The organism is Planctomycetia bacterium (assembly GCA_021413845.1).
GTDB lineage: Bacteria > Planctomycetota > Planctomycetia > Pirellulales > PNKZ01 > PNKZ01.
In genome coordinates, this window is the sequence record JAIOPP010000075.1 from 57,672 (window position 1) to 115,342 (window position 57,671).

Here is a 57,671-nt window from a genome sequence, read left to right on the forward strand (position 1 = left end):
ATGTCGACCGCCGGCGAGCCGCCGCGGCGCAGCTTTCTGATGGAGTTCTTCGCGGCGGCGATCGGCGGCGTCGTAGGTCTCGTGCCGTTGGCTGCCGGTGCGCTCGTCTATTTCGATCCCTTGCGGCGGAAGAAGCCCGCCGCTTCCGCCGTGCCGATCACATCGCTGGATGCCATCCCTGATGCGACGAACGGCGACGCGCTGATCGGCATCTATAAGATTTCGGCCAATCGCCAAGACGCTTGGAACCTGTATCCCAACGAGCCGATCGGCTCCGTCTACCTGGTCGTTCCCAAAGGAACGAAAGAAGTGAAAGCGCTGAATGCGACTTGTCCGCATCTCGGCTGCTTCGTCGACGTCAACCAAAGCGAAGGGGGCTACAGTTTCCTGTGCCCTTGCCATACGAGTGCGTTTCACGGCGACGGCAGCCGCATCATGCCGTGCGTATCGCCTCGCGATATGGACGAGCTCGTTTGCAAGACCGAGCCTAATTCCGACAAAAGCGGCTACGACGTCAGTGTCGTCTTTCAGAACTTTCAGCCCGGTTTGGCCAAGAAGACCCCTAAGACATGAACTCGCTATACCGTTGGGTGGAAGATCGGACCGGCATCACGGCCTTGTTGCACGAGGCGCTGTTCGAGCGCGTGCCGGGCGGAGCGCGTTGGCGCTACGTCTGGGGCAGCACGCTCGTTTTCGCGTTCGCCGTGCAGATGATCACCGGGCTGTTTCTCTGGATGGCGTATAGCCCCAGCAGTCAAACGGCCTGGGAAAGCGTCTACTACATCCAGCACGATATGCAGTTCGGCTGGCTCTTGCGCGGCCTGCACCACTACATGGCCCAGACGATGGTCGTGTTGCTGGTGTTGCACTTGTTTCAAGTCGTCATCGACGGGGCTTACCGCGCGCCGCGCGAGTTTAATTTCTGGCTCGGCTTGATCCTGATGCAGATCGTGCTCGGGCTGGCGCTGACGGGCTACTTGCTCCCTTGGGATCAGCGCGGCTATTGGTCGACCGGCGTGGCGACGAGCTTGATGAGCTTGGTGCCGTTCGTCGGCGAGCAGACGCAAAAGCTCGTGGTCGGCGGCAGCGATTACGGCCATCACACGCTCACGCGCTTCTTCGCGTTGCATGCCGGCGTGCTGCCGGCGCTTTTGGTCGGTTTCCTGGTGTTGCACGTTGCGATTTTCCGCAAACACGGCATTCACCCTAAGACGCTGAACCCGAAGAAAGATTGTTACTTTTGGCCCGACCAAGTGCTGAAAGATGCCGTCGCTTGCTTGGCCGTGTTGCTGGTGGTGTTGTTCTGCATTTTCATGCCGGTGATCTTCGGGCATGTCGACATCGAGACCGCCAAGGCAAACCCAGGCGCGAATCTCGGGGCCCATCTGACGGCGCCGGCCGATCCCTCGAACAAGTTTTCCGCCGCCCGACCGGAATGGTATTTCCTGTTCTTGTTTCAGTTTTTGAAGTTCTTCCACGGCGAAGATATGGAGCGCATCGGCGCTTTGTATATTCCCGGCGCAGTGATGGGCTTTTTGTTTTTGATGCCGATCCTCGGTCATTGGAAGCTCGGACACCGATTCAACATCCTATTCCTCTTCGTGTTGATGGGGGGCGCCGGCTTCCTTACCGCGCAGGCCTGGTTCGACGACAACATGGCCGGCGTGAATCGACACGCGAACTTCCTGCCCGGCTTCGAGAAGACACAGGAGAAGCTCGAAGCCTCCAAAGGTTATCTCAGTGCCGTGCGCGATGCCGACGAAGAAGCACATCGGGCCGTGGAGCTAGTGAGCGGACCGCGTGGAATTCCCGCGGCCGGAGCGGTCTCCTTGCTGCGCACCGATGCCAAGACGCAAGGCTATCGACTGTTTCGCGAGAAGTGTTCTTCCTGCCACAATTGGTCGTATAAGAACGACAAGGGAGTTCTGTCCGGAATCATCTCCAAATCGATTTCGGCCCCCAATCTCTACGATTTCGGCTCCTCGGCGTGGATCGCAGGCGTCTTGAATCCGGAGCGGATCGACATGGCTGACTACTTCGGCCTGACCGCGCACGGCACGAAGGGAACCGCCGAGCGGAAGGCCAAGGCACTCGCCGCCAAGAAAGAGCCGCCGAGCGACGAAAGTATGGTCGCCTGGGTAAACGAAAACTATTCGACCCAAGGCAAGGATAAAGCCGAGCAAGAACGGATTGCAAACGAAGTGCGCGCCGTTTCCGCAGCCTTGGCCGCCGAGGCCGGCATCGAGGGTCGGATGCTCGTCGAGACGAAAGACTTGTCGAGTGCGCAGCTCAAGGCGCTGTTGGAACAAGGGCGTAAGGTGCTCGCGTCCGACGATGCGTGTGCCGCGTGCCACAAGTTCGGCAGCGCCGGCGGACTCGGAACCGCTCCCGACCTGACCGGCTACGGCTCGAAGGAATGGTTGCGCGAGTTGATCGCCAACCCTGCGCACGAGCGCTTCTATGCCGATCAAAACGACCGGATGCCGGCGTTCGCGAAAGATCGGGCGAACCCGAAGAACAACCAACTCACGCCGCAAGAGCTCGACATGCTCGTCGATTGGCTGCGCGGCGATTGGTACAAGAAGAGCCGCGCCGGCGAATGAGCGCGGCACGGCATGCGGAGATGAATGAGCGCGCGGTGAGCGCCTAGCGGCGGAGAAACTTCTGATACGCCGCTACGGCCAATTCGTCGCAGCGGTCGTTCTCCGGATGTCCACTATGGCCGGCAACGCGCGTGTATTTGACGAAGTGTTCGTTGTAGAGCGCGTCGAGGAGTTTCCAGAGGTCGACGTTCTTCACCTCTTTCCAACTCGTACCCTCTTTGCGTCGCCAGCCGTTCGACTTCCATTTCGGCATCCATTCGCTCAACCCTTTGCCGACGTAAACGCTATCGGTCATCAGTTCGACATGCGTCGGCCGTTTGAGCGTCTTCAAGCCTTCGACGACCGCTTGGAGCTCCATGCGGTTGTTGGTCGTTTCGGCTTCTCCGCCTGATTGTTCGATCTTCTTGCCCGAGGCAGGGTGGATCAGGATGAAGGCCCAACCGCCGGGGCCGGGATTGCCGCTGCAACCGCCGTCGGTATAGAGAATCACTTCCGGTTTGGGATCGGCGTCGGCAGCAGGCATAAGCGAAAGATCCGCGAGAGGAGAACGGCGAGGCGTCGCCACGATCTTGCTTATGCAAGCGATGAAGCGGACGCTCGGCGATTCTTACGGATCGCCGATGCCGAGGGAAGGGGAGGGGGCGATCGAATGCGCGGGGCCGGAAGCTCCGTTGGAAACGGCATCCTCACGCGCCATTGCTTCCAGCGTTAGGCCGTCGATCGAGTCGCCGAGCGTCGGGCCGTGGCGAGGGTCGCGATAGCGCCACGGCAGGCGCGCCGTGAACTCACTGCCTTTGCCGAGTTCGCTATGCAGCGTGATTTCACCGCCGAGCAACTTGCAAAGTTCCTTCACGATCGAAAGTCCTAAACCGGTGCCGGAATACTCGCGGGTCATCGCATCGCCCGCGGACGAGATCGTGGTGCCTTGGCGAAACTTCTCGAAAATCGCCGCTTGGTCCGACTCCGCGATGCCGACCCCCGTATCGGTGACGACCATCTCGAGCATGCCGTCGCCGCTGCGCCGCGCCACGACGTGAATCCGCCCTCCTTCGGGCGTGAACTTAATCGCGTTCGACAGCAAGTTGTTCAACACCTGCTGGAGCTTGTTCTGATCTTGATAGAGGGGCTCGTCGGTTGCGGCGATGTCGACGTTGAGATCGATGTTCTTCTTTTCGCTCAACGGGCGAACCGAATCGCACTGGGCGCTCACGACGTGCGCGATCGGAAACTCCGTGAGTCGAAGCTCCATCTTGCCGCTCTCGATCTTCGCAAGGTCGAGAATGTCGTTAATCATGTCGAGCAGCACCTTGCCCGACTTTTGAATGTTGACGACATAACGCTTCTGCTTATCGTCGAGCGAGGCGATCGAGCCGAGCACTTCGCTGAAGCCGATGATGCTATTGAGCGGCGTGCGCAATTCGTGGCTCATCGTGGCAAGGAAGTCGCTCTTGAGGCGATTGAGCTCGAACAACCGCATGTTGAGCTGCGCGAGTTCGTCGACCTTGGCGTCGAGCGTTTCGTTGGTTTTGCGGATTTCATGCTGCGTATCGACCAAATGCCGCAACATGCGGTTGAATGCCGTCGCGAGGGCTTCGAATTCGTCACCGGTGTGAATGTCGGCTCGTTGCGTGATGTTGCCCAAGCTGATTTCGTCGCTGACGTCGCGCAAGTGCTTGAGCGGCTTCACGATCACATACCGCACGATCACCCACGATGCGACCATCGCCAGAAACACGGTGACGATGGCGCAAGCCAACAACACGGCGCGGTTCTCGTTCACCTTCCGCTGGGTCGAGCTGTTCTCGATGCTGATCTTCGCGACGGCCAGCAGGTCGCCGTCGAAGAGTTCGCGTGTCGGGTCGAGTGCGCGATGACAGCCGACGCAACTCTGCGCGGCATACACCGCTTGAAAGTATTCGTATCGCCGGCCCCCGTCGACGAAGCGCTGTTCCTTAATGACCTTCTTTTCATCGTCGGGCAGAGCTGTATTCGCCTTGGTCGCGTCGATCGTGAGTCCTTGAACCGCTTGGCGAAGGAACGCTCGCTCGAATTCGTCGACCTGTTGATCCCCCTTCGCCACCTTGTCGGGCCGAATGAAACTCTGGTCGAACTTGTTCACTTGCCAAGTCTTGCTCAGGTCGCGGATGACCGGCTTGAAGTCTTCATTCGCTTCCATCTTCTCCCAGTGAACGAGAGCCAAGATCGTGTCGACGAGCAGCCGGCCCCGGGTCGGATTCTCTTGATAAACGAGATCTTCCGTGCGTCGGCCGTAGACGAAGAAGCTCGCCGCGATGAGCACGAGCAAGCTGGCGCCGAACAAGAAGCGGCACTTCCGCTCCAAGCTCGTTTCGCCGAGAACCCGTTTGAAGGAGCGATAACTCATGGCGGCATTCTAAATACTGCGCGGGGAATACGGAATGCTGAATGCCCGTCGGGAACCACGGTCTGCGAAGCTCAGGCGACCGCGAAATCCGCCGTTTCCGAGCCGCCGGCGGTAGCGGAATCGCCGGTTAGAGCATGTCCAACGGGTCGACGTCGACGATCCATTGCACATCGTCGGGCGGGGCGAGTTTCGGCAACACCCGCTTGATCGCGGCGTGCAGGGCTGGGCCGTCTTCGGATTGAACCTGGAGATGAAATCGATGCAGCCCGCGCAACCGGGCGATCGGAGCGGGGGCCGGACCGAGCAGACGAGCCCCGATTCGGTCGGTCTCGAACGCCTCTTGCAGCAGCTTGGCGAAATGCAGAGCGAACTCCTTCGCCACAGGTTCTCGCGGCCCGCGCACCACCATGCGCACCATGCTCGTAAACGGCGGGTAGGACCACGCTTTTCGGTTCGCTAATTCCTCTTCGGCGAACAGCCGGTAGTCGTGTCGTGCCGCGGCGCGAATCGCCGGATGATCGGGACTCAGAGTTTGCACCAGCACCCGACCGCCGCGCTCGCCGCGCCCCGTCCGCCCGGCAACTTGCACCAACAGATGGAACGTCCGTTCCGCGGCGCGAAAGTCGGGCAGGTGCAACGCCGTGTCAGAATTGACGACGCCGACCAACGTGACGTTCGGGAAGTCGAGACCTTTGGCGATCATCTGCGTGCCGACCAAGATCTGCGCCTCGCCGTCGCGAAACCGGCCGAGCGCCTTCTCATGGCTCCCGGGCTTCTGCATGCTGTCGGTATCCATCCGTAGACATTGGTAGTCGGCGAATCGCGAGCGGACTTCCGCTTCCAACTTCTCCGTGCCGTAACCGCCGAAGCGAATCTCGGGGCTATGGCAACTCGGGCAGTTGCGCGGCGTCGGGATTTCGTAATCGCAATAATGACACAAGGCCTGATCGAGTCGGCGATGATGCGTCAGCGAGATGTCGCAATTCGGGCACTTGAGCGGCTCGCCGCACGTCGGGCATTGGATGTGCGTGGAGTAGCCGCGGCGATTAAGCAGCAGGATCACTTGGCCGTCGTCGCGCAATGCCTGATCCATTGCGCTGCGCAACGGTCGGCTGATCGCCCCGCGGTAGCCGTGCTCTTGCGATTCGTGGCGCAGGTCGACCGTCAACACGTCGGGCAACGGCCGGTTGTAGACACGGCGCGGCATCTCGACGAGTTGGAACTCCCCAAGCTTGGCCCGATAGTAAGTCTCGAGCGACGGCGTCGCCGAGCCGAGCACGAGCGGTACGTTCTCCGACTTCGCCCGAAACAGCGCCACATCGCGGGCATGATAACGCGGAGCGGTCTCTTGCTTGAAGGTCGATTCATGTTCTTCGTCGAGCACGATCAGCCCGAGATGGGGAGTCGGCGCGAAGACGGCACTTCTTGCTCCGACGACCACCGACACTTCTCCGCGTGAGATGCGCTGCCAATGGGCATGCCGTTCCGCGTTCGTCAGATGGCTGTGCAGCACGGCAACGTTGCCGAAGCGGGCACGAAAACGCTCGCGGACTTGCGGCGTCAGGCTGATCTCGGGCACTAGCACGATCGCTTGTCGCCCGTAAGAGACGACCTCTTGAATCGCGCGGATATAAACTTCCGTCTTGCCGCTGCCGGTGATGCCGTGCAGTAGGATCGTCTCATGTTTCGAGGCGCGGAGCGGCGCGAGGATCGAGTCGAGCGCAAGTTGTTGGTCGTCGTTCAACTCGTGATTTGCTTCTTGCTCAGCAACGGCTTCGCTGACATCAGTCGTGCTCAAGCGAACCGCTTGCGATCGGATCAGGCCGCGACGCCGGAGCGCCGTGATCGGGCCCGCCGTGCAATGCGCCGCGCGGAGCAATTGCTGCAGCGTTAGCGGTTCCGTCGTCGCTTCGAGAATCTCCATGATCTGCAACTGTTTCTTCGGCAACTTCCAATCGGCGAGCTTGCCTCGCTGCTCCGGCGGAAACGAAAGCATCGTCGTAAGACGTGTCCCCGCGGCATCGCGAACGCCGGCCGGCACGACCGATTCGAGTACTTGTCCCCAATCGCAAATATAGTATTCGCTCATCCAACGGGTGAGTTGCATCATCGTCGGTCGCAGCAGCGGCACGTCGTCGACAAGCTCGGCGATCTCTTTCAATCGCCGCGTGCCGATCGGTTTCGTTTCGACACGCACGCAGTAGCCTTGCGCCTGACGATCGCCTCGCCCGAACGGAACGCTTACGCGGCAGCCCGCCTGAAGCGTCGCCAGGAGAGCGTCGGGCACGATGTAATCGAATTCTTGCGCCGGCCCGGTCGGGAAAACGATCGTCGCGATGGTGCGCAGCTCGATGTCGTCGGCCTCCCACGGAGCTTCGTCGAAGAGGCTCTGTTGGCTGCGCTGCGGGTTGCGATCGGACGAGGTCATGCGGACGGCGACGGGGTTCGGTTCTTGCCCGGCGAGGGGCGCGGCGATTACGATTGAGGCTGTTCGACTTTTCTTCTCTCTCATTATCTCGCAAGCCGCCTCCAGCGGAAGGCTCGCGACCGTAACGCTTGTAAACGGCGGCGATCCATGCGAATCGGCATCTTCGGCGGGACTTTCGATCCGATCCATTACGGACATTTGCTGCTGGCGGAATCGTGTCGCGAACAATGCCGGCTCGACGAAGTCTGGTTCGTGCCGGCCGCGATTCCTCCGCATAAGCGCGAGCAATACCTAAGCTCGCCGGCGGCCCGTCTGCAGATGCTGCACCTCGCGATCGACGGCAACGAAGCGTTTCGCGTGAGCGAGATCGAGCTGCAACGCGACGGCATCAGCTATACCGTCGACACGCTCGCGGAAATCAAACGGCAACGGCCCGACGCGGAATTGTTTTTATGCGTCGGAGCCGACACGTTGCACGACTTGCCGACCTGGCGCGAGCCCGAGCGTGTGTGCGCGCTGGCCGTGCCGATTGCGGTCTGTAGGCCCGGCTCGGGCGAGCCGAACTACGAAGCGATCGCAACACTTGTCTCGCCCGAACGCTTGGCGCTGATTCGAGCGCACCGAGTCGACATGCCGCCGATCGGAATCAGCAGCCGCGATTTAAGAAGCCGGGCTGCCGAAGGACGAAGCCTGCGATATCAAACGCCGCGAGCCGTCGAGAAGTATAGCGAGACGCACGGACTTTATCGACACGATACGCGACAAACCTCCCCGTAGGTGTAGAATCATTCGCGGGGTGTTCTTCGTTTGGAATTAAGGTATGCGCCTACCGACCGTTCAAGCTGTCGAACGAAGAATGAACGCCGTCGGCAATGCTCTTCGTTACGGCTTAAGGTTCGTAACTCCCGTGGCGATCGTCTTCCTTTGCTTGACGCTCTTGCTGAAACGATACCGATTCGCTTACGACCATGAGTATCGCGGATCGCCGTTTCCCTATCTCGCTGCGATGGAGTTTACCGGCTGGCTCACCACGCTGGGGTTGGCGATGTGTCTCGTCGCGGCGCTATGCACCGTCGATGAGAATCTTCGTCGTCGCCGACCCATTCGGTGGCATCTTCTGGTGATCGGAATCGTCTTCATGAGCCTGATGTCGATATCAACGATCGACTGAATTTAGAGCGACTTAAGCCGCGCGGCGTGCATACACCAGCCGGTTCAGCTCCGGTGCTAGCTGCAAGGTTGCGAGCTTCGGGTCGGCGCGTAGCAGTTCCAGCACTTGGTGCAGTTGCTCGAGTGGGGCTTGCGAGATGTCGAGGAAGAGCCAGCGGCGGCCGTTGAATTCGCAGAGGCCTCCCTTGCCGCCGTCGAGATGCTCGGCCCGAACGCGGTAGCCGAGCCGCTTGATCGCGGCCAGCGCTGCTTCCAGCAGTTCGACGGTATGCATCTTCCAGTGTCTCCAGATTCGCAATTCGAAAAGCGACGCAGACCTAGGTCGACTTCTCGGCGAGGGGGAGGCGAATGATAACGATCTCCGTTTCAGTCCGGAAGGCCGACGTGTCGATACGTCGTATGCATAGAGCTACGGAGAGTTTGCGTTGTGAGGCGACGTCGATCGGGCAGATGGCGAAGGCTCGCTCGAAAGTTGCAATTCGCGGTTCGGCGTGGGCGGCGTTGAATTATCGGATTCGGGTGTTTGGTAAAGGCAGGGGCTTCACGTATGGCGACAGGCGGCAGCGACGAGCAGCGTTGTGCGGAGCAGTTGGCGATCCTCAAAGATCGGCTGGCTCAGGCCCAAAAACTGACGGCGCTCGGGGAACTCATGAGCACGACGACTCATGAATTCAACAACGTCTTGATGACCATCATCAACTACGCCAAGCTCGGCATGCGTCATCAAGACGCGGCAACCGCGGCGAAATCGTTCGACAAGATTCTCACCGCCGCGAACCGCGCGGCTCGAATTACGAACGGCATTCTCGGCTTCGCCCGCAATCGGACCTCGGCCTTCGAAGCAACCGACATGATCAAAGTGATCGACGACACGCTCCTGCTGCTCGAGCGCGAGATGGTGAAGTATCGAGTCAAAGTCGATCGTCGCATCCTTCCCGCTCCGCCGGCGTTGGCGAATACGAACCATATCCAGCAAGTGCTGCTGAATATCTTGATCAACGCCCGCCAAGCGATGCCGCAGGGGGGGCAACTCGTCGTTCAACTCAGTCATGACGAAGCGAACGATACCGTCGATCTCTTGGTGCGCGACAACGGCGCCGGAATGCCGCCGGAAACGTTGCGGCGCATCTTCGAACCGTTCTATACGACGAAGTCGGGTCCTGATGAAAGCGGCAAAGGGGGGACAGGGCTCGGCTTGGCAACCTGCCGCGACATCATCGAAGCGCACCACGGCAAGATTCGGGTCGAAAGCACGGTCGGTAAGGGAACGGCTTTCACGATCAAGCTTCCGGCGTATCACCAAGCAACACTCGCGCCGCTGCCGATCGGTTCCGGTGCCGCACTTCCGGCGATCGATATGACCGCGACCGAGCCCTTGGTGTAACCCGGCTGGTTACTGCAACTGTGTTCCCGGCGGCAATGTTTCGCTAGGGAGTATTGCCGGGCTCGCAGCGCCCGGCGGGATCGTTTCGGCAGGACCGATATTCGATTCGAACTCCATCCCCTCCGGCACCATGATCGGCCCAGGGCCGCCGCCCGGATAAGGACCGAAGCCCCCGGGAGGCCCGAGGCGGTCCATGATTTCATGGAGGATCTTCTGCTCCATCGCCCGATCGCGCCCGAGCGGAATCCAACCGATCGTCGTCGGTTGCACGCCGACCGGATCTTCGACTCGAATGAACGAGGAGTCGGTACGAAAGGTTGCGGAACCGGCGGTGCTTTGGTCCGGCCGAGCCAAGTCTTCCAATTCTTTGTACACGACCACTTCGATCTGAAACACATCCGGCGCCGGAATCACTTGCACCATGGCCCGACGTCGCAAAGTTTGCAGCGTGCCGTGAAGTCGTTCGTAGCTGTCGGCCGCATCGCCGCGCCACGGTTCGAAATAAGTGGCGCCGGTCTTGGGAGCGGTGTCGATGCGCCCGACTGTAAGAATGGTCCCCGCCTCGCGCACGCGTTGTTCGGTTTGAATGTCGAAGTAGTTGTCGACGACATCGACGATCTGGTCCCAGACGAGATCGCAGCGCGTGGCCGGGATCGCGATCGGGTTGCTCAAGATCGGGCGCTCTTGTTTATGCAGAGCCGCGCAGCCGCCGACGCTTACAAGCGCTCCGACAACGGTGATCGACAGAAGTAGCCGCATGAAGTGGATTCCGGCAGCGGAAAGGGGGCGGCAGTGTGACGTCGCTCCGCTCGGGCGGCAAGACCAATCGCCAATCCCACCCCCGACTTGCGACGAAAGCATCGCTCGCGAGAAAATGACCTCGCAGAGGCCTCGAAGCTCGTTCGGATGTAGGCTGGGAACTTTCTTCGTAGTGCCGGCGTCGAAGACTCAACGGCAAATCACTTCTCGGGGCTTTTGCGGGAGAACGATCATGTGCATTCGACTTATTCGGCGTGGCGGAAGGTTTCTCGGCGCAATGCTAGCGATGACGGCTTTGACGTTCGGAATTGCCTCGTTCGACGCTGCGCCCGCCCAATCGCAAGGTTTGCTCGTCAACACTTCGCCCGATTCCCAGTCGCGGCTTCCCCGCAACGAAGCGATCGCATCGCGACGGCCGAGCTCCTCGATGCCCGTCGATCAGTACAAGATCAAAGAGCTCGAAGTCAACGTGAAGCTGCAAGACCAAGCCGCGACGGTGCAGGTAACGCAGTCGTTCGTGAATACCGGCAGCCGGACGATGGAAGTGGCGTTCGTGTTTCCGTTGCCGCACGATGCCGCCATCGATCGCCTGACCCTCTTGGTCGACGGCAAGGAAATGCCGGGCAAACTGTTCGACAAAGAAGAGGCGCGTCGCCGGTATGAAGAAATCGTGCGGAAGAACCAAGACCCGGCACTGCTCGAATGGCTCGGCGGCGGGATGTTTCAGACGAGCGTGTTTCCCGTCCCGGCCGGTGCCGAGCGGAAGGTGATGATTCGCTATACGCAACTCTGCCGGCAAGAGCAGGGAGTCACCAACTTCTTGTTTCCTCTTTCGACCGCGAAATACTCGACGCATCCCGTGGAGAAAGTCTCCGTAAACATGACGATCGAAAGCGGCGAAGAGATTAAAAGCGTCTACAGCCCGACGCATACGTTGGATCTCAAGCGAGAAAAACATCGGGCCAAGATCTCGTATACGGCGAAGAACGAAGTTCCCTCGTCCGACTTTCGGCTCATGTTCGACGTCGGCCGGGGCAAGGTTTCGGCGCGTGTGTTGAGCTATCGCCCGAACACGAAGGACGACGGCTTCTTCTTGCTGCTTGCCAACCCGCAAATCGAAGACGCCGACACCGAACGGGCTGCGAAAACCGTGGTGTTCGTCGTCGATCGCTCGGGAAGCATGAGTGGCGAGAAAATCAATCAGGCCAAGAACGCCTTGAAATTCGTACTCAGTCGCCTGCGCAAAGGAGATCTGTTCAACATCATCGCCTACGACGACCAAGTGGAATCGTTTCGACCGGAACTGCAAAAGTTCAACGAAGAAAACCACTCGAAGGCGCTCGGCTTCGTTGAATCGATCTATTCCGGCGGAAGCACCAACATCGACGGCGCGCTGACCCTCGCGCTCAAGCAATTGAAAGATTCCGACCGACCGAACTACATGCTGTTTCTTACCGACGGCCTTCCTACGGCCGGCGAAACGAACGAGTCGAAGATCGTCGCCAATGCTCAATTGCACAATGAAGTTCGGGCCCGGATCATCGCGTTCGGCGTCGGTTATGACGTAAACAGCCGCATGCTCGACAAGCTCGTGCGCGCCAACTTCGGGCAGAGCGAGTACGTGCGCCCCAACCAGGATATCGAAGAACAGGTCGCACGCTTGTTCGGCAAGATGGAATCGCCGGTGCTGACCGATGTGAAATTCAACTTCATGCGCGATACGGACTCGGACGAAGCGGTCGTGAACCGGACTTATCCTCGCCAAGCGTTCGATTTATTCGCGGGTGAGCAGCTCGTGATCGTGGGTCGGTATCGCAAGTCGGGCGAGGCAAAGGTGCGCGTCGAAGGTAAAGTCGGCAAGGAAGCGGAGAAATTTTCGTTTCCTGCCGAACTCGCTGCGGCAGGGAGCGATAGTTCCATGTCTTTCATCGAGAAGCTGTGGGCCACACGGCGCATCGGTGAAATCATCGACGAGTTGGACCTCAAGGGTAAGAACGAAGAACTGGTGAAGGAACTCGTGCAACTTTCGACAAGACACGGAATTCTCACTCCCTACACGTCGTTCCTGGCCGATGAGACCACGAATCTTCAAGCAGTTACCCAGAACGCCACCACGGCCGATCGGCAGTTAAGAGTTCTCGAGAGCAACGCCTCGGGCGAGAGCGGCGTCGCCCAGCGGGCCGCTAAGAGCGCGTTCCAATACGCTCCCACCCCCGGCGCGGCAGCGGCACCATCCGCCTCCGGCATCGCCGGTGGAGTCGTCTATCGCGATGCCGCGAAAGATGTGGCGGTCGAAGTGAAATCGGTCCGGAGCATCGGCGATAAGGCGTTCTACCAGCGCGGTGCTCAATGGGTCGATTCGACCGTGACGGACGAGCAAAAAAAGAACGCACGACGCTGCGAGCAATTCAGCCGCGAGTATTTCGACCTCGCCGCCAAGTACGGCACGAAGCTCTCGCAGTATCTCGTCTACGATGAACCGATGCTCGTCAATCTCGACGGCGAGACGTACCTGATCGAGCCGGCTATGGCAAAGTAGCTGCGAAGTAGCAGTAGTCCGTAGTAAGCATTCTCGCGCACCGGTCTCCGGTGGCGCAATAAAAGACGCGAGCCGTCGACTTTGAGTTCGACGGCTCGCGCTTTTCCCTTTCTCGCACTGTCGACCGTCCACGGTCGCTTAGAAGTGCGAGTCCATCCCCAATCGCATCTTGAGTTCTTCGAACTGCTGGAAGTAGTAGTCGCTCGACGAGTGGACATGCTCCGCTTCGGTGATGAACTTCATCTTCTCGTTCGGATACACGTCGCGCTCGCGGAAGATCGTTTCGTAATCTCCCAGGTTGTCGCCGTAGACGATCAGCAGTTTGTGCTCGTCGAATTGAACCTCTTGCGGAATGTTCGGATTCAGCACGGCGATGCCGGTGCAACCGTCGTTGAGCAAGAGATCTTCGTAGTCGTACAGAATGCTCTTGAGCACCGGCAAGTCGATATGCTCGCGGTAGAGATCCGTGTGACCTTTGTTGTTTCTGTGATGGCTCGTTTCCAGCACGACGTCGACTTCGATCCCGAGCGGATCAAGCAAGTTCATGAACAGCTCGAAGACGTCGTCGTTCGAGGCGGCACCCATCAGCACCGGCACCGACGCTTTGTTTTCCGCGTCGTTGTAGACATCGTGACGATAGCCTTGCGTCGGCACGACTTGCAGGTCGAACGAGGGCCGAACGGCGTCGGTCAGCACGAACTGGCCGTAGCGGACGACGCCGAGATGGGCCTCGAGCACGTCGTCGGCAACCCGTTCGAAGCTGCTGCCCGTATTCGGAAGGGTTTGTTGCCCCTCGCGAAATACGTTCTTAAAAAATCGCTTAATGAATCCCATGGAAGTTTGCTTCACCCTTACTGCTGCGATGTGCGGCTCGTGCGACGGCGATGGTCCTTTACCACGTCCGAGCCTAGGCCCCGAACAACCCTAGGTTACGCTTCGTTTCACGGTCGGGATTTCGTCTCGACTACGGCATTACGTCATGGCTTCGTATTCGGCAGAATCGTTACCGTCGGTAGCAAATCTCGAACCGACCCATCCTCTTGAGCGGCTTCGTATCGTCTTTCGTCTTCCGAAGTTGCAACCGATCGCCGCTTAGTCGGGCCCAGGCGGGAAGCGAGCCAAGCGCATGAGCGCTTAGCCGAGAACCCATGGCACCCCGTCGGGAGGCCGTGAGTTCGATTTCCACTCAGGCATTTCTAAGAACCGCAGCCCGCATCGCACTTACTTTTTAGTCTAGCACCGTGCTAGCAATACGAACCACGGGCGACCCTATTTCACACGCATTCCGGCGCTGGGTCGTCGCGACAATCGCGGCTTTCGATTCACTTTGCCGGCGGTGGTATGCCTGGGCGGAATCAGCCGTTGCCGTCGACATAAGCTGTCGATGTGGGAACGATCGCCTCACCGTCTTGCGGCACCAACCGGCGGACCGTCCCATGTCCTTACACTTGATACGCAAGACACTTAACGAGCGTTCGCGCGACCTCGATGATTTTTCCGGCGGCGTCGAGCAGGGAGCGCGTTTGGTATATGATTCCGAGTCGGTGGGGAGTGCCGGGGCCGTCGGTGTAGTCCGATTTCCAGGCTCTTTCGCCGTACGGTCGTTGTCGAAACCATGTCGAAACTTCTGCCTCTTCCGAAAGAGTCCGTTATGGCGTCGTCGTCTGTGTTGCGCTGTGCCGCTTTGCTGTTCTTGGTCGCCGCCGCATCGGCCGGCGGCTGCGATAGTAAACCTCGCCATGCAGGGAATCCCGGGGCGGCGAACGGATCAGCGACTTCTCAGCCTGATCGATCGACAACCAGCCGTGACACGGCCGGCGCTTCCGGAGCCGACAACGCCGAAGCCGCGGAGCAGTTTCGCGATGTCTGGGAATCGCACTATCTTCAGGGCACGAAGATCGGTCACGCTCGAACTTCCTATTCGCATGCCAAGCTCGAGGGCGAGCCGGTCGTAAAAATCGAGCAACAAGGTCGGGTTTCGGTTCTCCGGCTCGGGCAGCAAGTCGAGCAGGTGATGCGCGAAGTGAGTTGGGAAACCACGGCCGGCGAAGTCCGCCGTTTCGAGAACATGGTACTGCTCGGCGATTCTCCGCAGATCACGCGCGGCGTCGTCCAAGGAGATCAGGCGGTGCTCACGTTGCACACGGGCGATAAAACGACGAAGCAGACCATCGCTTGGCCGGCCGGCACGCTCGGCCCGTTCGGCATCCCCGACGCCCTTCTGCGCAGCCCGATGAAGCCGGGCGAGAAGCGCGAACTCGCGGCGTTTCTTCCCGTGTTCAATCGCATCGCCAAAGTCTCGCTGACGGCGCGGCAGCGAGAGTCGACGCTCGTCGGACGAGTCCAGCGCGAGTTGCTCAAGATCGATGCGCTTGCCCTCATCGATGAAGCGACGAAGTTGAATTCGATCGTCTGGACGGACGAGCAAGGGAACGTCGTGAAAAGCGAATTTCCCGAACTAGGCCACGTCACGATCCAGACGACCGCGGCCGGAGCCGTCGCAAAAGACGATTCAGGCCTTCCACCGGTCGACCTCGGCACGTCGACGATGGTGAAGCTCGCGGCCCCATTCACGGGCGCTCATGAGAAGACGACTGTGCGCTATCGTGTGACGCTTAAAGGAGGCGATCCCAGTGCGTCGTTTCCTAATAGCGAAAGCCAAACGGTGAAGAAACTCGCCGACGGCGCAGCCGAAGTGACGGTCGTTGCGATTCGCCCGGAGAGCCCTTCACCGGCAGGCTTCACTTCTCGCCCGCCGAGCGATGCCGACCGCCTTCCTAATTCGCTGGTTCAGAGCGACGACGCGCTCGTCGTCAGCATGGCGCGCAACGGTGTCGGCGAAGAACAAGACCCTTGGCTGAAAGCCCGACGCCTGGAAGCGTTCGTCCGGGGCAAAATGCGCACGACCGAATTCAGCCCGGCGTTCGGCACTGCGGTCGACACCGCACGCACGCTGACGGGCGACTGCACGGAGTTCGCGGTCTTACTCTGCGCTTTGCTTCGCGCAAGCGGAATCCCTGCCCGCGGCGCGATCGGCTTAGTCTACGTCGACCGCGATCAAGCGTTCGTCTATCACATGTGGACCGAAGCCTTCATCGCCGGCCGTTGGATCCCGCTCGATGCCACGCGCGGCGCCGGAGGGACGAGCGCCGCGTATCTGAAGATCGCCGATATGGCCTTCGATGGGACGGATCCCTATTCCGGCATGATGGCGATCTTCGGCATCGTCGGCCGCCTCGGCATCGAAGTGCTGGAAGCGAAGTAACGGCTGCTCGATCCCGAGCGGCGTTACATCAGAATCCACTGCGCCAGCGCGAAGTACGTGACGATGCCCGTCACGTCGACTAAGCTCGCGACGACGGGATTCGACATCAACGCCGGGTCGAGCCCCGCCCGTTTCAAAAGCAGCGGCGCGAGCGCACCGACTAAGTTCCCGCAAATCACGACGACGCTGACTGCCAAACCGATCGTGTAGCCGAGAAACATCAAATCGCCGCGGGGAAAGGTTTCGTGCGGTGTGAGCATCGCGCGCAGAAAGCCCATCGCGCCGAGCCCGAGCCCGAGCGAGGTCCCCATCAAGATTTCTTTCCGCAATACGAGCAGCCAATCGCGCGGGGTCAACTCGCCGAGCGCCATCGCGCGGGTAATCAGCGTCGCCGATTGCGATCCGCAGTTTCCGCCGGCGGAAACGATCAGGGGCACGAATAACACCAAGGCCGGAATTTTTTCGAAGACGTCGTCGAATTGAGTCAGGGCCCAGGTCGTAAGAAACCCGGCGACGAACAAGATCGAAAGCCAGAGCCCGCGGTTCAGCAAAAGACTGACGAACGACGACTCTAAGTAGCTATTTTCGAGCGGCCCGACGCCGCCCAAACGATGCACGTCTTCCGTCGCCGCTTCGACGATCACGTCGATCACGTCGTCATGCGTGACGATGCCGACGAGACGATGATCTTGATCGACGACGGGGAGCGCGAGCATATCGTATTCGGCGAGCTTCGCGGCCGTCGCTTCGCGATCGTCGTCGACGTTCGCATAAACGCAATCTTCCTGCATGATGTCGGCCACGCGACGATGCGCCGGGGCGATAATCAAGTCCTTAAGCGAAACGAAACCTTTCAGGTGCCGTTCTTCGTCGACGACGTAACAGTAATAGATCGTTTCCCGATCCGGCGCAACGTGCCGTAACCGTTCGATCGCCGCCGCGGCCGTTTCGTCGGCGGGGATCGTCGCATAGTCGCTCGTCATCACGGCGCCGGTCGTGCCGTCGGCATAAGACTGCAGCCGACGAATATCTTCTCGTTCGGCCCGCGCGAGCAGTTGGAAGATGTGATCGGTTCGTTCGTGCGGAATGCGCGTCATCAAATCAGCGCGTTCGTCGTGCGACATGTACGTGATCAGAGCCGCGAGGTCGTGATCGTCCATGCGCTCGGCCACCCCCTCTTGGAGCGGCTTCTCGAGGTAGTCGAAAATCGCGGCGCGATCTCGTCCTGCCAGCAGGCCGAGAACGAAATGGACTTCCTCGGGCTCAAGATCGTCGAGCAATTCCGCGGCGTCGACCGGATGGTGGCCGCTGAAGAAATCACGCAATCCTTCTTCGTCGCGCTCGGCGACGAATTCTCGCAGATCGGGAGCTAAAAGTGGATTGCGCATGCGAGACCGGCCACGTGATCGGAAGCGAAGACCGCGTCGAACGGCGGCCGGCGACGACGTCGCAACATCGTCTCCGTTCAAGATACTTGGCAAGCCCCGTCCTCGCCAGTGGCTGGAACGACTGCGCGAATTATGAGCGCCTCGTTCGAACGCTCGCTTCGAGCCTCGCCTTACTCAACCTGATAGAGGCGCCCTTCGGCAAGACACTCGCCGAGCTTGCGATAGATTTCCACTAAGCGCTCACGGCTCCGGTGCGTATCCCAGCCGCGCAAAATGCGCCGCGCAAGCGGGCCCTGTTCGAGCAGCAGATGCCAAGCTTCGCGAAACGGTTCGACATCGCGCGGGGCGTCGTGTCGTACGAGGTCGTCGATCAAATGCCGCCAGAGTGCGCCGGCCGTCGTCGGGGCGCTCGTCTCAAGACCGAATTGTCGGAGGAATTCGAGGTCTTGGATAACCGCTTGCTCGCCGTCGCGTGTGACGGCATCGAGAATCCGTTCGAGCGGTTCGACCTCCCAGGCCCGTTGCCGAGCCGAGTCGGTCCAGCGTTCGTTCACGAGCCGCTTCAGCACGCCGACGATCGCCGCCAGCACGGCCAGATCGGCGGCCGGACATTCCTGAACGTCGAGCAGACGAATCTCGATCGCGCTCCGCTCGAAGCGGGCGATCGCCCCTCGGCCGTTGAGCCATTCGTGGCGCAGAATTCCTTGCGGATCCAGCGTTTGCACGTCGTCGTACATTCGTTGCAGAATTTCGCGACGGTAATCTTCTTCGGTGTAAACCGGTTCGGGAATGACGCGGCCTGCGATCGAGGGGATCCGCCGCGAGTTGTTGCGATACATCGTGAGCCGCGTATCGAGCGACCCGGACGATCGATCTTCGATGATCGGCGACGAAGCGGCCAGCGCAGGCATGATCGGCAACAGCAAGCGAACGGCGGCATGCAACCTGCCGAACTCCTCGTCGCCGGTAAACGGTAGGTTGAGATGCACACTTTGCAGGTTCGACCAACCGTGCCCTTGGCAATTGAAGATCCGGTTGAACATTGTGTAGACCTGGCTGTATTGGTGCGGCCAGATCTTCGTTTCGTTGAGCGGATCCATCCAAGGATGCATGGCTGTCGGCAGGAGTTGCCCGCCGAGCGGCGAAAGCCAAGCATTCAATTTGCGTACGTTTGTTTGAAACGCTTGCACCTGCGCAGCCAGCGACGTGGCCGGCCCGGTCGTCTTGAGCTCGATGACGTGCGCCGTCATTTCATTCGACGCCGAGATATCGCCGAGCGTGACGTCGGAAACGAATTCGTCTCCGCCCGAGGCTTTGCGCAACAGCACGTCCGCCGCCGTCATGACGTTCAACGTGCGCTGATGCACGACCATGTATTCGAGTTCGACGCCGTAAGCGTCGAACAGGTGCAGCGCTCGGGCGGGAGATGCGGGAATCGTCGAAGAAGCCATCATGGCGACTTTGTAGGGGTCAGAGGTCAGGGGTCGGAGGGAAGAAACGTCGATGGGTTCTCATCTGCCCCCCGACCTCTGACCCTCGTAATTTCACAATTGATAGCGAACTTTACCGGCGACGATCGTCGTCACGGCTCGGCCGGTCAGTTCCCAGCCGCCGAACGGACTATTCTTGCTCTTCGATTTGAACTGGTCGACGTCGACCGTCCAGCGGCAACTCGGGTCGATGATCGTCACGTCGGCATCGGCACCGACGGCGAGCGTTCCTTTGTCGATCCCCAAGATCCTGGCCGGATTGATCGTCAGCTTTCGGATCGCTTGTTCCCAATTCAAATGGCCCGGCTCGATCAACTGCGTGATCGTCAGCGGCAGGCAAGTCTCTAGGCCGACGATGCCGAACGGCGCGATGTCGAGTTCCTGCATCTTCTTCTCGAGCGCATGGGGCGCGTGATCGGTGCAGATGACGTCGATCGTGTCGTCGATCAAGCCTTCCAGGCAAGCGTCGACGTCGCCGCGGCTTCGCAGCGGAGGGCTCATCTTGTAGTTCGAGTCGAACGTGCGCATGCTCTCGTCGGTGAGCGTGAAATGGTGCGGGCAAATCTCCGTCGTCACCCGTACGCCGAGTTTTTTGGCGCGGCGAATCAGTTCGACCCCGCCCGAAGTCGATACGTGCATCACATGCACGCGTCCTCCGGTGGCTTCCGAGAGTGCGATGTCGCGGCCGACCATCACGTCTTCCGCCGCCGAAGGCATGCCCGGCAGCCCGAGCAACATCGAGACGAACCCTTCATGCATCACCGCTCCGCCGCGCGTCAACTCGAGAACTTCGGCGTGGTTTAAGATCGGCTTGTCGAACATTCCGCAGTATTCCAAAGCACGACGCATCAACTCGGCGTCGAAGACCGGAGCGCCGTCGTCGCTGAATGCCACGGCTCCCGCTTCGACCAGTTGCCCGATCTCAGCGAGTTCCTTTCCTTCCCGATTCTTGCTCACGCACGCCACGACGAACACGTTGCAATGGCCGGCGCGGGCCGCTTGATGTTGAATAAATTCGACGGTCGCTTGCGTGTCGATCGGCGGCACGGTGTTCGGGATGCAAGCGATCGAAGTGAAGCCGCCCGCGGCTGCCGAAGCCGTGCCGGTGGCGATCGTTTCGTCTTCTTCGCGTCCCGGCTCGCGCAAATGCACGTGCATATCGATCAGGCCGGGCGTGACGATCTTGCCTGTCGCATCGATCACGGTATCGAACTCGCTCGGCGCAACGTCGAACGCCGCGACCTTGCCGTCGCGCAGTAAGACGCTGGTAACCCGATCGAGGTTTTGACTCGGGTCGATGATGCGGCCGTTTTGAATCAAGATCGAAGACATAAGGAGAGCAATGACTGATGACTAAGGTCTAATGACGAACGCAGGCGAGCTTCGGAAGTTTTCGGCGAGTTCATTCTTGTTCGCGGACCGCTACTCCGCACACGAGCCAGAGCACGGCCATACGGACGGCGAGACCGTTCGTGACTTGTTCGAGAATCACCGAGTGGGGGCCGTCGGCGACGTCGGTCGTCACTTCGACGCCCCGGTTGATCGGGCCCGGTGCGAGAATGAGCACTCCGTCTTTAGCGCGCTCGATCCGCTGTTTGTTCATCGCATAAAGATGGGCATACTCGCGCACCGAAGGAAACGGCCGAGTCGACTGACGCTCGAATTGAATCCGGAGCAGATTCAACACATCGCAACGAGGCAGAATCTCATCGAGATTGTGCGACACTTCGACCCCCAACTCCCGCCACATCGGTGAAACGAGCGTGGCCGGTCCGCACAAGATCACGTTTGCGCCGAGCTTCTTCAAGCCCCAAATGTTCGAGCGGGCGGTGCGACTGAATTGAATGTCGCCGACCAGTGCGACGGTCAGGCCGGCCAAGGTGCCGCGCCGTTGGCGAATCGTGAGAATGTCGAGCAAGCCTTGCGTCGGATGCTCGTGAGCGCCGTCGCCGGCGTTGATGATGGCCGCGCGCAGGTTATTCGAAAGCAGATGAGGCGTGCCGGGGGTTCGATGTCGGCAGACGACGACGTCGACTCCCATGGCTTCGATATTCTTCGCCGTGTCGATCAGGGTTTCTCCCTTCGACAGGCTGGAACTCCCGGAAGCGAAATCGACCGTGTCCCCCCCGAGGCGCCGCATCGCCAACGAAAAGCTGATGCGGGTCCGCGTCGAATTTTCGAAAAACAAATTGGCGCAGGTTCGCCCGGCGAGCACCGAAATCTTCTTCGTGCAGTTCTCCGTGGCTTCTTTGAACATCTCCGCCGCGTCGAGCACGATGTTCAATTCTTCGGTCGTGAGAGATTCGAGCCCGAGCAGATGTCGCTGCGTCCAGGCTGCCGGAATAGTTCCGATATCGGTCACATCGAGGCTCATAAGCAGGGCTCCGCGCAGCGGCTCAAGCGGGTCGGTATTTCGTTCACGCGATTGTAACAGTCGTACCCTCGCTCGCAAGCGAAGGAATCGCGCTCGGTAAACTCCGCCCACCGCTTTTTTGTAAGCTATAATCGAGCTATGTCTACTGAGATGACGGCGGTTGCCGAAAACATGAATCCGACCACGCCCGCTGCGGCGATTCTCGTTTGGATCGATGATGCCGAATTGCAACGGCGCGTCCTCGCGGTTTCGGGAAGAATCGGAGCGCTGCGCATCGCCGGGGTCGAGGAACTGCTGGCGGAGTTCTGCGAAGCCGCGGTCGTCGTGGTCGACGAAGCGACCCGTTCGCAACTAGCCGAGCTCGTAGCGACTAACTCGCTCCCTTATGCCGTCGCGACCGTATGCCTTGGCGACGATGCTGGATCGCCGGAAGCGGAAGCTTCGATCCTTGCGGAAAGTTTCGGGGCCGATTCGCCCGTCGATGTTTATTTGCCGCTCGATGCGTCCGACGGCGAGTTGCTTCGTGCGCTCCGTTCGACACGCGAGATCGCCGGGCTTCGTGCCCGCTTGCGACAAGTTCATTTGCTCGGCGGGGAATGGGCTCGGCTGGCCGCGACCGATCCGCTGACGGAGTTGCCGAACCGGCGCGGTTGGAACGACTTGTTCACGCGGCTCGTCGAACGCTCGGCGCGCGACGCCGTGCCGCTATGCGTAGCGATCGTCGATCTCGACGAATTCAAACGTGCCAACGACGAAGAAGGACATGCCGTCGGCGATGACGTGCTGCGAGCCGTGGCCGAGGCCTTTCGTTCGACCGTTCGGGCCGGAGACTTTTGTGCCCGACTCGGCGGTGATGAATTCGGTTTGCTATTGTCGGGCATGCCGGAAGCGAATGCCGAACAAGCGTTCGGACGGATTCGCAGCGCCGCGACGAAGCTACTTGTCGAGCGCGGCTTGCCGGCCGTGACGTGCAGCTTCGGCTATGCGATGGCGACCTCGCCTGAGGACTATTCGGTGGAAGGCTTGTTCGAAGCGGCCGACGCGGCGCTACGACAAGCGAAGCGCGAGGGTCGCAATCGGGTCCACGGCGGCACCTCGTCGCTCTAACGCAAGACGCAGCGAAGTCGCATCGATCGCTAGATGCCTCCGGCCGCATCGTAGCGATTGCGGAAGATCAGCATCATCAGCTTGAGCAGTAGCGCGAGAAAGATCGCTTGGAAGGCGAGATGGCCGAGAAAAATCGGCCAATCGGCAAGACGGCTTTCTTTAGTGAGCAAACTCATTTCCAGCGGTAGGCTAAAGGCCGCGCTGAAAGGGCTGATCGCCGTCAGAGCATGAAGCACTTGAGCGAGCACCGTCTCGGGGAAGAACGAGCGGCCGAAGTAATCGGCGGCAGGCCCCAGCAGGAACAAGCACGCGATCGATAAATAAGCGACCGTTAGGCTGACGTTCGACTTCTGAAAACAAACCGAACAAAACAACGAGACGATGGAGGTGAACGCGCAGGTCGCCGCGACGAGCACGAACATCAGCGCAAACGTCGGAAGATTTCCGTAGTACTCCGGCACCATGAGGCATGCGAGCACGAGCGGCCACATGAGAAACATCGTCAGCACGGTCGAGATGCGAAGCCCACTGAAAAGTTTTCCCCAGAGAATCTGCCCGGGCGATAATGTCGTAACCAGAAGTAAGTCGAGCGTTCGGCGTTCGCGCTCGCTGGAAACGCTGCCGGCGGAAAAGACGGGGCCGACCAGCATGTTGAAGAGGAGCACGTAAGCGATGTACCATGGTGCCCAGGGGGGACGGAAATAGAGACAGGCTCCCATCATCGGCACGGCCAACAGCAGGCTGATCTGAATCACCAGCCGGAGCATCAACGTCCCTTGACTGAAAAGCTCGCTCCGAAGTTCCTTGTCGAGAACCGGGTTCACGCCGTCGGGCAGAATGTCGATGCGCTTCGGCGGAGCGAACAACCGATCGGGAAATTCATCGCGCCGTAAAACGAGCCCGACCGCTTCACGTAGCTCTTGCTTTTCATCGACGATCTCGCGTCCTTCGCTGCCGATATCCGACGGATACCAAAGCCTGCGCGTGACGAGCGAGAACAAGAAATAAAGCAGGCCGGCAGTCGTCGGCGGAACGATGCAAATGAAGAGGATCAAGCGCGCTTCGGCGTTGCCTGTGCCGAACGTCAGCCACAGTAGCAGACCGCCGAGCGCTAGAGGCAAGACGACGAGATACGACGTTACGAGCGCCGCGGTCGTGCGCGCGAAGAAGGCGCTCGCCAGTAAGCTGATGAGCGAGAAGCACGCGATCGCGGCGACCAAGGTCGCGTAGGCCGCGGCGACTTCATAGAACGACACCCCGCCGAGCGGCAGGCAGAGCATCACGATCGGCAGCGACGACACGATGAGCAAGAGCGACGGCGCAACCGAGGCCAACCATTTTCCCCACACGATTTGTGAGGGTCGCAAGGCCGAAGCCAGCAGCATTTCGTAGCTCTTTCGTTCCTTCTCGCCGGTCAATGCGCCGGCGGCGAAGGCGGGCGCCGTCAACGAAGCGAGCAAGAATTGAGCAATGAAAAACAAGTTGATCAGTTGCCGCGCGGCATACGGATTCGTCATGTCGATCTTGCGCTCGGCCGGCCACGCCGCGACGACGATCGCACCGAGCAGCAACACGAACGCCGTCTGCATCGCAAACGCCTTCGGCGAGCGCAAATGGGCGACGAGTTCGCGTTGAAGAACGGGATTAGGCATAAGCGATTCTTAAGCAATGAGAGAAACGGCGACGTGCAAGAACACCGTTTCGCTTAGTTAACCGCTCCCTTCGTGACGAGCATGAAGACATCTTCAAGGGTCGGTTCCAGGTCGGCGAAGGAGTGGAACCGCACCCCTTCGCGGGCAAACTCATCGACGATTTCCGCAAGCTCCGTTTCCGTCGCTCCGATTTCCAGCAGCGCGCGATTCCCTTCGACCCGTAGATCGACCAAGCCACGGCTACTGCGCAGAATCGCTTCGCCGCGCTCTTGGTTCGTCGCGAAACGAATCTCGACCCGCCGGTTGCGCTGAATCCGCCGATAGACGTCGTCGATCGGGCCGTGCAGCAAGAGCTTGCCGCGCTCGATGATGCCGATCGACGTGCAGCAGTCGGCGAGCTCGGTCAGGATGTGGCTTGCGATGAGAATCGTTTTTCCCATGCGCCGCAGTTCGCGCAACAGCGCCTTCACTTCGAGGCGCGCTCGAGGATCGAGACCGCTCGTCGGTTCGTCGAGGATGAGCACAGGGGGATCGTGAACGAGGGTCTTCGCGAGGCAAAGGCGCTGGGTCATGCCGCGCGACAGGCTGTTGACGTAGGCGTCGCGCTTACCGCCGATGTCGAGCAGTTCCATGACGTCGTTGATGATCCGCTTTCGGTCGACGGCGGGAATCTGGTACGCCGCGGCGAAGAAGTCGAGGAATTCCCAGACCTTCATCCCATCGTAAACGCCGAACACGTCGGGCATGTAGCCGATGTTGCGGCGAACTTCCATGGGCTGCTTGGCGACATCGAAGCCCGCGACTTGCCCTGCGCCGGAGGTCGCGCGCAGCAGCGTGACGAGGAAACGGATCGTCGTGCTCTTTCCAGCGCCGTTCGGACCGATGAAACCGAACAACTCTCCCGGCTCGATCTTGATGTTCAAGTCGTCGACCGCTTCGAAGTCGCCGTAGCGTTTCGTGAAGTTATGGAGTTCGATCATGATCGGAATATCGTCGAATGAGGTTTGCGACGCGAGCTAAGGCGCATCGGTTTCTTCCGGCGGACGGGGAACAGGAATGTTTCCGTCGCGGCGACGGACGAGCGAAGCATATTGCAGGTGTGCGGCGACGAGCGTCGTGCGGCGCTGTTGCGAAGGGGCGGGGGCGAGCGTCAGGCCGGCGACCGGCTGCGTCGACCAAGCGATCAGCCGGAGAGAGTCTCCATTGATCAGTTGCAACGCGTCGACCAGTTGTTCTCGCGCGGTCATTGCGACGACGTTTTTCTTTTCTTCCGTGCCGGTATGCCGTTCGATCTCGATGCTCGCATGCGGTGCCAACGTGTCGGCACGTCCGGTAAACGAACCGAAAAGCCGCACCTCTTCCAGCGTGAGCTCGGTGTTGTTCGTCAGCTTGGCGCGGTCGGGCGATAGAAGCTCGAACTTGAATGTTCCCAGGTCGAGCATTTGCTCGGCTCTGTACATCGAGGTGCTGTTCGACTCGACGACGAAGTCTTCGAGCTTAATTTTGGCTTGCGACGCGTCGTTGCTAGGATCGAGACGCGACAACCGCAACACGCCTTCCGGCCCGACGTTCGGCGTATCGGCGGCGGCGAATGGTAAGATGATCGTCGTGGGCTCGGCGGACGCGAGCGAATAATCGGTGCCGAGCGAGTTGTACACGGCACCGAAACGGCTCACGTGTGCTCGGGCATAAACGGGCTGTAGCTCCACGACGGCGATCTCGCTCATCGAGCGCGCGAAGCCGATATCGAGCTCCGCGATCCGGACTACGGCAGCCGCGAACAAGAGCGAGATGACAGGCGCGGCGAACCAGGCCCATTCGATTCGGCCGAGCAGATAAAACAGCAATCCATTCAGCGGCACGAGTACGATCAAGTAGACGCCGATGATCGTGACGACGATTCCGACCGAAGGAATGACGATTCCCGCTTCTTCCTGAAGTAATCTTCGGGCCGCGGTTACGGCCGCGCCGTCGTCGCGCCAGGCCGCGTTGCCCGGACCGACCCAGGTACGCGATGCCGTCGAAGGGCCTGTGAAGGCGTCGCGCACGGCGTAGCGCACATCGCTGATTTCGCGTGGATCGTACCAAGAGGTGGTTTGTTTTTGTTGCCAAACGGGACGCTGCACCTTACGGTTATGAGCGATGTCGTCGACCCAGGCGCGCGGCGATCGCCCCAAGAGACAACCATTCACGAAGCCGTCGAACGAGGGCCACTCGGTAAGCTCTCGCTGCGTGAGTCGAAACGCCGTGACGATGATCCGGCCGCGACCGATCTCGCGTTCGACGACCAGCGGCGCGGAACCATCGTCGACCCCCAACAACGTGCGACCGTGCTCCGCGACTGCCAGTTGCACTCCGCGCCAAGGGCGTGTGCGTGCCGGTTGGACGGCATCGATCGTCCACTCGTTCAACGGCGCGAGTGCCGTGGCATCGAGCTCCTTCGTGCCCGTCGATCTCGCGGGGAGATACGGTCCCAAAAAAGAGCGGCTAAGCGTTTCGAGCGAGTCGGGACCGGCGACGATCATCCGGCCGCCCCAATGCAGCCAATCTACGAGGGCGCGGCGTTGTTCGTCGCTAAGAAGTTCGGGATCGTAACCGTCCCACAGCAGGCAAGCCGTGGTGGTCCAGCCGGAGAAGTGCGAAGCGAGCGGCGCACGGCGCAGATCGTCGGCTAGGACGAAGCGATAGTGCGCGTATTGCTCGATGGGAAGTAGATCGTCGGCCGGGGTCGCGAGGATGAGCTGTAGTCGTCCTAAGAAGCGATAGTCGGTCGGACGCGCGGCGAGCACGACGAAGAGCGATTGATGGTGGCGCAGCGTGAACGTAGGCTTGCGCGTCTGAAAATCGATGGGGGATGCGCCGTCGGAGGAAAGTTCGAGTTGAAGACCCGCGGCCCGCAACGAACTCTCGGTTTGCCCTACGCTTGCCCTTGTCCCGTTTGCGAAATGCGCATCGTCTGCGTAGACCCGATCGTAGATGTTGGGAGTGAAGATCCACTGTTCGGCGATTCGGACATCGCCGGTCGGAAACAGGACCGGGCGAACGACGTCGAGCCGCCGGCGTTGCGGAGCGAGCCGAAGTTGTTCGCCTTGCATTCCGGTCAGCTCGGAGGTGAGCACGCCGCGATAATCGGCTTTGGTCGATTCTCCTTCGACCCAGAGCGAGGTCCAATGTCCCGGCTTAATGAAAAGGTTTTGCCGCTCCCAACTTCCGGGAAGAGAAATGGTATGCGGAAGATCGAGCGGAGGCTTCGGTTGCTCTTTCTTCGCAGCCGCGCTTGCCGAGTCGTTGGAATCCGCTGCCGGACGAATCGCTGGGGATCGGCTTGCGGTATCGACTTTCCAGGGCTGCCGATAAGCAACGGCGATTAGCGCCGCAGCGATCAGGGCAAGAATAATGAAGCGGCGACGTGATGGGCTCCCCATACCCAGTTAGTGTACGGGTGGGGGACGAGCGGAGCAAAGCGCCGAGTTATCAGACGAGCATCGGATCCAACTGATTGATCGGACGCGCTCGTTGGATGTCTAAGAACGGCCTGACGTCGACGCCGTTGACCGAGACGATATCGATGTCCGGATAGAGGGCGAGATCGATTTCCTCTTCCGTCGGGTTCGCGAACCGTTCGCCGGTCGGAGTGCGCATGCACTGCACTTTCGGGCTCACCGGTTGGCGCGGATTAAAGTCGACCACGACCGCTTCGATGCCGTTGGAAAGCGAAACGGTTTGGCCGATCGGGAACGGCGGAATCACTTCGTAAAACGCTTGCTCGACCAGCGGATCGAACGCCCCGCGGCAGACCGTGCGCATTTCGTGCAGCACTTGGACCGACGGTTTCGCGTCGCTATAGATCCGCTTGCTGGTCGCGGCGTCGTAGATGTCGGCCATCGTCGCGATGCGGCAGAAGATCGGAACTTGCCGACCGACCATCGGCGGAAGCTTTTCGCCCGTCCGCTGATCGACTCGCTCGGGGTAGCCCTTGCCGTCCCAGCGTTGATGATGATGCAACACGACTTGCGCCGCGGCCGGAGGGGCCTGACCATGCAGCATTTCATAGCCGACGGTCGGATGCGACTTCATGATTTCGTATTCTTCCGCCGTCAATCTGCCGGGCTTGTTCAAAATTTCGGAAGGAATGCGCATCTTGCCGATGTCGTGGAGCAAGCAGCCGAGGCCGAGATGGCGTAAATCTTTGGCGTCGCGCGGCTGGAGCAGGCTTCGTTCTTGGATGAGGTAGCGTTCGAGTCGCATCCCGACGAGCAACGCCACGTAGCAGACGTTCGTCGAATGGCTCATCAGGTAGTTGTCGAAGGCGTCGAGCTTCTGCAGCATCACGCTGCCGAACGTGCTGTTCTTGAGAAAATGGAACAGGCCCGAGATCGAGCTTTGGAAATGCGAGAGGTCGATTTCGACGACCGCATTCCGCATCACTCCTTCGAAGTTCTTACGGACCTGGCAATAGAGCTGACGTTGCTGTTCGCAAAGCTCTTCGTCGATCACGTTTTCGAGAAATTCGAGATCGCGGCAGCGGACCCAAACCTCGTGGATGCCGAGTTGCTTGAGCCGGGGCTTCAAGTCGAGCGGGATTTCGATGTCGCGTTGCAGTAAATAACGATGCGGCGACGTCGGCAGCGGTATCGGCCGCGCCAAGATCATGCCTGCTTCGATATTTTCGACCGCTACGCGTAACATAATCGCCGGCGCATAAAAGTGCGCATCCATTGCCGAATGCCCCGCCTCCATGCATTCAACCCGAGCAAACCTAGCTCATATTCGTAAGGCTGACGGCGGTGCAAGCCGGAACGGAAAGAAAATCGACCCTTTCGACTAGCCTTTAAGGCGTTGATAAGGCGCGTGGTGCGGGTTGTAGCGGTCGCGCAGCCGATTTTCGTTAGCGCACGGTTTCCGATCGATGCACTTTCACCGATCCGACGCCGGCCGATCGCGATCTCTCTACGCGCTGTGGCGACTAGGCCGGTTCTAGAACCTGCAGCTTCGTGCCGAGCACGAGCTTTTTCACGTTTTCGCGGTAAGCGAGCATGTGCGGAGCGCCGATATGCGCTTCCAAAGCGGGTAAATCGCGCCATTTCTCGACGACCGTTACCACGTTCGGCCGGAGCGGGATCTGCGCACCCAGGGAAGTCTTGAGGTCGACCGCCGGGCCGTATTCGATACAACCGTCTTCCGCATGCACGAGCGGCATCAGGGCATGAAACGCGGCCAGAAACGCATCGCGAGCGTCCACGGCGAGCTCGATCGTGGCAAGAACATGGATCACGAGGAAAACCCGGAGTGAAATTGGAAAGGGGAAGGCAAAAATGCCAAACGATCGAACAAGGCCGGCGTTCGGTGCTGCGGTCGCACCGAACGCCGGCTGTTAGCTCATCGAGTCTTCAGCAGACGATCGACCGTTACTTGCCGGCTTCCACGGCGATGAGTTCGATCTCGAACGTCAGGAGGGCGTTCGGGCCGATGCTGCCGTCCGGTGTGCCGCGGAGTCCGTAAGCGCGACTGCCGGGGATGTAGATCTCCCACTTATCGCCGACCTTCATCTTTTGCAGGATCTCGGTCCAGCCTGGGATCACGCCGTTGACGGGGAACGTAGCGGGTTGGCCTCGCTCGTACGAGCTATCGAACACTTTGCCGTCGAGCAGCGTTCCCTTGTAGTGCGTGGTTACGGTGTCGGTCAGCTTGGGCGTGGCGCCGGTCCCTTCCTTGACGACCTTATATTGCACGCCGCTTTCGAGCGTCTTGACCCCTTCTTTCTTCCCGTTGGCGGCTAAGAATGCGGCGCCTTCCGCGTTGTTCTTCTCGCTTTGTTCTTTGAGTTGAGCGTTTTCCTTCAGTTGTTGCGCTTCGCTGAACTCTTTGATCACGGCTTGCATCTCGGCATCGCTCAAGGCCGACTTCGCCCCGGCGAGGCCGTCTTTCAGGCCGGCGGTGAACGTTGCCATGTCGATTTCCATCTTATCCTTCGCCATCTGCTTGCCCATGTTCTGGCCGATGATATAGCTGACCTTCGACTTAAGATCGGGCAATTGCGGAGCGGTGCTCGCGGGAGCGGCCGGCTCTTGAGCCAAGACGAGAACTGCGGTCGAGCCGATCAACGCCAAACATGCGACGGCGACCGTATGGATACGTTTCATGACGGAACCTTTCGGTGGGACGAAAACGAGGGGGCGCGCGGAAACGAATAAAGCGGCCGCTACTCGCCGTGCGCGTCGAGCCGCAACCAAGCGGGATATTCTATAAGCCGGGAAACGCCGAACCTAGGGGGAAATCACTTGGCAATCGGGAGCCCGGCAAAACGGACTTGGGCAGACAATTACAAGACGGTATGCCCACAAGGCACTCCCGCTCCGCCTCGTTTGTAGTTGCCGGACAATTAAAATGCCGGCGTAGCGGCGCGCATTGAACGGCGAATTACTTGATTCCCGCGCGCAGCTCCGTGATCTCGATCGCTTTCAACATCCCGCGCGCTTTATTGAGCGTTTCTTGGTACTCGCTCGCGGGCACGCTATCGGCCACGATCCCCGCTCCGGCCTGCACATAAGCGTTCGTGCCTTGCACGACACACGTACGCAGTGCGATGCAGGTGTCCATATTGCCGTTAAAGTCGACGTAGCCCACGGCTCCCGCGTAAGGGCCCCGGCGATGCGGTTCGAGTTGATCGATGATCTGCATGGCCCGCACCTTCGGCGCGCCGCTCACCGTGCCGGCCGGCAAGCAAGCCTTCAGCGCATCGAACGAATCGCGTCCCGGCGTGAGCTTGCCGGTGACGTTCGAGGTGATGTGCATCACATGGCTGTAGCGTTCGATCACCATGACGTCGCTTAGTTCGACGGAGCCGTATTGTGCGACCCGCCCCACGTCATTGCGTCCGAGATCGACGAGCATCACATGCTCGGCGATCTCCTTAGGATCGGCTAATAATTCTTCGGCCAAACGGCGGTCTTCGGCTTCGTCATGCCCGCGAGGTCGCGTACCGGCCAGCGGGCGGACCGTAACCAGACCCTCGACGACGCGCACCATGATTTCCGGCGAGCTGCCGACGAGCGTCACTTCGGGCAACCGCAGGTAAAACATGAACGGGCTCGGGTTCACGACCCGCAGCGTGCGATAAAGCTCGAAAGCCGGCGCGGTGAGCGTCGTCGCAAGCCGTTGGCTAAGCACGACCTGAAAAATGTCGCCTGCCCGAATGTATTCTTGACACTTCTCGACGGCCGCCTCGAAGCCTTGTTGCGTGAAGTTCGAAGTGTACGGCAGTTGCGGCAGCCCGCCGACTTCGATCTCGGCCGGCCGGAGATCGCCGGCGGCATGCATCAATAGTTCCGTCAGATCTTCGACGCCCCGGCGCGCTTCATCGTAAGCGGCCTCGAGGTCGACCTTGCCGGGCGCAATTTCCGTAGCGGCCGAGTTCAACACGATCGCCGCCGGCTTATCGACCTTCGCCAGCGCAATGACCGTCATCGTTTTGTCGACGTTGTCGAACACCACCATCCGATCGAAGAAGGCGAAGCTCAAGTCGGGCAGATGCCGATCGTCGGTCGGAGCGTTCGGCAAGTTCTCGACGTAGCGGACGGTGTCGTAACCGGCGTACCCGATCGCTCCGCCGGTGAAGGGGGAAGCTCCGGCAAGACGGCCGAACGAAGCGCATCGACGCGCGATTTCAACTCGGCTAGAGGATCGTCGCAGGTAAATTCCGTAACGAGCGGCCCGCCGCGTGTGTAGTCGGTCACGCGGACTTGCTTGCCGAATGCTTCCAGCAACAGAAACGGCCCGGAAGTGAGAAAGCTGTAGCGGCCCACCTTCTCGCCGCCGACGACGCTCTCGAACAGGCAAGCGCAGGGCCCGAAATTGATTCGATGAAACGCACTTACCGGCGTCAGCGAGTCGCTCAGCAGCTTGCGATAGACCGGTACGAGATGGACTCCCTCCGCCAAGGTGCGGAAGCGGTCGAGCGCGGGCTTGCAATGGATCACGGCGGAGACTCTCGCGGGGGTTTGGCAATCAGCTTAATCGCTCGTCGCCGGGCGGACAACCGGCCGCGGCGTATCTTGCCGTGCCGCTTAGAGTTGCGGCACGGCTCGGGCCGACGGCTGCAATTGACACCCCCGGCCTCACTGCTAGAATTTTCGAGCGGTCGGGCTCTTTCTTCGTGCTACCGATGACAAGCGTCGTCGTGGCGAGGTTCGTCCGCCCGTGAGTTCCGACGTAAGTCGTGTGCTCATCGACCGTTGTTTGCCGCAGCTTGGTCTCTGACTCCCAAACCCTGACTCCCGACCCCTGCCATGAAGTGTCAGAAGTGCGAAAAGCCTGCGACCTTTCACATTACCGAGCTTGCCGGCGGTAAGCCGAAGGAACTGCACCTCTGCGAAGAGCATGCCCGCGACTATCTCGCGGAGAACGATGCCGCGGAAGAAGCTGCCCCGGCCGGCGAATCGCTGTCGCAGCAACTAGCAGTCGGGCAGACGGTCGAGCAACTCGCCAAACTCGATAAGCAAGCCTGCCCAGTATGCGGGATCACGTTCTTCGATTTCCGCAGCAAAGGCCGACTCGGCTGCTCGCACGACTACGTCTGCTTCGAGAAAGAGTTGGAGCCGCTGTTGGTAAACATCCACGGCGAGACGACGCACACCGGCAAACGCCCGAAGCGTTCGCAAGGCAACACGGATCGCCTGACCGACTTGATCCGGTTGCGTAAGGAATTAAAGACCGCCGTGCAGGCGGAAGACTACGAGAAGGCCACGAAGATTCGCGACGAAGTGCGACGCTTGGAAGGGGAGCGCAAGCAAACCTGACGACCGCTTGCAGAGTTCGATTTGTCCGGCATTCGCGCTTCTACGATTTCGAGAAACGGAACGACTGTGGATCTTGATGAATTAGTTCGATCGACCGGTGAATGGCTACGCGGCTCGGGCCCTGAGTCCGACGTGGTGATGAGCAGTCGCATTCGCTTGGCCCGCAACTTGGCCGACTACCCGTTCATCAGCAGGGCGACCCCTGCCGATCGGGTCGAAATCGAGAAGTCGGTGCGCGAGGGAATTCGTCGGCTCGGCGATCAGTTTCACGTCACCTATGTCGACGTCTCGAAATTGGAAGGGCTCGATCGACAGTTCCTCGTCGAGAGGCAACTCATCAGCCGCGAGCATTCCGAAAGCGAAGGGGCTCGCGGTGTCGCGATCGACGACAACGAACAAGTCAGCCTGATGATGAACGAGGAAGATCACCTCCGAATTCAGGTCTTGAAGTCCGGTTTCGATCTCGCGGCCGCTTGGCAGAAGATCAACCAAATCGACGATCTCGTCGAGTCGCAAGTCACCTATGCCTTTCACGAGCGGCTCGGCTACCTCACGGCCTGCCCGACGAACGTCGGCACCGGCATGCGCGTGAGCGTGATGCTGCACCTGCCGGCGCTCGTCATCACGAAGCAGATCGATAAGCTCTTCCGCTCGCTGCAAAAGATCAGCCTCGCCGTGCGCGGTCTATACGGCGAAGGCTCGCAAGCGATGGGAGACTTCTACCAGATCTCGAACCAGATCACGCTCGGCCGTGCCGAAGAAGACTTAGTGAAGCAAGTCAGCTAAGTCGTGCCGAGCATCATCGACTACGAACGCAAAGCGCGCGATTTCTTGGTGCGCGAGAGCAAGCAAAACTTGCACGATCGGGTCAGTCGTGCTTACGGCATCCTCCGCACCGCCCAGACGATTTCAAGCGAAGAGACGATGCACTTGCTGTCGAGCGTCCGCATGGGAGTGAATCTCGGGCTCATTCCCGAGCTTGAGATTCCGACGCTCAATCGGCTATTCATCCATACGCAGCCGGCACATCTGCAGAAGCTCAACGGCTCCGAACTCGACACGGCCGACCGCAACATCGAACGAGCCCGCTACCTGCGGCAACATCTGAACACCGGCAACGGCTCGGCGGAAAAGAACTAGAGCGAACTGCAATGCGTCGGCAACGTGGTTTGAAAGTCGTCGGTGCATTGCTCGCCTGGTGGTGGTTGACCATGTTCGACGCTTCGCCCAATACTTTTTGGGAGCGCCACTCGTTCGCCGGTCCGTTCGCCCTCCTACATCATTCCCATACGTCTCAAGATTTCTGGATCGCGATCGTACTCTTTGCTACGATTCTGGTTCCTGCGCTGGTGTGGGCGTGGAATGACTCGAAGATCGCCCTTACGCTGGCGATTTTGGCCGCCGGCGGAAATATGTTTCTGTCTATTCAATACGCGCTGTCGGCCGGCTGTTAGCCGTCGGGCCGTCTTTAAGTTGGTATCCTCAAACCGAGTTGGTACCCGTCGGCCAACAACCGGTATGCCATCAGCCGGAACGCGTTAGCGTCCGGTCCCGAGCATTCCGGCGAGTCGAAGCCTAGCAATCACAACATGCCGGACCGGACGCTAACGCGTTCCGGCTAATCGGACGCGAACGTCTGCCGGGGAAACCGTGTCTCACTCCGGCCGATCGCCGCAGTCGCCCGACGTTTGGAGGCCCTTTGCGGCTTTCGGCCCGTCGATCACAATGAGACGGTCGCTTTCGTTCCGAACCGTTTCCGCTTCCGCCGCTCCGAGCCGTCATGACCGACGCACTAAAGATCCGCAGGATAGACACTCGCGAAGGAAACTCGCTCGCCGCGCTCGATGAACTTCGCGCGCGCTTGAGCCCGCGCGGCGACATTGTGAGCGAGGCCGGACGGAAGAAGACGATCGAAGTCTTCGGCGAGCCGCTGTCGCCGCGGCAAGTGGTCGAGCGAATCTGCGGCGATGTTCGGACCAAGGGTTTGCCCGCGCTGCTCGACTACACGCGCAAGCTCGACCGCGCAGAGCTGACTGCCGCAACGATGCGCGTCTCGCCGGGCGAACTCAAAGCGGCACACGCTGCCGTCGAGCCGGAGTTTCTCGCTTCGGTCCGTCGCATTCGCCGTAACATTCTCGATTTCCAAGAGGCGATCCTGCATCGCGATGTGCGCATCGAGCGCCCGCATAGCGGATATCTACGGCAGCGCTATTTGCCCCTGGCGCGCGTCGGGCTCTGCGTGCCGGGCGGGGCGGCTTCGTATCCGTCGACCGTGCTCATGACGGCGGTTCCCGCGCAAGCGGCCGGCGTGCCGAACATCGCGGTCGTCGCACCGCCGACGAAGTTCGGGGCCGAGAGTCCGTATATCCGCGCGACCTGCCATGAGCTCGGCATCACCGAACTCTATCGAATCGGCGGTGCGCAGGGAGTCGCGGCGCTGGCGTATGGGGTCGAAGGAATCGAGCGCGTCGATAAGATCGTCGGGCCGGGGAACTCGTTCGTTGCGCTCGCGAAGCAGCATGTCTTCGGCGACGTCGACATCGATTCGATCGCCGGCCCGAGCGAAGTCGTCGTCATCGCCGACGAGACGGCCCGTGCCGATTTCATCGCTTCCGACATGCTCGCGCAGGCCGAGCACTCGCCTGGCTCCAGCATCTTGCTCACGTGGGATGCGAAAGTCTTGGAAGCGACGCAACAGGAACTCGAACGGCAACTCACGACGCTCGAACGAGGCGACTTGGCCCGAGCGGCGCTCGAAGAATACGGCTTGATGATCCTCGTGCGCGATTCCGACGAAGCCTGCCGCTTAGCCGATCTCATCGCGCCGGAACACTTGCACCTCGACGTCGCCGAGCCCGAGCCGTTGCTGGAGAAGATTCCGCACGCAGGGGCGGCGTTTCTCGGCCACTATGCGCCGGTCGCCGTCGGCGACTATGCGGCCGGGCCTTCGCATGTGCTCCCCACGGGCGGCACGGCCCGATTTGCGAGTGGCCTCTGTGCGAATGATTTTCTCCGCCGCACCAGCGTCATCAGCGTAACCAAAGAAGGACTCAACGACTTGGCCGACGACGTGCGTCGCCTCGCCGACGTAGAAGGGCTGACGGCTCATCGCAGCTCGATCGACGTCAGGCTGCGCCCGCGTAATGACGAATGAAGAAGTTCGAATGACGAAAGAATGACGAAGCATTAATGACGAATGGCCTAGCGATGTTCCGAAGCCCCTTTAGAGCTTCGTCATTCGAGCTTCGACATTCGTCTTTGTCTCACCTGACCTCTGACCCCCGACCCCTCTCCGCTCCCATGTCTTTCTTCCGTCCCGCCATCGATGCGATGACCCCTTACGTTCCCGGCGAGCAGCCGCGCGAAGGATCGAAGGTCGTCAAGCTGAACACGAACGAGAATCCGTATCCCGCGAGTGCCGCGGTCGCTCGGGCCGTGCAGTCGGTCTTGGAGCGAGGGTTGCAGCGCTATCCCGACCCGCTCGGCACGGCGTTTCGTTTGCAGGCCGGCGAAGTGCTCGGCGTGCCGCCCGATTGGATTCTCTGCGGCAACGGCAGCGACGAAATTCTTACGCTCGCGACTCGCGCTTTCGTCGGCGAAGGAGAACTGCTCCGGTTGCCGTATCCGTCGTACATTCTCTACAAGACCCTCGCGCAGATTCAGGGAGCTCGTAGCGAAGAAGTTCGCTTCGGTGCCGATTGGTCGCTCGGCGCCGATTTCGTTGCCGCCGCCGAAGGGCTTAAGCTCGCCTTCTTGCCGAACCCGAACAGCCCGTCGGGCACGGTGATCCCGCCGGCGCAAGTGCTGGAACTTGCCGAGCGGCTGCCGTGTCCGCTGTTGGTCGATGAAGCGTATGTCGACTTCGCGCAAGAGAGCTGCATCGAACTAGTGAAGAAGTCCGAAAAGGTGCTCGTCTCGCGCACGCTCAGTAAGTCGTATGCGTTGGCAGGGCTGCGGTTCGGGTATGTCGTCGCGCAACCGCACATCATCACGGGCCTGCGAAAGATCAAAGATTCATACAACTGCGATGCTCTATCGCTCGCCGCCGCGACGGCAGCGGTCGGCGATCAAGCTTGGCTCACGGCGAACGTCGCGAAGATTCGTGCGTCGCGCGCACGGCTCACCGCGGCCGTTCGCACGCTCGGCTTTACGGCTGTCGACAGCGAAGCCAACTTCGTCTGGTGTACGCATCCGACACGACCGCTGAAGCCGCTCTACGAACATCTCAAACAAAACGGCATCCTCGTCCGCTTCATGGTCTATGCCGGTTGGGGCGAAGGGTTGCGCATCTCGGTCGGCACCGATGAACAAATCGATATTTGCTTGACGCTGTTGAAGGAAGGGCTTGCGAAAGAGTAGCGTTACATCAGCGATTTTCGGGGCCGCTCGACTAACCGTCAGAATCGGAAAAGTCCGGCGTCGACCGCATGGTAGAATTGGCGTTCCCGGTTCACTTCGTTTTCGAACACCCCGTTGTCTTCAGCTCATGCTTCGCCAAGCCCACATCCAACGTAAGACCGCCGAAACCGAGATCGACCTCGAACTCACGCTCGACGGTTCCGGCAAAGCCGACATTCAGACAGGCGTCGGTTTTATCGACCACATGCTTACGTTGTTCGCCAAGCACGGCGCGCTCGATTTGAAAGTGCGCTGCTCGGGCGATCTACATGTCGACCAGCATCACACGGTCGAAGACGTCGGTATCTGCCTCGGCCAAGCGATTCGTTCGTCGCTCGGCGACAAGGCCGGCATCCGGCGCTACGGCCACTTCACGTTGCCGATGGAAGAGACGCTCGTCACGACCGCGATCGATCTCAGCGGCCGCTATTATCTCGTCTTCAATTCGCCGTTTCCCACGCAGAAGATCGGCGACTTCGACACCGAACTCGTCGAAGACTTTTGGCAAGCGCTGGCGGCGAACGGGCTGTGCAACTTGCACGTCATCCTGCACCACGGTCGCAATAGCCACCACATCAGCGAAGCGATCTTCAAGTGCGCGGCGCGAGCTTTGCGCATGGCCGTCGAACGAGACGAACGAACGACCGGCGTGCCTTCAACGAAGGGCACGCTTAACAGCTAAGCCGGGTCGAAGGACGCGCCCGTTAATTCTTCGGCAGATACTTCGCCAACAAAATGCCTAAGAAGTACAGCACGGTCAGCGGCAGCGCCATCAGGAAGATGCTGTAGGGATCGGCCGGCGTCAGGATCGCCGAGATGACGAAGATGACGAGCACGGCGATGCGCCACTTCTCCAAAAACACGTTGACGGAGAGGACCCCGATACGCTCGAGAAACAGCATCACCAGCGGCAACTGAAAGCTCACGCCGAACCCAAGCGGCAACAGCAGCACGAAGCCGAGCCATTCGCTGATCTTTGGGTCGGGATCGATCCCGAGCGACTGATTGAAGCCGAGCAAGAAGTTCAACACCGGCTCGAAGACGAACAGATAGGCAGTCGCGGCCCCGAGAAAGAAGAGCCCCAGGCTGAACGGTAAGAACATGTAAACGTATTTTCGCTCCGTCGGGTAAAGGCCCGAGGCGACGAACATCCAGATCTGATAGAAGACCCAAGGGCTTGAGACGAGCACGCCGACGACGAGCGCGGCCTTAAGCCAGACGGTGAACACTTCGCTCACGCCGGTTCCTTGCAGCTTGAACCGTGGATCGCTATCGAGCGGGTGCCAGAGCAAGAGCGGCGCTAAGTTCGCACGGTTGTAGCGCGACGGCGGTTCCTCAGGCGTCTTCCCATCGGCAGCCTTCGGCTCATCCGGCTTCACCTTTTTCACGTCGCCGGGAACGAGATCCGTAGGGTTCGCTTCCGTGGTCTTAGTGGCGTCTTCGCCCCCTCCCGGCTTGGCCGCCGCAGGAATTCGCAGCGAGTCGAGCGAGTCTTGAAGCGTCGAGGGATGGACGAATTCCAACTCGAAGATCAGCTCTTTTTCCTCTTTGAGTTGCGGTCGAGCGATCCTCTTAACCTCGTCTAAGGTGTAAGGAATCGGTCTGCCGATGGCGGTTTGTTCTTGCGACCACTTTTCGTATTCCGCTTCCGCAGCGGTGCGGTAGTAGTCCTTCAAGGCGATCTTGAGCGGCCGTTCGATCATCGCGACGACGTAGTCGCCTAAGAAAAAACCGCCGATCGTGCCGATCACCAGCCCGACGATCGCCCTCCAGAGGCAAACTCGCAACTCTTCGAGGTGTTCCCCGAAGGTCATCGTCGTTTCGGCGAAAAGGTCGTCGTCGGACTTCTTGGCGGGCATGACGTGGGGCGGCCGATCGAGGAAGGATTGCTTCAGAGGGTAGGCCGACGAGCGGTGGGCGACGGCAATTCGTTCCTAGAGTTCCATCCCGGTTTTCCTGCCGAATCGGCAGGAAACGCATAGTGATGGTCTTTCTAAGAAGAATCTCGATAATAACAGCCGATCGACCGACCGACAACCAACCGTGATCCGAGTTTGCCCCTCGAATTTTCGATGAAAATCACATCGCCACTTCGCTTTCGCCCGGTTCTCAAGCGCGCCTTGTGGGGCGGCCGACGGCTCGGGGAAGTCCTACGCAAACCGATCGGTGCGGAAGCGGACTATGCCGAAAGTTGGGAAATCGTCGACCATGGGCAAGATCAGAGCGTCGTCGACGCCGGGCCTTGGGTCGGTCGCACGCTCGGCGAACTGACCGCGAACGAAGGGGAATATCTTCTCGGACGCCATCACCCTCAAGCTCGCTTCCCGCTCTTGTTTAAGTTTCTCGATTGCCGCGAGAAGCTTTCCGTGCAGGTTCATCCGGACGATGCTTGCGCGGCGCTGCTCGATCCGCCCGACCTCGGCAAGACGGAAGCTTGGACGATCTTGGATGCCGTACCCGGTAGCTTGATCTATGCCGGATTGAAACGCGGCTTCGACCGTGCGGCACTCGCGCGGGAAGTGAACCGCGGAACCTGCGATCTCACGCTCCATTCCTTCGAGCCGGCCAAAGGAGAATGTCTGTTCTTGCCCGCCGGTGTCGTCCATGCGCCGGGCGGAGGGCTTCTTATCGCCGAGATTCAGCAAGCCAGCAACACGACGTTCCGCCTCTTCGACTGGAACCGCACCGATGCCGCCGGCCGCGCGCGCCAACTCCACATCGATCAAGCGCTCGATTCGATCGACTATGACTACGGGCCCGCTCTGCCGCAAAGTCCTCGCCCCACGGACGAGCGACAAGTCGAACGACTCGTGACTTGCGAGCAATTCATCTTGGAGCGGCTGTTGCTTACGGATCCGTATGCGATTCCGGCCGACGAGCGGTTTCGAATTCTCGCGGTCGTTTCCGGCGCTGCGATGATCGGCGCAGAAACGTTCGCCGTCGGGGAGACCTGCTTGGTTCCGGCGTCGCTCGGCGGCGTGACCATCGTGCCGCAAGGACAAGCCGTCGTCCTTTCGGCATTTCTTCCCTAGCTCCTGTCGACCGGCGCTCACCGCTACAACCGGCGCAATGCTAACGGCGCGACGTCATAAGCGGCGTCTCCGGCGAACCATTGAAGTCGAATTCTCCGCCGGACGATGCCAACCTCAGCGGCATTGCCGGCCCTCTCAGGCGCATCTGAAGGTCGGCGATTCCGGTCGAACGCTCGAAGATCCGCACCCTTGGAAGGGTGCGAGCCGCGGCATGAGGAAGACCTCGATGGATCGAATCCTAAAGCTATCGTTCATCGCCATCACGCTCGCATCTGCGACGGGCTGCCCCGGCACCGGCAAGCCGCAACTGTTTTCGCCGTTCGGCCCCTCAGCCAAAGCGCAGCGCGTAGAAGCTCAGCGATTCGATCCGTATCCCGAAACGAACATCGGGCCGCGCGTCGAAGGGGGACGTCCCGATGGCTACACGGCGCCTCCGCCGGAGACGCAACGAGGTCGGCCCAATCAATGGAACGCCCCGGCTTACGGGAGCTAGCCGGCGGTTCGCTGAGGCTGATTCTCGCGATCGAGGCCCAATGGCTTCGCCGGCATCACGACGCCGGCAGAAACATCCCTTGGGGTAGGTCGACGCTTCGCGTATAGTCCGCGGCCCTTGGTTGCCGTGACATGCTCGGAGGAGAACCGCGATGGCTCGCGTCGAAAAATTTGTTTTGCTCGTCGCGCTCGTCCTGTCCGTAGCGGGCTGCCGAGGCAATCCGCAATTCGGCACGCCGAAATTGCTCGAACCGGCCGGCTCCGAAACGTATCAGCAAACGCGAGCCCAACGATTCGACCCCTATCCCGACACGAATATCGGCCCGAATGTCGAAGGGGGGCGACCCGAAGGCTACACCCAACCTCCTCCGGAACCTGCGCGCGGGCGGGCGAATCAATGGAATGCCGCCCCTGCTTTCGGCAGCTAAGCGGGCCGTCGGCGACGATTCTCGATCGGTTCTTAGCCGCTGAGCGATTCGAATTCGCCCCTGGGTGTCGGGGCGGCAGCGGATTATGATGGCGTCTTCGTCTTGAGCGGCCGGCGTTTCTGCGCGGTTGCTCTTTCTGCGTCGTGCCTTGGTGCGCGTCGTGCGCCCCCCATCATTCGTCTGAGCATTGCCATGTCGTTCGACAATAAGAAGCCGTCGCGTAATCCCCGCTCGTTGCAGCGAGGACCCTATAAGAAGCCGCAGCGCCGCAAGCGTTCGAGCGGCGCTCGCTCGGAGGGGGACGTTGCCGACGGCATCCGCTTGCAAAAGGTCATGGCGGCAGCGGGAATCGGCAGCCGGCGGCACTGCGAAGAACTCATCGAGGCAGGCCGGGTGCAGATCGACGGCAGTACGGCGAAAATCGGGGCTAAGATCGACCCGGCGAAGAACGTCGTGCGGGTCGACGGCGAGATCGTCAAAGCGAGCGCCGAGCCGGTTTACTATTTGGTGAACAAGCCGGAAGGGGTCGTGAGCACGAACAACGATCCGTCGGGCCGGCCGCGCGTGATCGACCTGGTGCCGATCACCGATCGCGAGCACTTGTTCACGGTCGGTCGCCTCGATCTTTCGAGCGAAGGCTTGATCCTCGTCACCAACGACGGCGAACTTGCCAACCAACTCACGCACCCACGCTACGGTGTCGATAAGACCTACCTCGCGCTCGTCGCGGGCCAACCGGACCAGTCCGTGTATCAGAAGCTTCGCCAAGGGGTGCATCTCGCCGAAGGGACGGCGCGTTGCGTGAGCGTTTACGTGAAGCGCGCTTTGCCGCAGAGCACGCTGCTGGAGATCGTGCTCAACGAAGGAAAGAATCGCGAGATTCGCCGCATCCTCGCCAAGGTCGGGCACAAAGTTCTCAAGCTCAAACGTTCGGCGATCGGCGACGTTACGTTGCATGGTCTCAAGCCGGGCGAATATCGCAAGCCGACGCGCGAAGAACTCAAATCGCTGCGCGAAGCGATGCACAACAAGAAAGTGCCTCGCCCGATCAAGCCGGCTGCCGAGCAGAACGAAGATGACGAAGATAAGTTGACGGCCGGCCCGATCGTGGTTTCCCCGGCTAAGCCGAACGGGCGATCTTCTCCGCGGCCCGATGCCGATGAAGACGCCCAGCCGAAGCGCCCGTACTCGCCCCGGCCCGAGGCCGTTCGCGTGACGGGGATTCGCCCCGACAAGCGTGCGGTGGAGGGGGCAGGGGGTAAGAAAACTTCGGGTGCTGCTGGAAAACAGAACGACGGACAACGGAGTAAGCCGGCATCGAAGGGGAAATTCGAAAAGCGTCCGTTCAGCGCTCCGCCGACGACGAGCCGACGCGAAGACGGCGGCGGGGCAGGGCGGCGCGATCGTGGGAATCGCGCGGCGGCGTCCGGTGCGCCTGCGAAAAAACCGTTCGGCAAGAAGTTTGCCGCAGGACGCCCTGCCAAGACCCGACCGGAAGGGAATCGCGACAGCGGATATTCGACGGAAGCGACGCCGCGGCCGACGAGCGACGCCGGCTTCCCCGGCAAGAAACGCTCGAAGCCGGCCTTCGACGATCACAAGAAGAAAAAAGGACCACCGCCAAAAGGCTTCGGGACGATCATCGGCGATTAGAAATCGGTGACCGATTCCGTTCAGCTGGCCGGTGCATCGGGAACGACTAAGCAGGAGCAAACGAGCCTTGGGTACGCACGACGCTTATTTCTCAGATCGAGCCTGTCACCAAACCGTAGTCGTCGTCGAGAACGTCCGCCTCGCGCGCGACACTTACCGAGTTCGGTTTCATGGTTCGGAGTTGGCACGGCGCGTCGTGCCGGGACAATTCCTCATGCTCCGTTTGCACGGGCTCAATGATCCTCTGCTCGCGCGGCCGCTAGCGCTGTACGACACGGTCGTCGACGATCGGGGCGAGCCGATCGGGGTGGATGTCGTCTACTTGGTCGTCGGTAAGATGACGTCGCGCCTCGCACAACTCGGCCCCGGCGCAAAGCTCGACGTCTGGGGGCCCCTCGGCAATGGGTTCGACCCGGTGCCGACCGATCATTTAATTATGGTCGCCGGCGGGATCGGGCAAACGCCTTTCATGGCACTGGCTCGTGAGCAGACCGGCTTACGAGCCTACGGCGAGCCGCGCCGCACGGCAGGATCCGCCTCGCGAACGACGCTCTGCTATGGAGCGCGCAGCAAAGAGTATTTGGCCGGAGTCGACGATTTCCGTGCGCTCGGGATCGATGTTCGCATCAGCACCGACGACGGCTCTGCGGGGCATCGCGGTTTCGTAACGGAGTTGCTTCGTCAAGCGCTCGATGAGACGGCCGCCGCTTCGCAAACGGCGCACGTCGTTTGTTGCGGGCCGGAAAAGATGATGGAAGCGGTCGCGAAACTGACCGGCGAACGCAGCGTCGCCTGTCGCCTCTCGCTGGAAACGCCGATGGCTTGCGGCATCGGCATCTGCTTCAGTTGCGTCACGAAAGTAAAAGACGACGACGGCAGTTGGGACTACCGGCGAACGTGCGTCGAAGGGCCGGTGTTCGATGCGCAGAAGATCTTGTTCTGAGATCTTATTCCGACCAGCCGCAAAAGTAGAAATGCAAAAGGCAAAAGCAGGAGAGCGATGCTCCCGCTTTTGCCTTCTGCATTTGGCTGTAAGCTTCCCGCCTTCTCGGCGGCTTCTACTTCTTGGCTTGCTTGGCGGTCTTCAAGGCCTTCGAGAGGCGGCTCTTGACCCGCGCGGCTTTGTTCTTGTGGATCACGCCACGGCTCGCGGCCCGATCGAGCTTCGCTTGAGCGACGACGATTTCGGTCTTCGCGGCATCGACGTTTCCGGCGGCCGTCGAGGCCCGAACCGACTTCACCTTCGTCCGCAACTCGGCCTTCACGGCACGATTACGAATCTTCGCGGCGGTACTTTGCTTCAAACGCTTCTTAGCACTTTGGGTATGTGGCATGGTCTTTGGCCGGAACTCTCAATAAAAAACAGGGCGAATATAAAACCGCAACGCTCGGGACGTTGGACGGGAAACGATGACGAAAAAATACGACCGGGGCAAGTTACGGCTTAGAGGGCCGTCTGCGACCGAGGGCCGTCGGTATGCCGGGATGCGTCATTCCGCATCCGGATCGTTGCCATTCTCACGAATTCGTCCGATCTTGTCCAGTCGTTCCGCGACGTCCTTATAGCCGAAATCCGAGCTTGCCAGGAGGTTGTAATGCTTCTCCGCGGCTTCCCATTCCTTGAGATGTTCGGCAATTCGGCCTGCTTTGTAGATGGCTCCCTTGTAGGCGTCCGGATCGCGCTCGGAAATTTCACCGATCGCGTGTTCGTAGTGCTGCATCGCGAGGCGGTATTGCTTCAAGGCATAAAAGCAATCGCCGAGGGCTAAATAGACCGGGCCCTTACGCTTAGAATCGCTCTTAGCTTCTTGAAAGAGCTTGATTGCGTCGGTGTACTTGTTGGCCCGCTGCAAACGAACCGCTAGCTCGTATTTGAAGCCGAGGTTGGTCGGATACCGGTCGCACCGCTTCCCGTAGACTTCCGTTTCCTTGTTGTTCAATTCGACGCGCATTCGGTTGTAAAGATCGATCGCTTCGGGCGTCCGTTCGGTCTTGGCCTTTTGCTCGGCGATCATCATGTGCTTGCGAGCCTGTCGAAGTTCCGCATCTTCGTACCGCTCTTGAATCATCGGGTTGCCGCCGCCGGAAGCCTCGAGGGCTTTCTTCATGATCGCGGCGGCTTTGTCGAACAACTCATCCTTCATATAAAGGTCGTTGAGCTCGATGTAGTTGTTCATCTCGCTCGGCTCTTTCGCGATCGCACGGATCAGCTTTTCCATCGGCGAGAGGGCGGCCTCTTCGTTTTCGGCCGCGGTGGCGCCGAATTTGTTTTTGCGTACGTCGCGCGCGCTCTCCGCTCCTTCATAGCCGCCCCGATCGATGGTCTTCTTCACCGCCAGGTTGCTCATCGCGCGGAGCGCTTCTTCGTCTTTAGGAATCGCTTTAATGACGCGGTTGAAGCAATAAATCGCGTCTTGATATTGGCCGACGCGGTCGTAGGCGCGCCCCAATAGTCGATTCGCTTCCGGATCTTCCACGTCGGCGTCGAGCGACTGCCGCAGATACTCGATCTGCGCCTCATCGAATTCTTGCGCTTCGCAGGCCCTGGCGATGTCGCCTAAAATCCCGGCGTCCCAAGGGTTGTCCTTCAGCGCTTCCAGGCCGGTCTTGAGGGCTTCGTCCCACTTCTTCTGTCGCATGGAATTCTTCAGCGACATCTTCGCTCCGGCGAGCTTTAAGCCGGCGAGCTTGGCCCCCTTCTTGTTGTTGTTGTACTTCTTGCTCAAGTTCGACAACATCGCCTTCACGTAGATCGGATTGCTCGGATCTCCGATCACGGCCTGAATGTACATGTCGGCGGCATAATCGAAGTTGCCGGTCGCCGAAGTTTTGGTGCCGTGTTCGAAGAACTTTTGAAGGCGCGCACGCACGGCGGGTGCCAGAGGCTGACGTCCCGGTTTCTCGTCTGTAGACATCTGGCAAACCGCAAGGGATGGGGTACGGCGACACGCAACGGCAAGTTATGATAAATGTCGAGCTCGTCGAACGGGCCGCGATTTTATTGCGCACCATCGTCCGATTTCGACACCATCAGCATCTTACCTATTAGCATTATCTTAGCACCGCGCGGAGTCAACACAACGAACCGGAAGCGCCGGCGTCGTTTATCGCCATGAATCCGCCCGCCTCTCCATCCCCCGATCGAAATCCTCCGGCGAGCGATCGGGCGAGTGAAACCGAACTCTATCCGCAGCCGCAGGTCTCGCTCGTCGGGGCCGGCCCGGGCGATCCGCGGCTCATTACCCTGCGAGGGGTCGAGCGTCTCCAGGCGGCCGACGTCGTGCTGTACGACTATCTCGTCAACGCCGAACTGCTCGAACATTGCCGCTGCGATGCCGAATTGATTTGCTTGGGAAAACATGGTCGCGATCGAATTCTTTCCCAGGCCGAGATCAATGCCCGAATGACCGCGGCGGGGCTCGCGGGCAAGCGTGTCGTACGGCTCAAAGGGGGCGATCCGGCCGTGTTTGCGCGCTTCGGCGAAGAGCGGGACGCGCTCGAAGCTGCCGGCCTGACTTATGAAGTGGTTCCCGGCATCACGACCGCGCTCGCCGCCGGCAGCCACGCCGGAATCGCACTGACCGATCGCCACTGTGCTTCGGCCGTGGCCTTAGTCACCGGGCATGAACAGGACGAGCAACAAGCCACGAAGCTCGACTACGGCGCGCTCGCGCAGTTTCCCGGCACGCTTGTTTTCTACATGGGCGTGACCAACGCAGCGGAGTGGACCGGCGCACTCATCGCCGCCGGCAAGCCCGCCTCGACTCCGGTTGCCGTCGTACGACGCTGCTCCTGGCCCGATCAGACGACGCTGATTACGACACTCGGCGAAGTCGCGGCGACGATGCGCGATGCGAAGCTCCGCCCGCCGGTATTGACGATCGTCGGCGAGACGGTCGACAGTCGTTCGACCCACTCTTGGTTTACCGAACGACCGTTGTTCGGGCAGAAGATTCTCGTCACCCGACCGACCGAGCAAGCGACCGCGGTGCGCAATCGACTCCGCGAACTCGGGGCCGAAGTGTTGATTCAACCGGCGATCGAGATCGGTGAGCCCGAGAGTTGGGAGTTGGTCGACGAAGCGCTGCGCAATTTGAAACGTTTCGATTGGATGGTGTTTTCCAGCGTGAATGGCGTGCGAGCCGTGATGGGTCGTCTGCGGCATCTCGGACTCGACGCGCGCAGCCTGGCTCCCGTACGGCTTGCAGCGATCGGTCCCGGCACGGCCGATTGTTTGAATGAGTATCAACTGCGGGCCGATCTCGTACCGCAGGAGTTTCGCGCGGAGGCGCTGGCCGCGGAGTTGGCGGCGGAAATCGTGCGGGGGAGGAGCCGCTTTCTGTTGATTCGCGCGAGCCGCGGCCGAGAGATCTTGGCCGATACGCTGCGCGCGGCCGGGGGCGAGGTCGAGCAAGTCGTGGCGTATCGTAGCACGGACGTCGCCGCGCCTCAGGCGGAGATTGCCGCGGCGCTCGCGGCCGGAAAGATCGATTGGGTCTCGGTCACTAGTTCGGCGATTGCCCGTTCTCTGGCAGTGCTCTTCGGAGATGGTCTGCGTAAGACGAAGCTCGCGAGCATCAGCCCGATCACAAGCGCCGTGCTGCGCGAACTCGGCTATGAGCCGGCAGCCGAAGCGACGACCTACACGCTCGATGGGGTCGTCGCGGCAATCCTAAAAGCCAAGGAGACGAGCTAAGGCAGCTCGCGCAATGTCGTCACGCTCACGTAGCCCAAGAGCAACGAGGCGACCATGAAGCCGTAGTCCATCGTCGGGCTTGCGCTTTGAAACGGCCAGCCGGCGAAAGCATCGGCGGCGAAAATCACGAGCATCGCCAAAGCAACGACCAGACCGATAATCGTGAGAACTTTTAGCATGGGCTGATGTCGGACTCGAAAGGTGGTAACGCGGGCCGAGGTCTCTACCTCGAAGAGGAGGGCGAGAAGCACAGTATAATTGCCGGCTTGCATCAAGCCCAGAGACCGTAGCTTGCCTTCTAAACTACGTGAATACCCTGATTGCCTTTGTATTTAAGGCATTTCCCGGTTTCAGTAGGCCGCAAGGTTGAACTTGGGCCATAATTTTGATAACCCTGTCGCCCCGCTTGTGTCATGGATGTCATAGGCAGACGCAGTCGTCTGAAAAGGTACTCGTATGATGATGACGGATCAAACCGTGGCCCGACCGATCGTGAAGCCGATCCCGAACCCTTGGGAAGCGTTTCGCCGGCAGATGCGCGTCGGCAAACGTTGGGCCTATTTCGATCATGCGGCCGTCGCCCCGCTTTCAGGGCCGGCGCTCGATGCGCTGGAAGCCTGGGCGCGCGACGCCGCCGAAAACGGCGACGTTCATTGGCCCCTCTGGGCGAAGCGGTTGGAAAACGTACGCCGTCAGTCGGCGAAGTTGCTCCATGCCGACGTCGACGAAGTTGCGCTCATTCGTAATACGACCGAAGGGGTGAACCTCGTTGCCGAAGGTTTTCCATGGAAAGCCGGAGACAACATCGTTACGCTCGGCGACGAGTTTCCTACGAACCGAATTCCGTGGCAAAACCTCGCAGCGCGCGGCGTTGAGACGCGGCTCGTATCGCCCGCCGGCCCGAGCGAGGAGATCGACGCCGATCTCGATCGCCTGCTCGCGGCCTGCGATAGCCGGACGCGGATCGTCTCGGTCAGTTGGGTCGGCTATGCGAGCGGTCGGCGATTCGACGTCGGCAAGCTTGCCGAAGCGGTTCACTCACGCGGCGCATTATTGTTTCTCGACGCGATCCAAGGGCTCGGCGTTTTCCCGCTTGATGTCCATGCCACCGAGGTCGACTTCCTTGCCGCCGACGGGCACAAATGGTTGCTGGGTCCGGAAGGAGCGGGACTGTTTTACGTGCGCCGCGACTTGCTGAATGTATTGCGCCCGATCGGCATCGGTTGGAACAGCATCGTCGACGGGCACGACTTCGCGCACGTGGAATGGCAACTCAAGCCGACCGCGGCGCGCTACGAAGGGGGGACGATGAACACCGGGGGCTTCATCGCGCTGGGGGCGAGCTTAGCCTTGCTCGCAGCGTACGACACGCCGACCGGTTCAATACCCGCTTCGACGGCCGGCGGCGCAATAAACGCGATCGGCCGTCGCGTGCTCGAGCTCACGGAGTCGGCATGCCGTCGGCTGCGCGAGGTGCGTGCCGTCGTGCTGAGCGATCGGCGTCCGTCGGCCGCTTCGGGAATCGTCTCGTTCGAGCTGCCGGGCAAGAATCCGATCGGCGTCCGACGTCATTTGCTCGATCATGGGGTCGTCGTGAGCTGCCGCGCGGGAAAGCTGCGGATCAGCCCGCATGCGTACAACAACGACGAAGATCTCGAGCGCTTGATCGCGGCCCTTCGTTCGGCCGAGTAGCCACGGCCGCCGAACGGGAAACGACGCGGTCTCGCGAATTCCACGGATGCAAACTGGAAACCGCGGCGTTTCTCTGTTAGCTTCCGATGCTTGAATAAGCTTCTTACGAAGCGGCATCCGGAACTTCAGGACGTTACAGGGCATGAGCAAAGCGAAGCCTCGCACGGCGGTGTACACCGGATCGTTCGATCCGATCACGCTCGGGCATTTGAACGTCATCGAGCGCGCCGCCGATCTCGTCGACAAGTTGTTCGTCGGCGTCGGCATCAATACCGGCAAGGCTCCGCTGTTCACGATCGATGAGCGCGTCGACTTGGTTAAGAAAGCGGTGAAGCATCTCGCCAACGTCGAAGTGCGGAAGTTCGACGGCTTAGCGGTGACGTTCGTACGCGACTGCGGAGCCCGCGTGATGGTGCGCGGAGTCCGGCCGTTGCAGGACGTCGAAGCCGAGTTCACGATGATGCTCGCCAATCGCCAACTCGACGCCGGAATCGAAACCGTGCTGCTGATGGCCGACAAAGAGTTCGCGCACGTTTCGAGTTCGCTGATCAAGCAAATCGCGCCGCTCGCCGGTGACGCGGAACTGGCCCACTTCGTGCCGAACGTCGTCATCACCGAGCTGAGAAGCAAGATGAAGAAAAACTCGCCCGAAGGAAAACCGACGCCGGAAAAGAAAAAGAGCAAGTAGCCGCTACGATAGGTCAGCTGAAATTCGTTAATCCCTGAGACATTCGACTGTAAGGCTTCCCAATATGTCTGCTTCCGCGATCGACCTTCGTAGCGATACTGCGACGCGCCCTACTTCCGCCATGCGGGCCTTCATGGCCGCGGCCGAAGTGGGAGACGACGTCTCCGGAGAAGATCCGTCGATCAATCGACTCCAGGAACGAATCGCGGCGCTCTTAGGCAAGGAAGCGGCGCTGTTCGTGCCGTCGGGTACGATGTCGAACCAGATCGGCGTGCGGCTGCATTGCGTGCCCGGCGACGAAATCATTTTGGAAGAGACGGCGCATATTTACGCCTACGAGCAAGGGGGCGTTGCGCAACTCAGCGGCTGTGCGACACGCACCGTTCGGGGCGAGTACGGCATCTTCGGGCTCGATCAGATTCGCGACATGATCCGGCCCGACAATGCACACTATCCGCGCACGCGGCTGTTATGCATCGAGAACACGAGCAACCGCGGCGGCGGAACGGTGTGGCCGCTCGAGCGCGTCGAAGAACTTTGCGATTGGGCACACGGCCAAGGACTCGCTACGCATCTCGACGGCGCGCGGCTCTTCAATGCCGTCGTGGCGACGGGAATCGCGGCCGATCGTTGGGCGGCACACTTCGACACCGTGAGCGTTTGTTTCAGCAAGGGACTCGGCGCGCCGGTCGGTTCGGCGATTTGCGGCCCGCGAAAGCTGATCGACAAAGCGCTGCGCGTGCGTAAAGTCTTCGGGGGCGGGATGCGCCAAGGGGGCATCATCGCCTCCGGCGCGCTCTACGCACTCGACAACAACATCGATCGGCTGGCGGACGACCACGGCAACGCCCGGCGCTTCGCCGAACTGATTCGCAACGTCGAAGGGATCAAGCTCGACCCGCCGAAGATCGAAACGAACATCGTCTTCTTCCACGTCGACCCGCGACTAGGAACGGCGGCGGATTTCGCCGGGCGGCTCAAGCGGGCGGGGCTCTTAGTCGGCGCGCTCGCCAAGCAAACGATTCGCGCCGTGACGCATCTCGACGTCACCACGGCCGACATCGAACAAGCCGCCGCGATTCTCAAAACCACGGCAGCGGAAGTCTTAGACGCGGCCCGCCCGATCGCCAAAGCCGGTGGTGCCTACGCCTAGCCGCGGCAACATTCGCCGTGCTTACGTTGAGTCGAAATCAAGCGCTTCCCGCCAGGACCGCCGCTCGGCGAACTCTGCCGATGCCGAGGATGTAGGCCGCGGTGCGGAGACTGCATTTTTGCTCGCGCGAGATGTTCCAAACTTGCTCGAACGCTTCGGAAAGAATCCGATCTAGCTCCTGCCGGCAGCGATTGAGCGTCCAAGAATAGTGTTGCCGGTTTTGCACCCATTCGAAGTAGCTCGCGGTCACGCCGCCGGAGTTCGCCAAGATGTCGGGCACGACGAGAATATCGCGGGCCGTCAGGATATCGTCGGCATCGACGTTCGTCGGGGCGTTGGCCGCTTCGATGATGATCGGCGCTTGAATCTTGGCGGCGTTGTGCTTGGTGATCACGTTGCCGAGTGCGGCCGGAATGAGAATGTCGGTATCGAGCTCGAGCAAGTCTTCGTTGGAAATGACTTCGCCGCCGGTAAAGCCGTGTAGCGAGCCTTTGTGCTCGATGACGTAGCGAAGCGCCGCGGGAATATCGAGCCCTTCTTTGCGATAGTAGGCGCCGCTCACGTCGCTGATCGCCAAGATCTTGCATTCGGTTTCGTGTAGAAACTTCGCGGCAAACGTGCCGACGTTGCCGAAGCCTTGAATCGCGACGCGCGTGTTCTGCGGCTTGCGGTTCATCCGTCCGAGTAGTTTCAGCGTGATGATCCCTACTCCGCGCCCGGTCGCCTCTTCGCGCCCCGGCAAGCCGTGCATCTCGACCGGCTTTCCGGTCACGCAGGCGGGGGAGAAGCCGTGGTACTTGCCGTATTGATTCATGATCCACGACATCACTTTATCGTTCGTCCCCATGTCCGGAGCGGGGATGTCGATGTCGGGTCCGAAGATGTCGTGAATGCCGTCGATGAATTTGCGCGTGATCGCTTCAAGCTCGCGACTGCTGAAGGTCTTCGGGTCGATCGCGAGCCCTCCCTTCGCGCCGCCGTAGGGCAAGTTCACCACAGCGGTCTTCCAAGTCATCAGCGCGGCCAGTGCGCGAACCTCGTCGAGATCGACTTCCGGATGGTAGCGGAAGCCACCCTTCATCGGGCCGCGCGCGTTGTCGTGCTGCACCCGATAGCCGATGAAGGTTTCGATCTCGCCGGAGTCGCGCGTGATCGGCACTTGCACCTGGATTTCGCGCTTCGAGGTCAGCAGAAGTTTGCGGATCGACGGTTCAAGCTCCAAACGATCGGCCGCCCGGTCGAAATACAGCTTCATTGAATCGTAGGCGTTCATGACCGTGGCCTCTCGGAGCTAGACAATGGGGGGTGCGATCGGCGTTGCTCGTATCTAGTTGGCTAATATCAGTTTACGTTGGTTTTTGCGAAGTGGTTCACCAACGGCGAAGCCGTATATTACTCGTCGCCGAAGCGGAGCGGCAAGCAGCCTTTTCGTGGGAGAACGGCCGCTTAAGGGCGGGTTTTGCGGCCGAACTTGCCCCGTTCGGCCAAATTCGGGGTCGCAAGGCCGTGTCGGGAACCGACTTTACGCTCCGTGCGTCCAATCCGTCGGTCGAAATCGTCGGAAGGATCAAAAACGGCGTTCCGGTTGTAATATCGAACGGTGTGGAGCGAATGTAGAAGTCGTAGGTTAATTTCAATGAGCTTTTGCCAAGTCGGCATCGCTCAGGGTAAATTAAAGGGTTGGAATAGAGAGTCCGAGACGAGCTATCGGCAGACCGAATGCGGGGGGCGTGCGACGCCGCCTCGCTGCCGCCGATTGGCCCCACCAGGAAAGCGCATCCCCAAGAAGGATGCGATTGCGCCCATGTCGTTTCCCGTTGAATCGTTTTGGAAGTTAGTCGTCGATGCGCAACTTCTCACGTTGGAAGATTGCCATCGGCATCATGCCGGCTGGCTACAGCAAAACCCGCAAGGGGGCGACGCTCAGAGTCTCGCCGAGTTTCTCGTAGCGACGAACGTCATCAGCCGCTACCAAGCGTCGATCTTGCTCGCGGGCCGAGCCGGGCCGTTCGTCTACGGCGACTACCGAATCTACGACCGGATCGAGTCGGGCCGACTCTCCGGAATCTTCCGCGCCCTCCACATTCAAACGATGCATCGGGTCTGTCTGCAATTTCTCACCGCCGAACAAGCGGCATCACCCGAAGCGGTCGCGTATCTCACGCAACGCTCTACGCTCACGTCGCAAGTCAGCGCGGGCTGCCCCAACTTGCTGCGCTGCTACCATTTGGTCGATCTCGGGCCGTTCAAGTTTTTCGTGTTGGAAGATCTGCAAGGGAAGCGTGTCGAGCGGCTGCTGCAACAGCAAGGCGCGATGAAGCCGAGCGAGGCTTGCCGTATCATCCGTCAAGCGGCGCTCGGATTGGCTCGGATGCACTCCATGCAGCAAGCGCACGGCGATGTGCGCCCGTCGAACATTTGGGTCGATGCCGCCGTCGCGGGTGCCAAAGGGACCGTGAAGATGTTGCAGTTCCCGATGGTGCGCGATCCGCTTGCGCCGCCGATCGAATGGCGTAAGCAACTCGCGCTCGGCGACGGGAAGATCCCGCCGGAAGCAGACTTCGTCGCTCCGGAGTTGATCGGCGGCGGCGTTGCCGATGCTCGGAGCGATATCTATCAGCTCGGTTGCAGCTTCTATCAGATGCTTACGAATAAACCGCCGTTCGCCGGCGAGACGTTGCGCGCGAAGTTGGAAGGGCATCTGAAGGAACAACCGACGCCGATCCACAAGCTGAATCCGAACGTGCCGACCGATCTTTCCAAGCTCATCGGCTACATGTTGCAAAAGAAACCCGAGATGCGGTTTCAGCAGGTCTCGGTGGTCGTCGAGAAGTTGGTGCCGTTTATGTCGACGGCCGAGTCGCAAATGCAACCGCCGCCGCCGAGCCGAAATGCGACTGCCTACGACGCTTGGATTGCCGAGACGTTGAATGCCGCCGCGGCGGCCGCTGCCGCGAACCCCGGCTACGGGCACGGCACGCAGCAAGCGCCGCAACAGCAGCAACCGATGCAACAACATCCGATGCAGCAGCCCATGCAGCAAGCTCCGATGGGAGGGCAATACGGAGCCGCGCCGAATCCTTATAATCAACAGCCCGCTCAGTTCGGCCAACAGCCCGCTCCGTATGGTCAGCAACCGGCATCGCCGTTCGGTCAGCAGCAGCCTGCCGCTTTCGGTCAACAACCGGCTCCTTTCGGACAACAGCCGGCCTCCCCGCAGCCGTTCGCCGCGCCGCAACCTTTCAGTGCGCCGCAGCCGTTTGCCCCGCCGATGGGTTCGGCACCGGCCGGACCTGCCGTCGGAACAAGCGAAACCTATCAACCGAAGAAAGGTTCATCGTTCGGATTGATCGCGATCTTGATCGCGGTGCCGCTCCTCGGCGCGGCCGGCTACTTCGGTTGGGATCGGTTTATGAAGAAGCGCCCCGGCTTGCCGCCGGAACGCGTCGCTCTCCGACCGAATGCCACCGGAACGGCCGTTAAGAAGCCCGTGCCTACGGGCACCGCTCCTACGCCGACGGCGACGGCCGCCGCTCCTAAGGGAGTCGCGGTTCCTAAACGAGATCTCATCGCCTCGACCGGTGCGGATCCGATGTACGACTCGCCGACCGCCGGAAAGCCGCTTAGCCTAAGCCACATGGTGCCGGGCGTGCAGATGGTGATTGCCGTCCGTCCCGCCGAAATCGTCAAGCATGCGGAATCGGCAAACCTTCTCGACCCGAAAGTTTCCGGTTCGCTCGGGCCGTGGCTCGCAACCACCTTACCGACGATCACCGGCGTGCCGAACGAAACGGTCGAGCAAGTCATCGTCGGCATTCTCGATGGTCCTAGCTCCGACGCGGTTCGCTATGCCTACGTGGTTCGATACAACACGGTCGTTGCCGAGGCAGACTTGCTCAAGGCCTGGGGCGGACCCACGGAAGAAATGAGCGACACGACGAAGATCTACGTCAAAGACGGAACCGCTTATTACTTACCGACGAGCGAGCAAGGCAAGGTCGCCGTGGTCGTGCCGAAGGAAGAAATCGCCGGCGTCTTGAAATATAAAGGTTCGCCGCCGCAACTCCGTTTGGAGTTGGAATATTTGGTGCAGTCGGCGACCGATACGGATCGCCACCTCACGATGCTTTACACCCCATACTTCTTAGAGTCGGGCGGCAAGAGCTTGGTCGCCGGACCCGTGCAGACGGGCCTGCCCGCCATCAATTGGTTGCTCACCGGGGTCGGCTTGCCGCAATTGGCGTCGGCGGGCGACGGCAGCACTGCCGATGGAGGTGGCCTCGCCGACGGCGGCGCAATGTCGGGGTCGATGAATTCCGAAGATGCCTTGCCGCCCAAAGCGATTGCCTTCAGCGCCCACCTCGGCGATGCGTTTTTCTACGAGCTCCGTACCTATAACGGTGCCGCGACGGCGTTCACGGAAGCCTTGGCCGAACCGTTGTTCAATCGTGTGAAAGAAATTCCGAAGCGGGTCGAAGCCTATGTGCTGAGTTCTCGGCTATCGCCTTATAGTCGGGCCGTGTTGTTCAAATTTCCCGGCATGGTGAAGTTCGTCGACAGCCACGTGCGCGCAGGCTGCGCCGATCGGCAGATCGTGTTGCGCGGGTACATGCCCGCCATCGCGGCACACAACATTCTCCTCGGTGCCTATCTCTGTTTGCTCGAATCCCCGAGCGCCGTCGCTGCGCCGACCGCGGTCGCAAAAGGCCCGGCGAGCCCCGCCGCCACGGCCGGGCTGACCGGCGCCCAAGCGGCGATCAAGAAACCGATGTCGCTCACCTTCGACCGCAACAATCTCGAAGTGACGATGCAATTGATCGCGGAAGAAATCGGAGTGCCGATCGAAATCATCGGAACCGATCTGCAGCTCGAAGGGATCACGAAGAATCAATCGTTCGGACTCGACGAAAAGGTTCAGCCCGCCGATCAGATCTTGCGTACGATCATGAAGAAAGCCAATCCCGACGGCAAGTTGGTGTACGTCATCAAGCCAAAGAAGCCGGGAGATCCCGACATGATCTTCATCACGACGCGCGCCGCCGTAGAGAAGCGGAAAGACAAGCTTCCGGCCGAACTCGTCGCGGCTCCTCCTGCGAAGAAATAAGGCAAGAGTAGCAACGACGCGGAAGCTTGCGCGACCCGTTCTTTGAGTCGGACTTCGAGGCGTGCATCGTGGAATTGTTTTCCGTAGCCTGCATCACGTGCCGAGCCAAGATCAAGGTTCGGAGTATGTCGGCGATCGGACAAGTGCTCGCTTGCCCGCGCTGCGGCGGTATGGTCGAGATCTCTCCGCCGATGGGTTGGAAGCCGCCGGCCGGCAAACCTGAGCCGGAAGCGAAACCCCAGGCGAGACCCACAACGACGGATCGCCTAGAACCTCCGGTGCCTGCCGCCGCCGTGACGCCGACCGAAGGTTATGTCGGCATCGCCGAACCGGTCCTCGACGACGATCCGCTCGCCGAAGCGATGCGGCTTTCCGCCGAGCGCGAACGGTCGCAGCGCAAGTTACTGCTCGTCGGCGGAGCGTGCGCCGGAGCGGCACTCTTGGTATTAGGGCTTTGGTTCGGTTTCCGCAAGCCGACGGAGGAACCGACCGCGAGCAATACTAAGGCTCCGGAAGTCGCGCCCCCTGCGCCGTTGCCGAGTCCCACGCCGAAGGTAATTCCCACCGCAACGGCCGCGGCGATTTCGTCGCCTCCCGCGCCGGTTCCATCGGCTTCGTTGCCCGTGCCGACACCGACGTCCTCGGCACCGGTCGTTCCCGTGCCGAGCGCTACATCGCCTCCGCCTCCCGTGCCGCTCGCGACACCGACTGCGACGCCCTCTGCAACGGCCCTCGCACGTATCGATCCGCCGTCGAAGATACCGCCGCTGCCGGTCCCTAGTGCGACTCCCATTGCAAAAGGGACGAAGCCTCTCGTAGCGGTTCCCCTACCGGAAACGGAAGCTCGGTTGGCGATGAAAGCTCCCGTGATCGATCTGTCCGGAACGACACGCAAGAACGCGCTCGACGTCGTCGGCCGATTGGCCGGAGTCGGCATCCGATACGACTGGGATACGCTTGCTCCGGCGTCTCTCAAGCTTTCCGAGCAGGTGACG

45 protein-coding genes and 2 pseudogenes (1 of these 47 only partly in view) are annotated in these 57,671 nt (G+C 60.4%); 25 read left to right on the top strand and 22 right to left on the bottom strand.

Going from position 1 to position 57,671, the window contains the following annotated elements:
- On the top strand, positions 1-573 hold the full coding sequence (locus K8U03_13595; GenBank protein MCE9605925.1) for a Rieske 2Fe-2S domain-containing protein: 573 nt from the start codon (positions 1-3) through the stop codon (positions 571-573).
- Positions 570-2,603 (top strand): cytochrome b N-terminal domain-containing protein, encoded by a 2,034-nt coding sequence (locus K8U03_13600; protein MCE9605926.1) that lies wholly within the window; start codon positions 570-572, stop codon positions 2,601-2,603. Before K8U03_13595 ends, K8U03_13600 begins: the two co-directional genes overlap by 4 nt.
- Before the next feature lie 43 nt (positions 2,604-2,646).
- Here K8U03_13600 and rnhA read toward each other — a convergent pair whose 3' ends face one another.
- The 3 genes from rnhA to priA all read right to left on the bottom strand — a co-directional run bounded on the left by rnhA (position 2,647) and on the right by priA (position 7,414).
- Complete coding sequence (gene rnhA / locus K8U03_13605) at positions 2,647-3,126, bottom strand: ribonuclease HI (GenBank protein MCE9605927.1); 480 nt, start codon at positions 3,124-3,126, stop codon at positions 2,647-2,649.
- Positions 3,127-3,210: 84 nt separating this feature from the next.
- Positions 3,211-4,986, bottom strand: a complete 1,776-nt coding sequence (locus tag K8U03_13610) for a HAMP domain-containing protein (GenBank protein ID MCE9605928.1) — start codon at positions 4,984-4,986, stop codon at positions 3,211-3,213.
- A 127-nt stretch (positions 4,987-5,113) separates the two neighbouring features.
- Positions 5,114-7,414, bottom strand: a complete 2,301-nt coding sequence (gene priA / locus K8U03_13615; GenBank protein ID MCE9605929.1) for a primosomal protein N' — start codon at positions 7,412-7,414, stop codon at positions 5,114-5,116.
- 147 nt (positions 7,415-7,561) lie between these two features.
- On the opposite strand from priA, the gene nadD reads away from it, so the two are divergent.
- Both nadD and K8U03_13625 read left to right on the top strand, forming a co-directional pair.
- On the top strand, positions 7,562-8,191 hold the full coding sequence (nadD, locus tag K8U03_13620) for a nicotinate-nucleotide adenylyltransferase (GenBank protein ID MCE9605930.1): 630 nt from the start codon (positions 7,562-7,564) through the stop codon (positions 8,189-8,191).
- Between the two features lie 130 nt (positions 8,192-8,321).
- The gene (locus K8U03_13625; protein MCE9605931.1) at positions 8,322-8,585 is read left to right on the top strand and encodes a hypothetical protein; all 264 of its coding nucleotides are present in this window, start codon (positions 8,322-8,324) and stop codon (positions 8,583-8,585) included.
- Positions 8,586-8,597: 12 nt separating this feature from the next.
- On the opposite strand, the gene K8U03_13630 is transcribed toward K8U03_13625, so the two are convergent.
- Complete coding sequence (locus K8U03_13630) at positions 8,598-8,858, bottom strand: hypothetical protein (protein MCE9605932.1); 261 nt, start codon at positions 8,856-8,858, stop codon at positions 8,598-8,600.
- Positions 8,859-9,131: 273 nt separating this feature from the next.
- Between K8U03_13630 and K8U03_13635 the strand changes: the two genes are divergently transcribed.
- Positions 9,132-9,968, top strand: a complete 837-nt coding sequence (locus K8U03_13635; GenBank protein ID MCE9605933.1) for an ATP-binding protein — start codon at positions 9,132-9,134, stop codon at positions 9,966-9,968.
- Between the two features lie 9 nt (positions 9,969-9,977).
- On the opposite strand, the gene K8U03_13640 is transcribed toward K8U03_13635, so the two are convergent.
- Positions 9,978-10,727 carry a hypothetical protein gene (locus tag K8U03_13640; GenBank protein MCE9605934.1) on the bottom strand — a complete coding sequence of 250 codons (750 nt, stop codon included), beginning with the start codon at positions 10,725-10,727 and terminating at the stop codon, positions 9,978-9,980.
- Between the two features lie 232 nt (positions 10,728-10,959).
- Here K8U03_13640 and K8U03_13645 point away from each other — a divergent pair, with 232 nt between their 5' ends.
- Positions 10,960-13,266 (top strand): VWA domain-containing protein, encoded by a 2,307-nt coding sequence (locus tag K8U03_13645; GenBank protein MCE9605935.1) that lies wholly within the window; start codon positions 10,960-10,962, stop codon positions 13,264-13,266.
- A gap of 138 nt (positions 13,267-13,404) precedes the next feature.
- On the opposite strand, the gene K8U03_13650 is transcribed toward K8U03_13645, so the two are convergent.
- A complete protein-coding gene (locus K8U03_13650) occupies positions 13,405-14,100 on the bottom strand; it encodes a hypothetical protein (GenBank protein MCE9605936.1) in 696 nt (231 codons plus the stop codon).
- A gap of 817 nt (positions 14,101-14,917) precedes the next feature.
- Between K8U03_13650 and K8U03_13655 the strand changes: the two genes are divergently transcribed.
- Positions 14,918-16,531, top strand: a complete 1,614-nt coding sequence (locus tag K8U03_13655) for a transglutaminase-like domain-containing protein (GenBank protein MCE9605937.1) — start codon at positions 14,918-14,920, stop codon at positions 16,529-16,531.
- Between the two features lie 23 nt (positions 16,532-16,554).
- Here K8U03_13655 and mgtE read toward each other — a convergent pair whose 3' ends face one another.
- The 4 genes from mgtE to K8U03_13675 form a co-directional block, all read right to left on the bottom strand.
- Entirely contained in the window at positions 16,555-17,919 is a 1,365-nt protein-coding gene (gene mgtE, locus K8U03_13660) for a magnesium transporter (GenBank protein ID MCE9605938.1), read from the bottom strand.
- Between the two features lie 170 nt (positions 17,920-18,089).
- Positions 18,090-19,370: a glutamate--cysteine ligase gene (locus tag K8U03_13665; GenBank protein ID MCE9605939.1), complete on the bottom strand. Its 1,281-nt coding sequence runs from the start codon at positions 19,368-19,370 to the stop codon at positions 18,090-18,092.
- 93 nt (positions 19,371-19,463) lie between these two features.
- Positions 19,464-20,741 (bottom strand): dihydroorotase, encoded by a 1,278-nt coding sequence (locus K8U03_13670; GenBank protein ID MCE9605940.1) that lies wholly within the window; start codon positions 20,739-20,741, stop codon positions 19,464-19,466.
- A 70-nt stretch (positions 20,742-20,811) separates the two neighbouring features.
- Positions 20,812-21,783 carry an aspartate carbamoyltransferase catalytic subunit gene (locus K8U03_13675; GenBank protein MCE9605941.1) on the bottom strand — a complete coding sequence of 324 codons (972 nt, stop codon included), beginning with the start codon at positions 21,781-21,783 and terminating at the stop codon, positions 20,812-20,814.
- 138 nt (positions 21,784-21,921) lie between these two features.
- Between K8U03_13675 and K8U03_13680 the strand changes: the two genes are divergently transcribed.
- Entirely contained in the window at positions 21,922-22,890 is a 969-nt protein-coding gene (locus tag K8U03_13680; protein MCE9605942.1) for a diguanylate cyclase, read from the top strand.
- Positions 22,891-22,919: 29 nt separating this feature from the next.
- On the opposite strand, the gene K8U03_13685 is transcribed toward K8U03_13680, so the two are convergent.
- From K8U03_13685 to trpE, 7 genes and pseudogenes are all read right to left on the bottom strand, one after another.
- Positions 22,920-24,542, bottom strand: a complete 1,623-nt coding sequence (locus K8U03_13685; GenBank protein ID MCE9605943.1) for an ABC transporter permease subunit — start codon at positions 24,540-24,542, stop codon at positions 22,920-22,922.
- A 53-nt stretch (positions 24,543-24,595) separates the two neighbouring features.
- Entirely contained in the window at positions 24,596-25,522 is a 927-nt protein-coding gene (locus tag K8U03_13690) for an ABC transporter ATP-binding protein (protein ID MCE9605944.1), read from the bottom strand.
- A gap of 36 nt (positions 25,523-25,558) precedes the next feature.
- Positions 25,559-27,967, bottom strand: coding sequence for a hypothetical protein (locus tag K8U03_13695; protein ID MCE9605945.1), 2,409 nt, complete (start codon positions 27,965-27,967; stop codon positions 25,559-25,561).
- 49 nt (positions 27,968-28,016) lie between these two features.
- The gene (locus tag K8U03_13700; GenBank protein MCE9605946.1) at positions 28,017-29,261 is read right to left on the bottom strand and encodes an HD-GYP domain-containing protein; all 1,245 of its coding nucleotides are present in this window, start codon (positions 29,259-29,261) and stop codon (positions 28,017-28,019) included.
- Between the two features lie 247 nt (positions 29,262-29,508).
- A complete protein-coding gene (locus K8U03_13705) occupies positions 29,509-29,817 on the bottom strand; it encodes an antibiotic biosynthesis monooxygenase (protein ID MCE9605947.1) in 309 nt (102 codons plus the stop codon).
- Positions 29,818-29,950: 133 nt separating this feature from the next.
- Entirely contained in the window at positions 29,951-30,685 is a 735-nt protein-coding gene (locus K8U03_13710; protein ID MCE9605948.1) for an FKBP-type peptidyl-prolyl cis-trans isomerase, read from the bottom strand.
- Positions 30,686-30,962: 277 nt separating this feature from the next.
- Positions 30,963-32,518, bottom strand: a pseudogene (trpE, locus tag K8U03_13715) (anthranilate synthase component I).
- Positions 32,519-32,830: 312 nt separating this feature from the next.
- On the opposite strand from trpE, the gene K8U03_13720 reads away from it, so the two are divergent.
- The 6 genes and pseudogenes from K8U03_13720 (at position 32,831) to hisB (ending at position 38,420) form a co-directional block, all read left to right on the top strand.
- Entirely contained in the window at positions 32,831-33,340 is a 510-nt protein-coding gene (locus tag K8U03_13720) for a UvrB/UvrC motif-containing protein (protein ID MCE9605949.1), read from the top strand.
- Positions 33,341-33,478: 138 nt separating this feature from the next.
- Positions 33,479-34,480: pseudogene (locus K8U03_13725) on the top strand (protein arginine kinase).
- A gap of 11 nt (positions 34,481-34,491) precedes the next feature.
- Complete coding sequence (locus K8U03_13730; GenBank protein MCE9605950.1) at positions 34,492-34,794, top strand: hypothetical protein; 303 nt, start codon at positions 34,492-34,494, stop codon at positions 34,792-34,794.
- Between the two features lie 326 nt (positions 34,795-35,120).
- Positions 35,121-36,494: a histidinol dehydrogenase gene (gene hisD / locus K8U03_13735; GenBank protein ID MCE9605951.1), complete on the top strand. Its 1,374-nt coding sequence runs from the start codon at positions 35,121-35,123 to the stop codon at positions 36,492-36,494.
- 146 nt (positions 36,495-36,640) lie between these two features.
- The gene (hisC, locus tag K8U03_13740) at positions 36,641-37,699 is read left to right on the top strand and encodes a histidinol-phosphate transaminase (protein MCE9605952.1); all 1,059 of its coding nucleotides are present in this window, start codon (positions 36,641-36,643) and stop codon (positions 37,697-37,699) included.
- A 127-nt stretch (positions 37,700-37,826) separates the two neighbouring features.
- On the top strand, positions 37,827-38,420 hold the full coding sequence (hisB, locus tag K8U03_13745) for an imidazoleglycerol-phosphate dehydratase HisB (protein MCE9605953.1): 594 nt from the start codon (positions 37,827-37,829) through the stop codon (positions 38,418-38,420).
- 22 nt (positions 38,421-38,442) lie between these two features.
- On the opposite strand, the gene tatC is transcribed toward hisB, so the two are convergent.
- Positions 38,443-39,597 (bottom strand): twin-arginine translocase subunit TatC, encoded by a 1,155-nt coding sequence (gene tatC, locus K8U03_13750; protein ID MCE9605954.1) that lies wholly within the window; start codon positions 39,595-39,597, stop codon positions 38,443-38,445.
- 213 nt (positions 39,598-39,810) lie between these two features.
- Here tatC and K8U03_13755 point away from each other — a divergent pair, with 213 nt between their 5' ends.
- The 5 genes from K8U03_13755 to K8U03_13775 all read left to right on the top strand — a co-directional run bounded on the left by K8U03_13755 (position 39,811) and on the right by K8U03_13775 (position 44,286).
- Positions 39,811-40,770 carry a class I mannose-6-phosphate isomerase gene (locus K8U03_13755; GenBank protein ID MCE9605955.1) on the top strand — a complete coding sequence of 320 codons (960 nt, stop codon included), beginning with the start codon at positions 39,811-39,813 and terminating at the stop codon, positions 40,768-40,770.
- A 226-nt stretch (positions 40,771-40,996) separates the two neighbouring features.
- Positions 40,997-41,263, top strand: a complete 267-nt coding sequence (locus K8U03_13760) for a hypothetical protein (protein MCE9605956.1) — start codon at positions 40,997-40,999, stop codon at positions 41,261-41,263.
- Positions 41,264-41,414: 151 nt separating this feature from the next.
- On the top strand, positions 41,415-41,690 hold the full coding sequence (locus K8U03_13765; protein ID MCE9605957.1) for a membrane or secreted protein: 276 nt from the start codon (positions 41,415-41,417) through the stop codon (positions 41,688-41,690).
- A gap of 192 nt (positions 41,691-41,882) precedes the next feature.
- Entirely contained in the window at positions 41,883-43,343 is a 1,461-nt protein-coding gene (locus K8U03_13770; protein ID MCE9605958.1) for an rRNA pseudouridine synthase, read from the top strand.
- A 67-nt stretch (positions 43,344-43,410) separates the two neighbouring features.
- A complete protein-coding gene (locus K8U03_13775) occupies positions 43,411-44,286 on the top strand; it encodes a dihydroorotate dehydrogenase electron transfer subunit (GenBank protein MCE9605959.1) in 876 nt (291 codons plus the stop codon).
- Between the two features lie 115 nt (positions 44,287-44,401).
- Here K8U03_13775 and rpsT read toward each other — a convergent pair whose 3' ends face one another.
- Together rpsT and K8U03_13785 are read right to left on the bottom strand one after the other, a co-directional pair.
- On the bottom strand, positions 44,402-44,677 hold the full coding sequence (gene rpsT / locus K8U03_13780) for a 30S ribosomal protein S20 (protein MCE9605960.1): 276 nt from the start codon (positions 44,675-44,677) through the stop codon (positions 44,402-44,404).
- 156 nt (positions 44,678-44,833) lie between these two features.
- Entirely contained in the window at positions 44,834-46,258 is a 1,425-nt protein-coding gene (locus K8U03_13785) for a tetratricopeptide repeat protein (GenBank protein ID MCE9605961.1), read from the bottom strand.
- Positions 46,259-46,455: 197 nt separating this feature from the next.
- On the opposite strand from K8U03_13785, the gene cobA reads away from it, so the two are divergent.
- Entirely contained in the window at positions 46,456-48,039 is a 1,584-nt protein-coding gene (gene cobA, locus K8U03_13790) for a uroporphyrinogen-III C-methyltransferase (GenBank protein MCE9605962.1), read from the top strand.
- Here cobA and K8U03_13795 read toward each other — a convergent pair.
- Positions 48,036-48,218, bottom strand: a complete 183-nt coding sequence (locus K8U03_13795; protein ID MCE9605963.1) for a hypothetical protein — start codon at positions 48,216-48,218, stop codon at positions 48,036-48,038. The genes cobA and K8U03_13795 overlap by 4 nt on opposite strands.
- Positions 48,219-48,495: 277 nt before the next feature.
- Between K8U03_13795 and K8U03_13800 the strand changes: the two genes are divergently transcribed.
- From K8U03_13800 to K8U03_13810, 3 genes are all read left to right on the top strand, one after another.
- Complete coding sequence (locus K8U03_13800; protein ID MCE9605964.1) at positions 48,496-49,731, top strand: aminotransferase class V-fold PLP-dependent enzyme; 1,236 nt, start codon at positions 48,496-48,498, stop codon at positions 49,729-49,731.
- 142 nt (positions 49,732-49,873) lie between these two features.
- A complete protein-coding gene (coaD, locus tag K8U03_13805; GenBank protein ID MCE9605965.1) occupies positions 49,874-50,419 on the top strand; it encodes a pantetheine-phosphate adenylyltransferase in 546 nt (181 codons plus the stop codon).
- Between the two features lie 64 nt (positions 50,420-50,483).
- Positions 50,484-51,572 carry an aminotransferase class I/II-fold pyridoxal phosphate-dependent enzyme gene (locus K8U03_13810; protein MCE9605966.1) on the top strand — a complete coding sequence of 363 codons (1,089 nt, stop codon included), beginning with the start codon at positions 50,484-50,486 and terminating at the stop codon, positions 51,570-51,572.
- A 37-nt stretch (positions 51,573-51,609) separates the two neighbouring features.
- On the opposite strand, the gene K8U03_13815 is transcribed toward K8U03_13810, so the two are convergent.
- Complete coding sequence (locus tag K8U03_13815; protein MCE9605967.1) at positions 51,610-52,845, bottom strand: glutamate dehydrogenase; 1,236 nt, start codon at positions 52,843-52,845, stop codon at positions 51,610-51,612.
- 531 nt (positions 52,846-53,376) lie between these two features.
- Here K8U03_13815 and K8U03_13820 point away from each other — a divergent pair.
- Both K8U03_13820 and K8U03_13825 read left to right on the top strand, forming a co-directional pair.
- On the top strand, positions 53,377-56,676 hold the full coding sequence (locus K8U03_13820; GenBank protein ID MCE9605968.1) for a protein kinase: 3,300 nt from the start codon (positions 53,377-53,379) through the stop codon (positions 56,674-56,676).
- Positions 56,677-56,744: 68 nt separating this feature from the next.
- Positions 56,745-57,671, top strand: partial view of a hypothetical protein gene (locus tag K8U03_13825; protein MCE9605969.1) — the 5' end (the start) only. 1,032 nt of this gene lie beyond the right edge of the window; only the first 927 of its 1,959 coding nucleotides appear in the window; the start codon lies at positions 56,745-56,747; its stop codon lies off the right edge, out of view.

Bases quoted from the DNA above. Each gene is read 5' to 3' on its own strand.
- K8U03_13595 (MCE9605925.1), top strand. From the start codon at position 1: ATGTCGACCGCCGGCGAGCCGCCGCGGCGCAGCTTTCTGATGGAGTTC.
- K8U03_13600 (MCE9605926.1), top strand. From the start codon at position 570: ATGAACTCGCTATACCGTTGGGTGGAAGATCGGACCGGCATCACGGCC.
- rnhA (MCE9605927.1), bottom strand. From the start codon at position 3,126: ATGCCTGCTGCCGACGCCGATCCCAAACCGGAAGTGATTCTCTATACC.
- K8U03_13610 (MCE9605928.1), bottom strand. From the start codon at position 4,986: ATGAGTTATCGCTCCTTCAAACGGGTTCTCGGCGAAACGAGCTTGGAG.
- priA (MCE9605929.1), bottom strand. From the start codon at position 7,414: ATGACCTCGTCCGATCGCAACCCGCAGCGCAGCCAACAGAGCCTCTTC.
- nadD (MCE9605930.1), top strand. From the start codon at position 7,562: ATGCGAATCGGCATCTTCGGCGGGACTTTCGATCCGATCCATTACGGA.
- K8U03_13630 (MCE9605932.1), bottom strand. From the start codon at position 8,858: ATGCATACCGTCGAACTGCTGGAAGCAGCGCTGGCCGCGATCAAGCGG.
- K8U03_13635 (MCE9605933.1), top strand. From the start codon at position 9,132: ATGGCGACAGGCGGCAGCGACGAGCAGCGTTGTGCGGAGCAGTTGGCG.
- K8U03_13640 (MCE9605934.1), bottom strand. From the start codon at position 10,727: ATGCGGCTACTTCTGTCGATCACCGTTGTCGGAGCGCTTGTAAGCGTC.
- K8U03_13645 (MCE9605935.1), top strand. From the start codon at position 10,960: ATGTGCATTCGACTTATTCGGCGTGGCGGAAGGTTTCTCGGCGCAATG.
- K8U03_13650 (MCE9605936.1), bottom strand. From the start codon at position 14,100: ATGGGATTCATTAAGCGATTTTTTAAGAACGTATTTCGCGAGGGGCAA.
- K8U03_13655 (MCE9605937.1), top strand. From the start codon at position 14,918: ATGGCGTCGTCGTCTGTGTTGCGCTGTGCCGCTTTGCTGTTCTTGGTC.
- mgtE (MCE9605938.1), bottom strand. From the start codon at position 17,919: ATGCGCAATCCACTTTTAGCTCCCGATCTGCGAGAATTCGTCGCCGAG.
- K8U03_13665 (MCE9605939.1), bottom strand. From the start codon at position 19,370: ATGGCTTCTTCGACGATTCCCGCATCTCCCGCCCGAGCGCTGCACCTG.
- K8U03_13670 (MCE9605940.1), bottom strand. From the start codon at position 20,741: ATGTCTTCGATCTTGATTCAAAACGGCCGCATCATCGACCCGAGTCAA.
- K8U03_13675 (MCE9605941.1), bottom strand. From the start codon at position 21,783: ATGAGCCTCGATGTGACCGATATCGGAACTATTCCGGCAGCCTGGACG.
- K8U03_13680 (MCE9605942.1), top strand. From the start codon at position 21,922: ATGTCTACTGAGATGACGGCGGTTGCCGAAAACATGAATCCGACCACG.
- K8U03_13685 (MCE9605943.1), bottom strand. From the start codon at position 24,542: ATGCCTAATCCCGTTCTTCAACGCGAACTCGTCGCCCATTTGCGCTCG.
- K8U03_13690 (MCE9605944.1), bottom strand. From the start codon at position 25,522: ATGATCGAACTCCATAACTTCACGAAACGCTACGGCGACTTCGAAGCG.
- K8U03_13695 (MCE9605945.1), bottom strand. From the start codon at position 27,967: ATGGGGAGCCCATCACGTCGCCGCTTCATTATTCTTGCCCTGATCGCT.
- K8U03_13700 (MCE9605946.1), bottom strand. From the start codon at position 29,261: ATGGATGCGCACTTTTATGCGCCGGCGATTATGTTACGCGTAGCGGTC.
- K8U03_13710 (MCE9605948.1), bottom strand. From the start codon at position 30,685: ATGAAACGTATCCATACGGTCGCCGTCGCATGTTTGGCGTTGATCGGC.
- K8U03_13720 (MCE9605949.1), top strand. From the start codon at position 32,831: ATGAAGTGTCAGAAGTGCGAAAAGCCTGCGACCTTTCACATTACCGAG.
- K8U03_13730 (MCE9605950.1), top strand. From the start codon at position 34,492: ATGCGTCGGCAACGTGGTTTGAAAGTCGTCGGTGCATTGCTCGCCTGG.
- hisD (MCE9605951.1), top strand. From the start codon at position 35,121: ATGACCGACGCACTAAAGATCCGCAGGATAGACACTCGCGAAGGAAAC.
- hisC (MCE9605952.1), top strand. From the start codon at position 36,641: ATGTCTTTCTTCCGTCCCGCCATCGATGCGATGACCCCTTACGTTCCC.
- hisB (MCE9605953.1), top strand. From the start codon at position 37,827: ATGCTTCGCCAAGCCCACATCCAACGTAAGACCGCCGAAACCGAGATC.
- tatC (MCE9605954.1), bottom strand. From the start codon at position 39,597: ATGCCCGCCAAGAAGTCCGACGACGACCTTTTCGCCGAAACGACGATG.
- K8U03_13755 (MCE9605955.1), top strand. From the start codon at position 39,811: ATGAAAATCACATCGCCACTTCGCTTTCGCCCGGTTCTCAAGCGCGCC.
- K8U03_13760 (MCE9605956.1), top strand. From the start codon at position 40,997: ATGGATCGAATCCTAAAGCTATCGTTCATCGCCATCACGCTCGCATCT.
- K8U03_13765 (MCE9605957.1), top strand. From the start codon at position 41,415: ATGGCTCGCGTCGAAAAATTTGTTTTGCTCGTCGCGCTCGTCCTGTCC.
- K8U03_13770 (MCE9605958.1), top strand. From the start codon at position 41,883: ATGTCGTTCGACAATAAGAAGCCGTCGCGTAATCCCCGCTCGTTGCAG.
- rpsT (MCE9605960.1), bottom strand. From the start codon at position 44,677: ATGCCACATACCCAAAGTGCTAAGAAGCGTTTGAAGCAAAGTACCGCC.
- K8U03_13785 (MCE9605961.1), bottom strand. From the start codon at position 46,258: ATGTCTACAGACGAGAAACCGGGACGTCAGCCTCTGGCACCCGCCGTG.
- cobA (MCE9605962.1), top strand. From the start codon at position 46,456: ATGAATCCGCCCGCCTCTCCATCCCCCGATCGAAATCCTCCGGCGAGC.
- K8U03_13795 (MCE9605963.1), bottom strand. From the start codon at position 48,218: ATGCTAAAAGTTCTCACGATTATCGGTCTGGTCGTTGCTTTGGCGATG.
- K8U03_13800 (MCE9605964.1), top strand. From the start codon at position 48,496: ATGATGATGACGGATCAAACCGTGGCCCGACCGATCGTGAAGCCGATC.
- coaD (MCE9605965.1), top strand. From the start codon at position 49,874: ATGAGCAAAGCGAAGCCTCGCACGGCGGTGTACACCGGATCGTTCGAT.
- K8U03_13810 (MCE9605966.1), top strand. From the start codon at position 50,484: ATGTCTGCTTCCGCGATCGACCTTCGTAGCGATACTGCGACGCGCCCT.
- K8U03_13815 (MCE9605967.1), bottom strand. From the start codon at position 52,845: ATGAACGCCTACGATTCAATGAAGCTGTATTTCGACCGGGCGGCCGAT.
- K8U03_13820 (MCE9605968.1), top strand. From the start codon at position 53,377: ATGTCGTTTCCCGTTGAATCGTTTTGGAAGTTAGTCGTCGATGCGCAA.